We start from the raw sequence: 57,671 nt of genomic DNA, 5'->3' as shown, positions 1-57,671 counted from the left end.
ACACTATTCCAACGGTTTTTCACGGCCTAAAGAAGACAGGTCACTGATTATTAAAACCGTTCGTAACGGTGTCGAGACTTACTATGAGTTTGATCCTCAACGCAAGGCGATACGAAAACGAGACGATTGGAAGGACACCTTCCATGAGGGGCCTCAAGGTCCAGAGACTGAAATCCAGTACGGCGGTCTTGGCAAACAATTCACCGTTGATACCATTCAAAAACATCCGGCCTCTGATGACGCCGCCACTAGGCGGGGAGCCCCAGAGAATGAAGATTTCCTACCTGATTCATTTTCCAGTGACCGAAGTAATTTTTTGGGCATGCTGCTCTCTAAAAACATTATAGGATCCTACGGCATGGAGGAGGTGAAGGCCTCCACTCGCGAAGTAACAACGTTTGATCAAGAAAAAGAAAAACAGACGTTTTTTCGTAACCTGATCCTGGGTTTAATCCCCGGAGGGTCTGCCGTGTGGAATTTGGCACACGGCAATTACAAAGATGCAGCTGCGGATATCATTTTTGATATCGTGTTATACGCCGCCACCGCAGGGCTAGGAAAGCCGGTTAGTGGAGCATCTCGTGCGGGGTCAAGCCACTTCGGAAAGTTCCTGACCGCTGGCAAATCGACAGCTGGCGTGGGTAACTTGCTTAGGTCGACAACAAACGATGGGGGGAAACTGGTATCCACAGGCCGTCAGTGGTTCGGCAGGTTGACAGGAGCCTCCGACAGTGTCGACTTACTTAAGCTCTCCAATAGACACGATATTGCAATAGGTACTTATAAACCGCTCAACGGCGAGCCAATATCGAACGTCGCTGCGAAGTTCGATGAGGCGACTGGCAGATGGTCACCTTATGATGTAACCAAAAACAAAGTCTATGGCAAACCCCTGGAAAACTTCACCCCTGAAACCGCCAGGTATTTTGAGGACAGCTTGGGCGTTGCAGATGATGTTGCAGATGGCGTCGGTGAAGTGGTACGCCGCAGAAAAAAAACCAATCACCTGGAAAAAAGCCTGGCCAATGATCGCGCAATACATTTAGGGCGCGAAATCAAGGACTTCAAGGTGCTCGGCGATGGTATTTTTTGCTATGTGGATAAATATAAAGGCGTGGAGAGGCTTAATATCTGTGCCCATGGCGTCAATCCGAACTTTAAACAACTTCTCACTGATGAGCCAATGAGTATGTTTTTTAATGGTAAGAAGAACACGCCCGCTGATCTGCTGGAGCATCTTCGCGCTTCGGGTATTAGCCCTGAAAAGTTCAACAATGTACGCTTGTTGATGTGTCACTCAGCCAATGGTTCTGCCAATTCTTTTGGGAGTCAGTTTGGGAAATTAATAAAGCGTGATGTCAAGGCGTTTCAAGGGCCTGTTCGTGCGTATGTCGTGCCTGAACATGTTGATGCTTTAAAGGCAGATATAAACCTGACAAGTCCCGGAGCTTCAGCCGCTGATATTAACCAGAGGATCTACAATCAGCTTCAGCTGAATTTATCTCTTGGCACAAGTAAAACCAGCTCTAAAGGAATTAGCGGCTCTCGGTCTGGAAAGGAAATACCCTTTTATTATCGCCCAGTAAAGTTTAAGGCAAGCTAAAACATGATCAGCCCCTTCGTCACAGCGAAAGGGCTGTCAGTTCTGATAAAGGCCCTTACTCCCGAATCATCTCCCGTACTGTGGCCGTTAATAAATCAAACGTAAACGGCTTGGTGATCAACTGCATCCCTGGGTCCAGGAAACCACCGCGCACCGCTGCGTGTTCGGCATAGCCTGTAATGAACAACACCTTGAGTTCAGGTCGAATTTGCCGGCCGATTTCCGCCAATTGCCGACCATTCATACCGGGTAACCCGACATCGCTGATCATCAGGTCAATGCGTTGTTCGGACTCAATGATTGGCACCGCCGTATTCGCGTCCTCAGCCTCGATAAACCCATAACCCAGTTCCTTGAGCACGGCGCTGACCAGCACCCGTACTGCGGGGTCATCCTCGACGATCAACACCGTTTCCCCTGCATTGGCAAACGGTAGCAAAGTCGGATTGAGCGGTTCCTGGGCTTGGGGCTCGCCGATAAAACGCGGTAGGAACAAGCTGACCGTGGTGCCTTTGTTGACTTCGCTGTGGATGGTCACATGCCCACGAGACTGGCGAGCGAAGCCATAGATCATTGACAGCCCCAGCCCGGTGCCCTGGCCGATGGGTTTGGTGGTGAAAAACGGATCGAACACACGGCCCATCAAGTGTTGCGGTATGCCGCAACCGTTGTCGCTGACACTCAGCTCTACGTAATCGCCCGGTGTCAGGGAGCCGTAGGCGGCGGTGAAGACACTGTCGAGGTGGCGATTCGTGGTTTCCACCCTGAGCGTGCCCCCCGTGGGCATCGCGTCGCGTGCATTGATTACCAGGTTGAGCAGGGCGCTTTCGAGTTGGTTCGGGTCGGCTTCGGCTGTCCACAACACCTCGCTCAAGCGCATGTCCAAGCTGATACTTTCGTTGATGCTGCGTTGCAGCAACTCGCCCATGGAAATGACCAACTGATTGATCTGCACGGGTTTGGAATCCAGCGATTGTCGACGGGAGAACGCCAACAGTCGGTGGGTAAGGCTGGCCGCACGGTTGGCGGAGGTCACGCCCAGGTCGATCAGGCTGTCCAGGTCATCCAGCTTGCCGCGGGACACGCGCCTGCGCAGCAATTCCAGGCTGCCGATAATTCCGGTGAGCATATTGTTGAAGTCATGGGCGATACCGCCGGTCAACTGGCCGACGGCTTCCATTTTCTGCGATTGGCGCAACGCTTCTTCGTTGTTGCGCAGTTGCGCAGTGCGTTCTTCCACTTGCTGTTCGAGGGTTTCCAGGGTGCGCTGCAAACGCAGTTCGCTCTGGCTCAAGTCGATCAGCCGGTCGCGCGCTTCGTATTGGCGTCGACGACCGCGCAGTGCAGTACTGACCAGACTGATAAGCGTCACAGGATGGAATGGGCGCTCAAGGAACGTGACGTTGCCCAGTAGCCCGCTCAAGTGTGAAGAGCCATTTTGTTCACTGCCGCCGTGATGGGTCATCAACACAATGGGCAGGTCCGACCAGGCCGGCTGTCGGTGCAGGAACTCCAGCAAAGGTTCCAGGTTCACGCCACGCAAGGCTTCAGCCGCAATGATGAGCAGGCCGGCACCCTCGTTCAGCGCTGCGCACAAATCCTCAAGACTGCCGGCAACCACACCTTGGTAACCGGCTTCATTGAGCATCATCAGCGCGAGTGAGCTGTCTCGCCCCAGGGGTGCAAGGATGATGGCTCGTTCGAAGGCAGAAGGAGGCGGGGTCACACGTCCTCTTCCTTGAGCAGGGGTGAACCGGCGCCCATGTAGGTCGGAATGCCGCGCAACACGCCCTGGAAATTATCCAGGGGTTGGCCTACGGTCATGCCGCGACTGCTGATACGGTATTCGCGTATGGTCGATTCGTGGGAACCGGTGCGTTTCTTGATAATGGAAATCGCGCGGCGGACCTTGCCCAGTGCTTCGAAATAACGCAGCAGGATAACGGTGTCGGCCAGGTAGGTGATGTCTACCGGGGTTTGCATATCGCCGACCAGGCCGTGCTGGGCAACGGTCATAAAGGTCGCAGCACCGCGGCGGTTGAGATAGAGCAGCAGTTCGTGCATATGCAGGATCAGTGCATTTTCTTCCGGCATCGCCGCTTGATAACCATTGATACTGTCAATTACCACCGTCTTGATGCCGCGTTCGTCCACACAACGTCGTACCCGATGGGAAAACTCACCCGGGGACAACTCGGCCGCGTCCACCTGTTCGATCAACAGATTGCCGGTCGCTTGCATAGCCTCCAGGTCAATACCCATGTTCCTCATGCGCTCGAACAGCAGCCCCATCTCTTCGTCAAAGATGAACAGTGCCGCCTTTTCTCCGCGCTCTACGGCGGCGGCGGCAAAAATCATCGAGATCAAGGATTTGCCGGTACCGGCCGGACCGAGGATCAGACTGCTGGAGCCGGTCTCAACACCGCCGCCCATCAAGGCATCCAGTTCGGCAATGCCGCTGCTCATGGTTTGCCGTACATAGCCACCACGGTGCTCGGCCGCTACCAGACGCGGGAACACATGTACACCGTCTCCCATGATGGTGAAGTCGTGGAAGCCGCCCCGATATTTCTGCCCGCGGTACTTCACGATTCGCACACGACGGCGTTCGGCGCCGTAGTCAGGGGTTAACTCTTCCAGGCGGATGACGCCGTGAGCCACGCTGTGCACGGTTTTGTCGAGAGACTCGGTGGTCAGGTCATCGAGCAGCAGTACCGTGGCGTCATAACGCACGAAGTAGTGCTTGATCGCCAGGATTTGCCGGCGATAGCGCAGCGAGCTTTGCGCCAGCAGACGGATCTCCGACAGGCTGTCGACTACCACGCGGGTCGGTTTGACGCGTTCCACCACTTCGAAAATCTGCCGAGTGGCTTCGCCCAGCTCCAGGTCGGAGGAATACAGCAAGCTCTGCTGATGCTCTGCATTGAGCAAGCTTTCGGGCGGGGTCAATTCGAAGATATGGATGTTGTCGTCCAGGTCCCAACCGTGGGACTTGGCACCTTGGCGCAGTTCCCGCTCGGTTTCTGACAAGGTGATATACAGCGATTTTTCACCGTTTTTCGCCCCTGCCTGCAAGAAGTGCAGGGCGACGGTGGTTTTACCGGTGCCCGGCTCACCTTCAAGGAGAAACAAATGGCTACGTGATAGCCCGCCGGAAAGAATGTCATCAAGACCTTCGATGCCGGTGGCCGCCTTTTCACTTAAAAGCGCATTGGATGTAGACAAGAAGTGCCCTCAGGTCACGTACAAGTTGGGTGCACGCCGAAGGGGCGCGCCATATTCACTTGACCGTATCGGCATGTGGCGGTTCAACGTTTCTTAAGAATTGCAGTCGTGTAGGAGCGCGCAAGCTCGTTCCTACAGGCCTTGCTGTAAGGCTGGATCATCCGGGTTCTGCTGCTCCAACTGTGCCAGCAGCACCTGGACGTTCTGCAATTGGCCGCTCTCTTTCCAGTAATTGACCAGCAGTACACGTGCTTTGCGATTGGCCGGGTGGCGCTGAACGATCTCTTCCAACTGGCGCTGGGCCGCCTCCAGTTCATCCTGGTCGTGCAGTGTGGTGGCCAGGTCAAAGCGATAATCCTGGTTGTCCGGCTCAAGCTCCACCGCCTTGGACAGGCCGAGCAAGGCATAGGGGCGCTCGCCGTGGTGCAGCAACCACATGCCCAACGCGTGTTGCAGGTAGGCCGACTCCGGATGCGCCGCCAATTGCTGCGCCAACAGTTGGCGCGACTCCTCGCTCTTGCCTTGCTTGTCCAGCAGTTCGATTTGCGCCACGCCTGCTTGCAGGTTGTCCGGTTCCAGGCGCATTGCCTGTTCCAGAGCGTCTTGCGCCGGTGCCAGCATCGCGCTGTGGATGTACAGGCGCGCCAGTTGGATCCAGCCTTCAGCGGTTTCGGGCTGGGCCTTGAGGGTTTTCACAAACTCGTCGAGTACCTGCTGCAAGGGGCCGAAATACAAGCCCAGGGTGTCCGGCGACAGACCGAGCAGGGCATTGGCCGCAGCAAAGCGCACAGCCTGTTCGGGATCATCCAGTACCGGACCGAGCAACAGGGTGCGCTGGCCGCTAGGTACCAGGCCGACGATGCTGTGGATCGCCGCTTCGCGAACCATTGCAGATTCATCGGCCAGGTCTTTATCCGCCAGCTTCAGCGCTTGGGGGCTGGGGTAATTGGGCAATTGGGCGTGCAGGGCGGCACGGCGCTCAGGCGACAGATCAGGCCGTCCCAACTGTTGGTACAACACGCGCGCAGCGCCCGGCTCACCGTTTTGGGCCTGTTTCAACGCCTTGGAATAACCGTGGGCAATGGCGGGCGCCACGGTGACTTGAGGGGGACGAGAGAAAAACCAAGTGATCGACACGATCAACAACAGGGCGCACAGGCCGATGATGGAGTTACGGCGTGACTTTGACATGCGGGCGTCCGAAAACTGTGGTTGCTAGTGCAAAGCCATCAGCTTCGGTCAGTGCAGGGCCAGTGTCAAACCGGCGTCAGGTCAGCACGTACTCCACCGGTTGCGGCGCAGCAGGCAAGTCGACTTCACCGAGGGCCGCCAGGATCTCGCGCTCCAGGGTTCGCAGGATGGCATCGCACGGCAGGTCGTTTTCGTCAAAGCCAAACGGGTCTTCCAATTCATCGCCGATCGCATCCAGACCAAAGAAGGTGTAGCTGACGATTGCAGTGAACACCGGCGTCAACCAGCCCAGCGGTTCGGCCATGGCGAAGGGTAACAGGATGCAGAACAGGTAAATGGTGCGGTGTAGCAGCAAGGTGTAGGGGAAGGGCAGCGGGGTGGTCTTGATGCGCTCACAGGACGCCTGCACCTGGCTGAGGCCGACTAGCCGAGCTTCCAGCTGGGTGTAGCGCCATTCACTGATCACACCCTGCCGGGCCAGAACGCACAACCGCGCACCGAGCATCTGCAGCACGCTGTCAGGCAAGTTGGGGTGGCTCGCGCGCACGGTAACCCAGGGCTGTATGGCGCGCACCTCATCTTCATGGCGCAAATGCGCGATCAAGCCATGGGCAAAACCGCATAGCTCACGCAACAGCCCGGCCCGCTCGGGGGTATCGCCGAGCACCTGGGTTTCACGAATCAGCGAGCGTACCTCGATGATCATCTGTCCCAGTTGCTTGCGGCCTTCCCACCAGCGGTCGTAGCAGGCGTTGTTGCGAAAACTCATGAAAATCGACAACGACAAGCCCAGCAAGGTAAAGGGCGTAGCGTTGACCTTGGAAAAATAGGCGGGGTGCAGGGTTTCCACCAGCACGATGACCGAGGCCAGCAGCGTGACCAACAGGCTGCGCCAGGCAATGCGCTTGGCAATCGAGCCCTTGAGGGAAAACAGGATGCCCAGCAGGTTGGGCTTGGGGCGAACGATCATGGCAGGCTTCTGTGAGGGTGCAGGCATCAGGGTAGAAGCTGGCTTGCAGAGCGTCCAATCACTTGGATCGACCGTTTGATCGGTGGGACCAATGATCGGCGTAGCCGCCGATAGCAGGATTGGCCAAACCAGTCAGCCAAGTTGAAGGCTTTGACCATTGCCCCTGCAACGCTCTGGAGCGACTATTTCAGCCGATTTATCCAGTTAAAAAGTCCTGAAAATAAAAATACAGAAGGATTGAAACGATGCGTGAGTATTTGGCCGCCACCACCGATTTTGATTATCAGCGCACTGTCGATGCCGCACTGGCTGGCAACCTGCAGGCGCTCAATGCCTGCGTGGAGTGCTGTGACCGCCACGCGCTGCCAGGGCGCATCGCGTTGTTCTGGGAGGGTCGGGACGGGCGCAGCGCCACGTCGACCTTTACTGAATTGCAGGATCAGGCCGCACGCTTCGCCAATTTCCTCCTGGCCCAGGGCGTCAAGCGCGGCGACAAGGTGGCGGGCCTGCTGCCACGTACGGCCGAGTTGCTGGTGGTGGTGTTCGCAACCTGGCGCATCGGCGCGGTATATCAGCCGCTGTTTACCGCCTTCGGCCCCAAGGCCATTGAACATCGCCTGACCAGCTCCGGCGCGGCGCTGGTGGTCACCGACGCGGTGAACCGCCCCAAGCTGGCCGAAGTCGCCGGCTGCCCGACCATTGTCACGGTCACCGGCGCCAAGGGCGAGGGCATCGTGCGTGGCGACTATAGCTTCTGGGCTGAGCTGCCCAACTACTCCAACGTCTGCGAGCCGGTGTTGCTGGGCGCGGAGGATCCGTTCCTGCTGATGTTCACTTCGGGCACCACCGGTCCCTCCAAAGCACTCTCGGTGCCGCTCAAAGCCATTGTCGCGTTCCAGGGCTATATGCGCGACGCCGTGGACTTGCGCCCTGAAGACGCGTTCTGGAACGTCGCCGACCCCGGTTGGGCCTATGGCATCTATTTCGGTGTGACCGGGCCGTTGTCCATGGGGCATCCGATTACCTTCTACGACGGCCCGTTCACCCTGGAAAGCACCTGCCGGGTCATCAATAAATACGCGATCACCAACCTGACCGGCTCGCCCACGGCGTATCGATTGCTGATTGCCGGCGGCGAGCAGTTCGCCCGTTCAATCAAGGGCAAGCTGCGCATCGTCAGCAGTGCCGGCGAGCCGTTGAACCCGGAGGTGATCCGCTGGTTCGCCGACAACCTGGAGGTGACCATCCACGACCACTACGGTCAGACCGAGCTGGGCATGGTCTTGTGCAATCACCACGGCCTGACGCATCCGGTGCATGTGGGCTCGGCGGGGTTCGCTTCGCCCGGGCACCGCATCGTGGTGCTGGATGACAACCACCAGGAACTGCCAGCCGGGCAGCCCGGCATTCTGGCCATCGACCGCGAGCAATCGCCGATGTGCTGGTTTGCCGGCTACGACGGTGTGAAGACCAAAGCCTTCGTCGGCAAGTACTACCTCAGTGGCGATACGGTGGAATTGAACCCCGACGGCAGTATCAGTTTTGTCGGGCGCAGCGATGACGTGATTACCACTTCCGGCTACCGCGTGGGGCCATTCGATGTCGAAAGCGCCCTGGTCGAACACCCGGCGGTGGTCGAGGCCGCCGTGGTCGGCAAACCTTGCCCTGAGCGTACTGAACTGGTGAAAGCCTTCGTGGTGATCAGCGAGCAATACCGCGCCACCCCGGAACTGGCCGAAGAGCTGCGCCTGCATGTACGCCAGCGCCTGGCCGCCCATGCTTACCCACGGGAAATCGAATTTGTCAGCGACTTGCCCAAAACCCCGAGCGGCAAGCTGCAACGCTTCATTTTGCGCAATCAGGAAATAGCCAAGGCCCAGGCGGCCGTGGCTTGATCCCTTTCAAAGGAAACAACGATGCAGATTGAAAACAAGGTATTTCTGGTCAGCGGCGGTGCTTCTGGCCTCGGCGCGGCCACGGCTGACATGCTCATCGCGGCCGGCGCCAAAGTCATGCTGGTGGACTTGAACGCCGACGCCGTTGCCGCCAAGGCCACGCAACTGGGCGACAACGCTCGTAGCACCGTGGCAGATATCTGCCAGGAAGCCGCTGCCGAAACTGCCGTGAAGGCAGCGGTGGAGGCGTTTGGTGGTTTGCATGGCCTGATCAACTGCGCCGGTGTCGTGCGCGGCGAGAAAATCCTTGGCAAGAACGGCCCGCATGGGCTGGCCAGCTTTGCCCAGGTGATCAACGTCAACCTGATCGGCAGCTTCAACCTCTTGCGCCTGGCCGCTGCGGCGATCGCAGAAACCGAAGCGAATGCCGACGGCGAGCGCGGTGTGATCATCAATACCGCCTCGGTGGCGGCATTCGATGGGCAGATCGGCCAGGCCGCGTATGCCGCGTCCAAAGGTGCGATTGCCAGTTTGACCTTGCCCGCCGCACGGGAACTGGCGCGTTTCGGCATCCGTGTGATGACCATCGCCCCGGGCATTTTCGAAACCCCGATGATGGCCGGCATGACTCCGGAAGTTCGCGACTCCCTGGCCGCTGGCGTGCCGTTTCCACCGCGCCTGGGCAAACCCGCCGAATATGCCGCGCTGGTGCGACATATCCTTGAAAACAGCATGCTCAATGGTGAGGTGATCCGTCTCGACGGTGCCTTGCGTATGGCCGCCAAGTAAGGAGTGCCTGTATGAACGACCCTATTGTGATTGTCAGCGCCGTGCGCACGCCCATGGGCGGGTTCCAGGGCGACCTCAAAAGCCTGACCGCACCGCAGCTGGGCGCCGCAGCGATTCGTGCCGCCGTTGAACGCGCCGGTATCGCCGCCGATGCGGTAGACGAGGTGCTGTTTGGCTGCGTACTGCCGGCCGGGCTCGGGCAGGCACCTGCACGCCAGGCGGCCCTGGGCGCCGGCCTGGACAAGTCCACCCGCTGCACCACCCTGAACAAGATGTGCGGCTCGGGCATGGAGGCGACGATTCTCGCCCACGACTCATTGCGCGCCGGCAGCGTCGATGTGGTGATCGCCGGCGGCATGGAAAGCATGTCTAACGCACCGTACCTGCTGGATCGTGCGCGCAGCGGCTACCGCATGGGGCACGGCAAGGTGCTTGACCATATGTTTCTCGATGGCCTGGAGGATGCCTACGACAAGGGCCGCCTGATGGGCACCTTTGCCGAAGACTGCGCCGAGCACAACGGCTTTACCCGGGAAGCTCAGGATGCCTTCGCCATCGCGTCCCTGACGCGCGCGCAGGAGGCCATCACCCATGGCAGCTTCGCCAGCGAGATCGTCCCGGTGCAGGTCACCGTGGGTAAGGAACAAAAAACCATCCTGCACGATGAACAGCCGCCTAAAGCCAAGCTGGACAAGATCGCCAGCCTGAAGCCGGCGTTCCGTGAAGGCGGCACCGTCACCGCGGCCAATTCCAGCTCGATCTCCGACGGCGCCGCGGCATTGCTGCTGATGCGCGAGTCGGACGCCCTTAAACGTGGCCTCAAGCCGTTGGCGGTGATCCACGGGCACGCCGCGTTTGCCGATGAGCCGGGGCTGTTTCCGGTGGCGCCGGTGGGGGCGATACGCACGTTGATGAGCAAGACTGGCTGGCGCCTGGAAGACGTCGACCTGTTCGAAATCAACGAAGCCTTTGCCGTGGTCAGCCTGGTAACCATGAGCAAGCTTGCGATCCCTCACGACAAGGTCAACGTGCATGGTGGTGCCTGCGCCCTGGGCCATCCTATTGGTGCTTCGGGTGCGCGGATCCTGGTGACACTGCTCTCGGCCCTGCGCCAGAAGGGCCTCAAGCGTGGCGTCGCGGCCATTTGTATCGGCGGCGGTGAAGCCACGGCCATGGCCGTTGAATGCCTCTACTAAGGATGACTTATGCTGCCCAATGACGAACAACTGCAAATCAGCGACGCCGCCCGGCAATTTGCCCAGGAACGCTTGAAGCCGTTCGCCGCCGAATGGGATCGCGAGCATCGCTTTCCCAAGGAAGCCATCGCTGAAATGGCCGAACTGGGCTTTTTCGGCATGTTGGTGCCGGAACAGTGGGGCGGTTGCGACACCGGCTACCTGGCATACGCCATGGCCCTGGAAGAAATCGCCGCAGGTGACGGCGCGTGCTCGACCATCATGAGCGTGCACAACTCGGTGGGCTGCGTGCCGATCCTCAAATTCGGCAATGACCAGCAAAAGGCCCAATTCCTCACGCCCCTGGCCAGTGGCACCATGCTCGGTGCCTTCGCATTGACCGAACCCCAGGCCGGTTCCGATGCCAGCAGCTTGAAGACCCGTGCACGCCTTGAAGGCGATCACTATGTGCTCAATGGCTGCAAACAGTTCATCACCTCCGGGCAAAACGCCGGGATCGTGATTGTGTTTGCCGTCACCGACCCGGCAGCGGGCAAGCGCGGGATCAGTGCCTTCATCGTACCCACTGACTCTGCGGGCTACACCGTGGCGCGAGTCGAAGACAAGCTCGGGCAACATGCTTCCGACACGTGCCAGATCCTGTTTGAAGACGTGAAGGTGCCCGTGGCCAATCGCCTGGGCGAGGAGGGCGAGGGTTACAAGATCGCCCTGGCCAACCTTGAGGGTGGCCGTGTCGGCATCGCTTCCCAGTCGGTGGGCATGGCCCGCGCCGCCTTCGAAGCAGCCCGCGACTATGCCCGTGAGCGGGAAAGCTTCGGCAAACCGTTGATCGAGCACCAGGCCGTCGCCTTTCGCCTGGCGGACATGGCCACGCAAATTGCCGTGGCCCGGCAGATGGTGCATTACGCCGCGGCCCTGCGTGACAGCGGCAAGCCGGCGTTGGTGGAGGCGTCCATGGCCAAGCTGTTTGCTTCGGAAATGGCCGAGAAAGTCTGTTCGGCCGCCTTGCAAACCCTGGGCGGTTACGGTTACCTGAGCGACTTCCCCTTGGAGCGGATCTACCGCGATGTGCGGGTCTGCCAGATTTACGAAGGCACCAGCGATATTCAACGCATGGTCATCTCACGCAATCTATAAGGAGCCGATACATGAGTTATGAAACCATCCTGCTTGACGTCCAGGGCCGCGTCGGGCTGATTACCCTCAACCGCCCGCAGGCGTTGAACGCCTTGAACGCGCAACTGGTCAGCGAACTGAACCAGGCGCTGGATAACCTGGAGGCCAACCCAGAGGTCGGCTGCATCGTGCTCACCGGCTCGAAAAAAGCCTTTGCGGCCGGCGCCGACATCAAGGAAATGGCCGAGCTGACTTACCCGCAGATCTACATGGACGACCTGTTCAGCGACAGTGACCGTGTGGCCAACCGCCGCAAGCCGATCATTGCGGCGGTGAATGGCTTTGCCCTCGGTGGCGGCTGTGAACTGGCGTTGATGTGCGACTTTATCCTGGCCGGTGACAGTGCCAGGTTCGGCCAGCCGGAAATCAACCTCGGCGTGCTGCCGGGCATGGGCGGCACCCAGCGCCTGACCCGCGCCGTGGGCAAGGCCAAGGCCATGGAAATGTGCCTGACCGGGCGCTTTATCGACGCCGTCGAAGCCGAGCGTTGCGGGATCGTGGCGCGTATCGTGCCGGCCGATGAGTTGCTGGACGAAGCGCTGAAAGTCGCTGCCCTGATCGCCAGTAAGTCAGTGCCGATCAGCATGATGGTCAAGGAGAGCGTGAACCGCGCCTTTGAAGTCAGCCTGTCCGAAGGCGTGCGCTTTGAGCGCCGGGTGTTCCACGCGGCGTTTGCGACCCAGGATCAGAAGGAAGGCATGGCCGCATTCGTGGCCAAGCGGGCGCCGGAGTTCAAGGATAAGTAAAACACTGTGGGAGGGAGCAAGCCCCCTCCCACATTTGAACTGCAGCGTTTGACACAGTTTTTTGCAGTGTGTCAGTCAGAGCTGGTAGTGCTTGAGCTCCCTGGCAATCACCATCCGCTGAATCTCGCTGGTGCCTTCGTAAATCTGCGTGATCCGCGCATCCCGGTAGTAACGCTCCACCGGATAGTCTTCCAGATACCCATACCCCCCATGAATCTGCATCGCCTTGGAGCAGACACGCTCGGCCATTTCCGAGGCAAACAGCTTGGCCTGGGAAGCTTCGGACAAGCATGGTTTGCCGGCACTGCGCAGGCGCGCAGCGTGGAGGATCAGCAAGCGTGCTGCGTTCAGCTGCGTTTGCATGTCAGCCAACAGGTTGGCCACGCTCTGATGTTCGATGATCGCCTTGTCGAACTGCACGCGATCCCGGGCATAAGCCAGCGCTGCTTCAAAGGCGGCCCGGGCGATGCCCAAGGCCTGGGCGGCAATACCGATGCGCCCACCTTCCAGGTTGGACAGGGCGATTGCCAGGCCCTTGCCGCGCTCACCCAGCAGGTTGGCTTGCGGCACGCTGCATTGGTTGAGCGTAACGGCACAGGTGTCCGACGCACGGATGCCCATCTTGTGTTCGGTGCGGTCGACCACAAAACCCGGGGTGTCGGTAGGCACCAGAAACGCTGAAATACCCTTCTTGCCCAGTTCCGGATCGGTCACCGCAAACACGATGGCCAACCTGGCGCGCTTGCCGTTGCTGACAAATTGCTTGGCGCCGTTGATCACCCATTGGCCGTCTTTCAATTCGGCACGGGTGCGCAGGTTGTGGGCTTCGGAGCCGGCCTGAGGTTCGGTCAGGCAGAAGCAGCCGATGGCCTGGCCGCTGGCGAGTTCGGCCAGCCAAGTGTGTTTTTGCTCAGCTGTGCCGTAGTTGAGGATAGGCCCGCAACCCACTGAATTGTGGATACTCATCAAGGCGCCAGTGGCGCCGTCACCCGCGGAAATTTCCTCCACGGCCAGCGCGTAGGCCACGTAGTCCACATAGGTGCCGCCCCATTCTTCCGGGACCACCATGCCGAGCAGGCCCAGTTCGCCCATCTTCGCCACCAGCGCGTCGTCGATCCAGCCGGCTTTCTCCCAGGCTTGGGCATGGGGAGCAATTTCGCCACGGGCGAAGTCCCGCGCCATGTCGCGGATCATGATTTGTTCTTCTGTGTATTCAAGATCTTGCATGGCTTATTTCTCAATCTGCGCGAAGCTGTGGAAGAAGCTCTCGACGTGGCTGGCATCCAGCGCATTGAGCGTGGGCGGGTTCCAGCGCGGGGCTTTATCCTTGTCGATGATCAGGGCGCGAACGCCTTCAATCAGGTCGCCACGTTCGAACCATTGACGGTCCAGGTGCAGCTCCAGAGCAAAGCACTGTTCCAGCGGGAGGTGCCGACCACGACGCAGCATTTGCAAGGTCACGGCCATGGCCAGGGGCGAGCGGGTTTGCATCAGATGGGCGGTAGTCAACGCCCATTCGTGGGTGTCGGCGACCGTAACTGCCTGCAATTGCTCGACGATGCTCGGTACATCCGGCAGGGCGAAGAAGTGATCAATGACCGGGCGCAGGGCCGCCAGCGGCGCATCGGGTAATTGCTGCACCGCCAGTTTGGCGAGCACACCTTGCAAATCCTTGAGGGGGGAATCGCTCCATTGCAACTGGTCGAGCTTGTTGTCCAGGGCGGGGAGTCTGGCACTGTCGATAGACCAGTCGGCCAGCCCGCAATACAGCGCATCGGCGGCACGTATCTGCACCCCGGTCACGCCAAGGTAAGTCCCCAGCTCACCGGGAATACGCGACAGGAAATAGCTGCCGCCTACATCAGGGAAGTAGCCGATAGCCACTTCCGGCATCGCCAGGCGACTGCGTTCAGTGACGACCCGCAGATCCGCGCCTTGTACCAGGCCCATGCCGCCTCCGAGGACGAAGCCGTCCATCAGTGCCACGACCGGTTTACGGTAATGGTGGATGGCCAGGTCAAGGGCATATTCCTCCACGAAGAAATCCTGGTGCAGGGTGTCGCCGTTCTTGAAACTGTCGTACAGCGAGCGGATATCGCCGCCAGCGCAGAAGGCTTTTTCGCCGGCGCCACGCAGCACCACGGCATAAACCTGCGGGTCATCCGCCCACGCCTGCAACTGCGCCGTCAACTGGCGGACCATGTCGAGGGTGATGGCATTCAAGCCGGCGGGGCGATTGAGGGTGAGGTGGCCGATATGGTTACGCACTTCACTCAGTACTTCCTGCTGAATATCGGCGTGGCTTGCTTCGGATGAAACCTGAGCAGTCATCACTAACTCCCTGCTTTTATTGTTCTTTATCAAGATGTTCGCGGGCGAACCTTCTCGCGATCCTACCAGTGCAAATTTGCCCAGTACAACCGGTAATCATGCAGGTCGTTTTTGCATTTATGCCGTAGGGATCAAGCCGCGCGGTTGGCCAGGACCTCACCGATACTGCGACGTCGTGCATGGCCTTCTGCTGCGTGGATCAGTTGTTCCAGCTCAGTGGGCTCGACATCGTAAAATTGCTCCATTTCGGCCAGCGCCAGCTTGAGGTCGGCCGCTGTAATCGATGGATCGCTCACGGGCTGAATGCCGAGGACGACAGGAGCAGGCTCGGCTGGCCCCTTGGGGTAACGTGTGCGCGTGGCATTGTTATAGAGCAGTGCGCATCCCAGCAGAGCGCCGGCACCCAGCATGACCGGCGCCAGTTCATACCAGCCCAGGGCGATGGACGCAGGGTCGGCCAGTACCAGGGTCATGGCCAGGCCACCGGCCGGTGGGTGCAGGCAACGCAGCCAACAAATCAGGATTACCGTCATGCCCGCCGCCAGGCACGCGCTACCCAGGGTTCGCCCCAGTACCCGTGCCACCAGCAATGCAACGATGCCGGCACACAGGTAACTGCCCATGATCGACCATGGCTGGGCCAGCGCTCCCGATGACACCGCAAACAGCAACACGGCCGAAGCGCCAAGGGGGCCGAGCAAATGCAGGGCGACCTCCATGCCGAATACCTGGGCGCAAGCCCAGACACTGAACATTGTGCCCAAAGCCATGCCGATGCCGGCACGACTCCATTCAGCGGGGCGGGTGTTGATTGCAGCGGGTAACCAGCGAGCGAGCATTTAAAGACGATCCATAAACGGCGGGCGAAAAAAAAGGCCTGCCTGGTTTCCCGGTGCAGCCCTTTGAACGTTCCAACATTTGGGGGAGGAACCCGTGCAGTGTGCCGAGGTTGGTCTGATCGCACCACTGCATATTAATGAAGGTTAAACGCAAATATTATGCAGTTAAAGGGTGTCTCCGAAGGTAATGGGGCCTGCCACAGTGGGCGCTGGTGTGCAGAGTTTGCCCAGCACCCGGTTATTGGCCTCTTCATTGAACAAGCGCTCATGCAGGTTTTCGCGCAATTTGGCGTCGTCGGCCAGTGGCCCCTTCAACGCCACCAGCGCGTCGCGCAATGCCATCAAACGATCCAGTCTTGGTAAAGGTACATTCAACAGTTCCTCTCGCACGGCATTGTCCTCTCAATGAAGTAAGCCATCGCGCTTGGGCAGCCTACAGCGTCCTTGTAGTTATGGCGTGCCTTGACCCAAGCGCTTTCGGGACAGCCCTGACGATCGGGTGGTAGATACTTAACGCACGTGGCAGCGAGTCTACCGTCGGGTTCCAGGCACAGGAAGGGAAAGTGCACCAGCTATTACGCAAAGGAATGTAGGTGTTTTCTTGGTGCTTGTGATGAAAGACGCCTACTGGTTAAAGAGTCGGCGTTCTTTCTTACAATGCCCCTGGAAAAGTGCTCATGGCACCGTGGTTTTTACCAGATGCAACAATACGTAGGGGTTCTTGTCGAACTCGCCGGTCAGCGTGGGCGTGATCGAACGCAAGCGTGGATCGTCCAGCCCTTCGAAGTCGGCCTGGCTCATGACCAACCATGCCGGGGCCTGGATCGGCTTCAATTCAATGGGCAATTGGGTAAACAGCGGGACCTTGTCACAATCGAAGTTGACCATGAACTTGATGGCTTTCGCGTCTTTACCCAGCGCGTGCAGCACCACGGGCGCCGGTTGCTGCAGGACTTGAGCCTTGACGGCGAGGCTGAACGTGCGGGTGTCGTATAACCGACGCTCCAGGGGTTCGACCACGAGGATGTAGGTTGTCCAAAGGGCCAGCACTGCAGCCAGGGCCGGGCCATACGTACGCAGTCGGGACTTGAGCAGTGTCAGCAGCGCCAGGATCTGAAGCAGCCCAAGCACGGCGAAGATCACTTCGAGGTGGGCCAGCGGCTCCGGATAACGCCGCCGCGCCACTAGCAGGCCAATCACCAACAGCGTCGGCAATAGCGTCCAGACGCCCAGCATCAGGCCGCGCAGCCAGGCAAACAGTCGCCCCTGTGTCGCCTGGAACGGATACGCGGCAATGATCGCTGCCATCGGCAACATCGGCAGGATATAGCGCGCTTTTTTCGCCTGGGGCACCGACAGGCCCACCATCACCAGCACACCCGCGGCTGCACAATACAACACCAGCTTCAATGCCGGATCCGGTGTGCGCCGCCCGCCGATCATGACCGCCACCAGTACCAATATTGCCAGCGGATAAGCCAGCGCGTAGTTACCCATGGAGCTGGTGAAGTAATACAGCACACCGCCGGAGCCTTCGCTGCCATCCATGCGCCCCAAGAACTGCATACGAATCACGTCATGCATGAAGTCTTCGCCGCCGCTGAGCTTGGCCAGCAGCAGCAACAGACCGACGCACGCCGCCAGCAGCGCCAACGCCAGCAGGCCGAAGCTGAACAGGCTGCGCCATTGGCGGTTGATCAGGTAATAGCTGCACAAAACGCCTGTGGGGATCACCAGGCCAATCGGCCCACGCAGTGCAAACCCGAGCAGCAGCAACACAAACACCCAATGCAAGCGCTTGGCAGCAGCGAAGTGATCATGGGCATAGCCCAGATAGAACACCGCCAGGGTCACGGCGGCGAGCATCTGGTCCAAGGAGACCGCGCGGGTTTCGCTGACAAAGGTGCTGCTGAGCAGCAACATTGCCAGGCTCAACAGCCCCCAGCGCGGGGAGTAGGGCGCAGTCAGGCGGTAGACCAGCATTACGATCACTGCTGACGCGACCGCGGTGGGCAGCCATGCCGTCAGGCTGGTGACCTGGCCCAATGGCAACGACAGCAGCCAGGTCAGCAGCGTTGAAGTCGCCAGGTAGTCGGCATACGGTTGGCCGTAGGTCGTGGGGAAGAAACCAGGCCCGTGGCGCAGCATTTCCTGGGCAAACACCACGAAGCGTGAATCAAAGCCAATAATTGCCTGGTGCCAGTTGCCGGCGATAAACAGCACCAGCGCCAAGAGCCCAAGCCCCAGTGAATGGCGGCGGATTGTGCTGCTCTGCATGGATGGGAAAGCCTTGTTCACCTAGCCGACATCCCTGACCTGTTCCACCCAGTTTTGCTGGGGAATCGGCAACTCGCAGGAATCGCCACGGCCAATGGGGAAATACTTGAAGCCTTTGCGTGTCAGGCGTTCGCCGTCATACAGGTTGCGGCCATCGAAGATCACCGGGGTTTTCAAGCGCTGGTGAATCAGGTCGAAGTCCGGCGCCTTGAATTGTTGCCATTCGGTGCACACGATCAGCGCATCGGCGCCGCCCAGGGTGGACTCCGGGGTGCCCATCAGCATCAGGCGCGGGTCGTCGCCATAGATCCGCTGGGTTTCCTGCATGGCTTCCGGGTCGAAGGCGCGCACATTGGCACCGGCGGCCCACAAGGCTTCCATCAGCACGCGGCTGGGAGCGTCGCGCATGTCATCGGTGTTGGGCTTGAAGGCCAGGCCCCACAGGGCGAAGGTCTTGCCCTTCAGATTGCCTTTGAAGAACGCATTGATGCGCTCGAACAGCTTGCTCTTCTGGCGCTGGTTGATGGCTTCCACTGCTTCGAGCAGGTCGCTGGAGCAGTTGGCTTGCTTGGCGCTATGGATCAAGGCACGCATGTCTTTGGGGAAGCACGAGCCGCCGTAGCCACAGCCTGGGTAGATGAAGTGGTAGCCGATTCGCGAGTCGGCACCAATGCCCAGGCGCACCGATTCAATATCGGCGCCCAGGTGCTCGGCCAGTTCGGCAATCTGGTTGATGAAGCTGATCTTGGTGGCCAACATGCAGTTGGCGGCGTACTTGGTCAGTTCGGCGCTGCGCAGGTCCATAAAGATGATGCGGTCGTGGTTGCGATTGAACGGCGCGTACAGGTCGCGCATGACCTCACGTACTTCCTCGCGCTCGCAGCCAATGATGATGCGGTCCGGGCGGCGGCAGTCGGCAACGGCCGAGCCTTCCTTGAGGAATTCCGGGTTGGAGACAATATCGAACTCCAACTGACGGCCAGCGGCATTCAGGTTCTTTTCGATATGAGCGCGCAGGGTGTCACCGGTGCCGACCGGCACGGTGGATTTCTCCACCAGGATTACCGGCTGCACGCGGTGGCGGGACACGGCGTCACCCACCGACAGCACGTATTTCAGGTCGGCAGAGCCGTCTTCATCCGACGGCGTACCCACGGCGATGAACAACACTTCACCGTGCTCGACAGCGAGTTTTTCGTCGTAGGTAAAATGCAGGCGTCCGCTTTCCAGGTTGTCCTTGACCATCGCGGCCAGGCCCGGCTCGAAGATGGTCACGTGACCTTTCTGGAGCGACTCGACCTTGCTCTTGTCAACGTCCATGCAAATGACATCGTGACCGACTTCGGCTAATACAGTGGCCTGTACCAGACCAACGTAACCACTACCAAATACGCTGATTTTCATGGGGTATTCCTGGGACTTGAGGTGCAAGCACGACGAGAGTTGATAACCAGTACGCCGAGGATGACCAAGGCCACCCCCAGGGTTTTTGAAAGCGAGAAAGCTTCGTTGAACACCGGCAGGCTGGCGGCCAGCAGATAGACCAACGCGTAGCTGATGCTGAGCAGCGAGTAGGCACGGCCCAGAGGCAAATGCTTGAGTGCGCCAAGCCAGCAGAGCATCGACAGCGCGTAGGCGATGATCGCCAGGATCACCACGCCCAGGGCGCTCAGGTCGATGCTGTTGTGGGCGAAGGCGGCCAGCCACTCGGTGGGCAAGGGCAGGCGCGTCATGCTCCAGCGCATGCCCAGTTGGGCGCCACTCACCAGGCCGACACTGCCCAGGGCCAGGGCGAAACCCTTTATGCGGCTCATACCTGGCGCCCCAGCAGCACGACGCCGGCAATCACCAGCCCCACACCCAGCCAGTGGCGGCCATCAATGGGTTCGTGAAATACAAAGCGCGCCATCAGCGTGACCAGCACAAAATTCAGGCTGAGCATGGGGTATGCAATCCCCACTTCCAGGCGTTGCAATACCAGCAGCCACACCACCAGGCCCAGGCCCAGGCACACCAACGCTGACCATAACCACGGCGAGCGCACCTTCAATGCCCAGCCTTGAGGCAGGTTCCGCCAGCTTTCCACGGCGAACTTTTGCGAGACCTGGCCCATGCAGGTGAGCAAGCAGGCTGTGAGCAACAGCAGCAGGGTGGTCATGGCGCGACCTGCGGGAAAATCAGGATCACGATCTTGCCTTGGGCATAACGCTTGCCGTCGGCGGGCAGCAGCGCGAGCTCTTCCTTTTCACCTTGGCTGTTGACGCGCATCACCACACCCACGGCGCCCGTGCGGCGGGTTTGCGCCATCCATGCCTGGATCGCGTTACGGTCGACCAGCCGATGGGCCGTGTCGGCGTAAGCCAGCCCGTACTTGACCTCGCCCGAGGTGTTGTAGAGCGTGATATCCGGTCGTTTGAGACGCCAGGACAGTGCAGAAGCAGCGCCCAGATCGTTGCTCAACAGGGCGACAGTGGGCTGTAATTCCTCGATGTGATCGATGATGAACTGGTCCGGGGTCTTGTTATAAACCACCGAATGGGGCAATGCCGCAGGCACCAAAACCACTAGTAGCCCACTGCCAATCAGAGGCGCGGCCCACAACGTCAAGGGCCGTGCCGCTTGCAGCAGGTTGACCACGATCCAACCGAACAGGAAGATGAACACCAGCACCAGGCTGAAGGTTTCCTCACCCGGCTCGTACACCGGTTTTTTCAACTGGAACCAGCTGAGGGCCAGCAATACCAGCACACCGATCGCCAGGTTCAGCCAGCCATTGATGCGCAGGACGCGACCGTGGCCTTGCTTGAGCTTGTCGCTCAAGGTCGAGCCCATCAGCAACGCCAGGGGCAGCATGCAAGGCATGATGTAGGAGGGCAACTTGCCCTTGGCCAGGCTGAAAAACGCCAGCGGCATCAACAGCCATAGCAGCAGGAATGCGGTTTTCGGCGCGCGCTTTTGCAGCCATGCCTGCTTGAGCGTGGACGGCAACAGGGCTACCCACGGTAGCGCGAACGCTACCAGCAGCGGCAGGTAATACCAGAACGGCTCAGCGTGCTGGGCATCTTCCCCGGCAAAGCGCTGGATGTGCTCGTGCCAGAAAAAGAAATGCCAGTAGTCCGGTTCTTGCAGGTGCACAGCCAATGCCCACGGCACGCTGACAGCAATTGCAACCACCACGGCCACGCCGCCAAACGTGCACAACTCACCCAGGCGTTTTTGCCAGAGGGCGTAGGGCAGGGCGATCAATACCGGTAGCAACCAGGCCAGGAAGCCCTTGGTCATGAAGCCCATGCCGCACGCGAAACCCAACAGCGCCCATGACCACAGTCGGCCGCGCCGCGTGCTGCTGTCAAAGCAGAACCACAACGCCACGCCGGTCAGGTTGACCCAGAAGGTGAACTGCGGGTCCAGGTTGGAATAACCACCGAGGGCCGCCACGCTGACGAAGCTCATGTACAGCAGGGTGCTGACCAGGCTTTTGTGCGGGTCGCTCCACAACCGGCGGGATACCAGGTAAACCAGCACAATGCTCAAGGCGCTGCTCAAGGCCGAGGCAAACCGCACGCCGAACAGGTTCTGCCCGAAAATCGCCTGGCCCAGCGCAATCATCCAGTAGCCCGCGGCGGGTTTTTCGAAGTAACGAATACCCATGAAGTGCGGTGAGGCCCATTTGCCGGTCAGCAGCATTTCCTGGCTGATCTGCGCATAGCGGGTTTCATCGGGAATCCACAGGCCATGGGTGGCCAGCGGCAGCAGGTAAAACGCGGCAAACGCCAGCAGGAGCAGGGGCAAGGCCCAGCGACGAATCATGCCTGCTGTACTCCCAACCAACCCTCGCGGCCGCTCAATGCGCCGCGCACCAGTTTTTGTTGGGGCAGGGTGGTTACATCTGCGGGCAGAAGATCACCCAAGGGTTTGAAATCAATGCCGCGCTGCCCGGCCTGGGCGAGCAACTGGCGAAAATCATTGGCCATCAGAATCCCTTCAACTTCTGCGTGGATTGTGTAGACGTTCAGCTTCGCTGCGCTGAACCGGTCCAGGATGAAGCGGTTGAAATCATTGGCCGCCACCACCGGCCCGACGACTTCGTCGAAGGTCGGCAGGTCCACCGGAATTTGTGGGGTGCCCGCACTGCCATCGGCCAGTGTCGGTCGAAACAGGCTGGTGCCCCGGCAATCACTGTTGTAGCGAAAATTGAAGCCTTGCTTGGCTTGCACCACACGTTCGTCGGCGCGCCACCCGGCGGCGGCTGAACAGTCCACGCGCTCGCCTAGGATGTCGCTCAAAGTCTGCACACCACGCCGAATCTGCTCGACCAGCTGTGCCTCGCTCCAACGCCCGGTATTGGCCTGCCAGCCATGGTGATCCCAGGCGTGCAGGCCGACTTCATGCCCGGCGGCCTTGGCCTGGCGCATCAGATGTCCCAGGTCGCGGCCGATCGGCTTGCCTGGCCAGGCGGTGCCGGCCAGCAAGATGTCCCAGCCATACAGGCCGGCGGCGTTGGAACGCAGCATCTTCCACAGAAACTGTGGCCGAATCAGGCGCCACAGATGGCGGCCCATGTTGTCCGGGCCGACACTGAAGAAGAACGTCGCCTTTACCCCGGCTTCATCCAGGGATTCGAGCAGCCGCGGCACACCTTCACGGGTGCCACGGTAGGTGTCGACGTCGATGCGAAGACCTGCCTGCATTACTTTTTATCCGCAATTTCAAGCATGGCTTCACGCAGGAAGAAATCGAGCGTGTTGCCGATGGTTTCGCTCATCTGCACGCTCGGCTCCCAGTTCAGCAGGCGCTTGGCGTTCTCGATGCTCGGCTTGCGGTGCGCCACGTCCTGGTAGCCCGTGCCATAGAACGCCTTGCTTTCGACGTCGCGGAAACCGGCGAACGGTGGGAAGTTGTGGCGCAGTGGGTGAGCCTCGAACTGACGCAGCAGTTCTTCGCCCAACTGGCGGATGCTCGCTTCGTTTTCCGGGTTGCCGATGTTGATGATCTGGCTGTCGCACACGCCATTGTCGTTATCAATGATGCGCGCCAGCGCTTCGATACCGTCGGCAATGTCGGTGAAGCAACGCTTCTGCTCACCACCGTCGAACAGACGGATCGGCGTACCTTCCACCAGGTTCAGGATCAATTGGGTAATGGCGCGGGAGCTGCCGATACGCGCAGAGTCCAGGCGGTCCAGGCGCGGGCCCATCCAGTTGAACGGACGGAACAGGGTGAACTTCAGGCCCTTGTCGCCGTAGGCCCAGATCACGCGGTCCAGCAGCTGCTTGGACACCGAGTAGATCCAGCGCTGCTTGTTGACCGGGCCGACCACCAGGTTGGAGGTGTCTTCATCGAAATACTGGTCCTGGCACATGCCATAGACTTCGGAGGTCGAGGGGAAGATCACGCGCTTGTTGTACTTGACGCAGTAGCGCACCAGCTTGAGGTTTTCTTCGAAGTCCAGTTCGAACACACGCAGTGGGTTACGGGTGTATTCGATTGGCGTGGCGATGGCAACCAATGGCAGGACCACGTCGCATTTCTTGATGTGGTATTCGATCCACTCGGTGTGGATGCTGATATCGCCTTCCACATAATGGAAATTAGGGTGGCTGCGCAGACGCTCGATGGCGTCGGAGCCGATGTCCAGGCCATAGACTTCGTAACGGTCGTCACGCAGCAGGCGCTCGGACAGGTGGTTACCGATAAAGCCGTTTACGCCCAGGATCAACACGCGGGTACGACGTGGCTTGCGGCCAGACTCGGCGCCACGCAGTACGGAGCCATCCACCAGGCCCAGTTCATCGGCCAGGGCCGGGCCGGCCAGGTACAGGCCGTTTTCGTTACGCTGGCCAAACTTGATGACCAAGGAGTCTTCACCGCAGGCAATACGCAGCGGGTTGACGCTGATCACACGGCCTGGCGCCAAACCGTCGTTGCCCTTGACCACGTCGGCTTGCCATACGATCAGCTTGTGCTCGCCCACTGCGCAGAAGGCGCCCGGGTACGGCTGCGTCACCGCGCGCACCAGGTTGAACAGTTGTTCGGCAGGCTTTTTCCAGTCCAGCTTGCCATCGGCGGCAGTGCGGCGGCCAAAATAGGTGGCTTGGTTTTCGTCCTGGGCGGTTTCGGTGAGCTTGCCCAGGGCCAATTGTGGCAGCGCGTCGCGCAGCAAGGCTGTGGCCGCATCACGCAATTTGGCGTGCAGGCTCAGGCCGGTGTCGGTGCGGTCGATGCTGACTTTCTGCTGGGCGAGGATGGCGCCGGCATCGGCACGCTTGACCATGCGGTGCAGGGTGACGCCGGTTTCGGTTTCGCCGTTGACCAACACCCAGTTGGCCGGGGCGCGGCCACGGTATTTAGGTAGCAACGAACCGTGCAGGTTGAACGCGCCCTTGCGGGCGGTGGCCAGCAACGGTTCGCTCAGCAGGTTGCGGTAGTAGAAGGAGAAGATGTACTCCGGGTTCAACTTGGCGATGCGCTCGATCCACAGCGGGTGGTTGGCGTCTTCCGGGGCGTGCACCGGGATGCCATGGCGTGCGCAGAGTTGGGCGACGGAGCCGTAGAAATTGTTTTCCTTGGGGTCATCGGCATGGGTGAACACGGCAGCAATGTCGTAACCCGCACCGAGCAGGGCTTCAATGCCTGCACAGCCGATATCGTGGTAAGCGAAGACAACAGCTTTTGAACTCATGACTGAACCTGATCCGAAGGAGAAGTAGAAGTATGGGAAGACACCAGGCCGTCAACGACGACGACTGGAGTCGGTGCTGCCGGCTGGTTGCGCAGCACTTTTTCAATAAAGAAGCGCGGGCGGGCGCGTACATCGCTGTACATGCGGCCCAGGTATTCGCCCAGCAGGCCCATGCCGATGAACTGGCCACCGGTAAACACGAACAGCACCGCAAACAGCACGAACAGACCATCACCCGCCCAATCGGCGCCGAAGGCCAGGCGCATGACGATCAGCGCAAAGGCGAACAGCACGCCCAACGCCGCGAGGCTGAAACCGACGATGGACAGCAGGCGCAATGGTGTGGTGGTCATGCAGGTCAGCAGGTCGAACATCAAGCTGATCAGGCGCATGGCGCTGTATTTGGACTCGCCGTGCTCACGCTCGGCGTGGTGCACTAGGATTTCCGTGGTATGGCGGGCAAAGCCGTTGGCCAGGATCGGGATGAAGGTGCTGCGTTCACGGCAGGCGAGCATGGCGTCGACGATGGTGCGGCGGTAGGCACGCAACATGCAGCCGTAGTCGGTCATGGCCACGCCGGTAGAGCGCTGCACGGCCAGGTTGATCAAGCGCGACGGCCAGCGACGGAACGCTGAGTCCTGGCGGTTGTTACGCACCGTGGCGACCACGTCGTAGCCCAGGGCAGCTTGCTCCACCAGGCGCGGGATCTCTTCCGGCGGGTTCTGCAAGTCGGCGTCGAGGGTGATTATGACTTCGCCACGGCACTGTTCGAAGCCGGCCATGATCGCGGCGTGCTGGCCGTAGTTGCGGTTGAGGATCACCGCTACAACATGGCTGCCTTCTTCAGCGGCGGCGTCTTCGAGCAGTTGGGCCGAATTGTCGCGGCTACCGTCATCCACCAGGATGATTTCGTATTCGTAGGCCAGCTGCTTGCAGGCTGCTGTAGTACGACGCAGCAGCTCCGGCAGGCTCTCTTGTTCGTTGTAGACCGGGATAACGATCGACACGCAGTGAATAGGGTAGGGTTTCAAAGTTTCATGACCTCGGCTGGAGCAACTTGACGCGTGAAAACAGCAGCAATCATCGGGCAGAACTACAGCCCGCAGATGACAACGCGGCGCTAAAGATAAAGCGTAATCAACAGGTTAGTCGATAAACCACGGAATGCCCTGAAGTACTGCTTACAAGGTTAAGCGCAAATGTGTGCAACGAATATGAAAGGCGGATGAAAAACTCGTTTATTTGACAGGTAGACAGCTAGGGTTCAGCTAAGTAATCAAGGCGTTACATGTGCAGGCCGGATGGTCAGATCGGAACGCTGTGCCGGGCGTTTGGTTCAATCCGGGCGCTCCCGCTCGGCCAATGCCGGTGATTGAACAATCTTCTCTGCATTGGCGCTCAAGTGCCGGTAAAGTAAGCCATCTCTTGCCAGGGTACTCGGATGAATAGCGTGCAGCTTTTGCGCGGCCAGTTGCGGCCTGCGTTGATGGGATTATTGATGACGATGGCCTGTTTCACCAGCGTACGCGCCGATGAAGGGATCGCACTGACCAGCATTGAACAGGTGCCGGAAGGTGTGGAAGTGCCCGGCAAGCAAGTCGGTGCTTATACCTGGGATGACCTTCAGGGCAAGAACCTGCTGGTACTCGCCGAGCAGGTCAGCGAGCGGGAGGATGATGGCACCCAGTCGGCGTTTGTCTACGCAGCGCAGTACCTGCTCACGGGCGATCGCCCCAAGCGGGTCTGGATGCTGCACGACGACGTGCAACACTGCGAGTTCGACGCCAGCCTGCGCTTTGATCAGGCGGCCACCAAAGTCACCGACCTGCTGCGCGACGGCAATACCCAGGTCACGGTCGGTTATTCGCGCACCTGTACCAGTGATGTGAGCCCCAATGAGTTCAAGCTGATCATGCGGGTCGGCAAGTCCGGCAAGTATCGCCTGCGCGGCCTCGATCGCGTCGGCGCCAGTTGGTGGGACGAAGATGCCGGTGCCCTGCGCGGCATGCCCTTGCCCACTGACTGCAGCGTCGAGGCCCAACAGAAGTTGGTCAGCCAGTACAAGGAGCAGGGCACCGAACTGCCACTGCCAGGCTGCTATGGCGACGAGAAGGACTTTGCCAAGGCCCCGGCTGGCTACCTGACGTTTATGCGTGGGCATTGGTTTGCGCTGATGCAGCGACAGGACGCTGACTGGAGCCAGTCCCTGGCGCAACCGCAGGAACCGGCAGAGGAAGTCGAATCGGCGCCGTGATTTTGTGCCAGGGCCGCGCCTGGGTTAGACTCAGTCTTCGCCAACCCACTAAATACATCGATTAATCAACGAGTTGATTGATGTATTTAATCCAAAGGCTGATCCCTTGACCGAGACTATCCGCAACCCGCTGACCCTCTACCTCACTCGCCTGGCGCCCTCCAGCCAACTGACCATGCGCTACGTGCTGCAGGATGCCGCCGACCGCCTGGGTTTCGAAGACCTCAACCTCGAAGACATTGACTGGCATCTACTGCAACCCGAACACGTCGTCGCACTGGTGGCCGCATTGCGCGAGGACGGCTATGCGCCGAATACCTCATCGCTGTACGTGAATGCGGTACGAGGAGTGATGAATGAAGCGTGGCGCATGAGCTTGATCAGCCAGGATCACCTGTTGAAGATGCGCTCGGTCAAGGCTGCCGCCGGTACGCGCCTGGGGCAGGGCCGCAACCTGCGTCGTACACTGATCCGCGAGATGCTCGATGTATGCGCCGCCGATCCTCGGCCCCAGGGCCTGCGGGATGCCGCAGTGATCGGCCTGTTGTATGGCTCCGGGATGCGCAAGTCGGAGTCGGTCAATCTCGACCTCGAGCAGATCAATTTTGATCAGCGCAGCCTGCGGGTGATCGGCAAAGGTAATAAGGAACTGATCAAGTACGCGCCGGACTGGGCGTTCGCAAAACTGCGGGCGTGGCTTGAGTTTCGTCGTGAACAACTCAAGGAAGGTGAGCAGGACGACACCTTTCTGTTCAACCGTATCCGCCGGGGCAGCCACATCACGCGCGAACGCATTACCAAACATGCGATTTATTACATTGCTCGGCAGCGCGGTGATCAGGTGGGTGTGAAAATCATGCCCCATGATTTCCGCCGTTCGTTCATCACCCGAGTGATCGAAGAGCATGATTTGTCGATTGCCCAGAAATTGGCGCATCACACCAATATCCAGACCACCGCCAGCTACGACGTACGCGACGACAATGAGCGGCGCAGGGCAGTGGACCGCTTTGATCTGTGAGCTGGGCGGGGTAGGGCAAGCCTCAGGAGGAGGGCGGGACGCTTGAGGCCAGGTGCGCCGGCAACCGGCGCAAGGTCCACAACGTGGTGAGCATCGCGGCAAGCGCACATAGCGCAATGCCGATCAACATCGGTGCAGGAGTATGGTCGGCGAACACGCCCACCAGGGTCATCGAAACGGCCGCGGTAACCATCTGGATCGCGCCAAGCAAGGCAGACGCAGAGCCTGCCACCGCGCCATGATCTTCCAGCGACAGCACACCTGCCGCCGGCAGCAACAGGCCGAGAAAACCGAACCCGATAAACAGCAGGCCCATCATCAAGGGCAGGCTATCACCCCAGAATGTGGTGGCTGCCAACAGGGCCATGATCGTGGCTACTGTGACCACCGACCAACGAATAAGCGGCGCCAGACCAAACCGTGCGCTCAGGCGTGCGGTCAGTTGGCTCATGGCAAAAAACGAGGCGGCGTTGAGGGCAAAACACAGGCTGAACTGCGTCGGTGTCAGGCCGAAATATTCGATGTATACGAAGGGCGCGCTGCCGATAAATACAAAGAAGGTCGCAAGGCCAAACCCGCACACCACCGATAACCCGGTGAATACCGGGTCGCGCAACAGCGCTCCATAACTGCCGAATGCATTGCCCAGGGTCTTGCCCAAACGGCGTTCGGCCGGGTGGGTTTCCGGTAGTTGCACGATGGTCATGACCAGGCACAGCACGGCGACCACCGCCAGCACAGCAAATACTTCGCGCCAACTCCAGATCGAAATCACCAGGCTGCCGGCCAGCGGCGCGAGGATTGGCGAAACACTCATCACCAGCATCAGCAAAGCCATCAGGCGCGCTGCCTCATGGCCGGTGTACAGGTCGCGCACGATCGCCCGCGGGATCACCATCCCCGCACAGGCACCGAACGCCTGTATGGCACGAAATCCGATCAATACTTCGATCGTCGGCGCCAATGCGCAGCCGATACTGCCAACGGTAAAGATCACCAAACCCGCATAAATCGGCAGTTTGCGCCCGAACACATCGCTGATCGGCCCGTAGAACAACTGGCACACACCAATGACCATGAAGAACACGGTGAGGCTCATCTGCACCGCCGCCGGTGAGGCCCCAAGGCTTGCGCCCAGGGTTGGCAGCGCGGGCAGGTAGATGTCGATGGCAAACGGGCCGACGGCGGTGATCAAGCCCAGCAGCAGGGCGAGATGGGCGATACTTCTAGACATTTGGCGGGTCCGGCTGGAGCAAAGGACGGTCAGCTTAAGTGAAACGCGCAGATCCGCAAACTTAGGCTTCACTAACAAGGAGTTGTTGCCGATACAGCTAACAGTGAGCACTTGAACGGTTGGATTCCCAACCGACGGTCCTGGCACGGGGATACCAGCATGACGATCAAATTACGCTTGATGCTGTTGATTGGGACCGGATTGCTCACCGCCTTGATCATGAGCCTGGCCAGCTATTTGGGAAATACCCGGATGGGCGATGCGGTACAGGACAATGACGTCAGCATGACCGTGCTGCGTAATCACATGGAAGCCGACATGATGCACGACGCCCTGCGTGCCGACGTGCTATCGGCCATGTTGGTGGGGCTAGGCAAAAGCACCAGCACACCAGCCCAGGTCAACAGCTCGCTCAAGGAACATGCCGAACACTTTCGCCAGGTGCTGGCGGACAACTTCAAGCAGCCGTTGGACGATGCAATCAAGGCGAGCCTGGAAAACATCAAGCCCAGCCTGGATACCTATATCAGCGCCGGTGAGCGTATCGTCGCGCTGGCCCTGGACAACCCCGAAGCCGCCCGTGGTGAGCTGGAGACCTTCAATGCCGCGTTCAGTCGGCTGGAAGATCAAATGGCGGCCTTGAGCGAACTGATCGAAAACAAGACTCAACTGACCAGTATCAGTACCCGACAAACCATCAGCCACGCCAATTGGACCCTGGCCGTGGTACTGATCGCCAGCCTGTTACTGCTGCTGGCACAAGGGCGCTGGGTGATCCTGAGCATCATGGGGCCACTGCGTACCGCCAGCCGCATTGCCGACAGCATTGCCCATGGCAACTTGAGCGAACCGATTATCGAGCCCAGAAATCACGATGAAGCCAGTGCGCTGATTCGCAGCCTGGCCACCATGCAGCGGGATTTGCGCGGCATGATTGAAGTGGTTCGCAGCAACGCCCACGGCGTCAATGGCATGAGCGAACAACTGAGCCAGGGTTGCCATGAAGTCGCAGGCAGCAGTCAACAGCAAAGCGCCGCCGCCAGCACCATGGCCGCCGCCGCTAGCGAAATGACTGCCAGCATCGAGGAAATCACTCGCCACGCCCAACGCGCCCTCGACATGGCCAACCAGGCAGAAACCCTGGCCAAGGACGGCGGCCGCGTCATTCACCAGGTTGTCAGCGACATGGATGGCATTGCCCGTTCAGCGCAGCAATCGGCCCAAGTGATCCGCACACTGGACAAGGAGTCCGAGGCGATCTACAGCATTATTCAAGTGATCAAAGGCATCGCCGACCAGACCAACCTGCTGGCCCTGAACGCCGCCATCGAAGCCGCCCGTGCAGGTGAGCAGGGCCGCGGCTTTGCAGTCGTCGCCGATGAAGTGCGCAGCCTGGCCGGACGCACCAGCGCATCCACGCAGGAGATCGCCAGTATGGTCGGGCGCATCCAGCTGAACACCCGGGAAGCGGTGACCAGCATGGAGGAGGGCGTTGCTCAAGTGGACAAGGGCATGGCCGTTACCGCCGAAGTGGAACGCGCCATTCGCGAGATCCTTCAGGCCACGCTCAGCACCACCGAATTGGTCAACGATATTTCCCGCACCATCAGCGAGCAAAGCCTGGCCAGCAATGAAATTGCTCACCAGGTGGAGATGATTGCAGGTATGTCGCAAAACAACAGCCGCGTGATTGGAGACACGGCGTCAACGACGGATGAATTGTCGAGTTTGGCGGGGAAGCTTTCGCAGTCGGTGGATCGGTTCAGGTTGTGAACCGGCCTATCTATATATAACTCAACTAAATAGTCATTTAGTTTAGTTATAGTCAGTGGTTATATAATAAGGGCAGAGCTAGCTCATCCTTCACGCTAGTGTGGGTACGTGCACGATACTTTACATTTGAGCATCATAAAGGGACGGTCTATATGCGGGGAAGGCTTACGTCAGGTCTATGGGTGGCATGTTTCGTGATCAGTGCCACGGCGCTGGCGGATGAACTGCCGCGTAGCGAGCAGATAAAAGCTTTCCGCGCTGCTGGATTTAACCAAGAGACGTCGGAGTGCGAAATCGAGACAACAGGTAGCTACACGCCGGCAACCATGGAGCTGATCAAGGACCTGAACGGCGACGGTCGGCCGGATGCGTTGATTACCGAAGGCAGCACTGACTGTTATGGGCAAGCGGGTACTGGATTTTATCTAGTCAGCCAGCAGGCTGACGGTCACTGGAAACTCATGCTCAAAGAAAGCGGCGTCGCTGAGTTTCTCCCTGGCAAAGGCAGTAATGGTTGGCCTGATGTCGAGGTCGGCGGCCCGGGCTCTTGTTTCCCAGTACTGCGTTATGACGGGCAACGTTATCGATTTCACCACAGCGTTGGTGAACCGTGTGCTGACTCGCCGTAAATGCCCGGTGGCCCAAGGGTCAAACGATGGCTGCTTATGAATCTGGCGCGCGGTGGTCTAGGTCGCTTAGCGAAATGCGCCGAACAGAGCCCCTGAAGGATGGCTCAGTGGTTCGCATAATGTATATTATGTTAAATACTGTATTATGTCGGATATGTTCATAAGCGACGTAAGTCACTGATTCGACGAATTCGTTATTACGCCTACTCTCCCAATGAGCCATGTCCATAGTGCTCATGACGAGTCCTCTTCAGGTCAACGACTACCGCTGCTCGGGCAAGCTGGTGACGCGCGCCGTTGCCCATGCTTGTCCGCTCATGTACGTCCAACTCAAACTCAGGCGCCGCGTTTTCAATACTGCGGCGGCGCATCTACGAGCGATCCAGGCTTTCTATAGCTACGCAAAAAGCCGATACCTGGATAAGGGCTGTGCGCTCAGACAAGGTGATGCTTGGCACCGAGTGAGGACTGCGCAGCTGAAACCCTCATCTTTGATCGTGACGGCGCCGTTGCTGGTATGCACAGATCTTCAAGATTCTGTCATCGTAATGGCTCTTCACAATTAACATAACTGCCGTTGTGTTTAATTTTGAGGGCTGCTAGCATCGAAATTGCCACGTGGCATTTTCGAGGAGAAGGCTCTCATGCAACTCTCTGTGCGAAAGGCGTTCCTGGAAGACGGGGCCGTCCTGATCAAAGGTTTTCTGAACAAAGATCAATTGGCTGAGTGCCGGGCAGCCTATGACTGGGCAGTCGAGAATCACGGCCCTCATGCAACCCGAATGTTCGACGGGACTGAGCAACAGTCCCATGTTGACAATGCCAACCCCGTCGCCAAAGCCCGTCTTGAAGAACTCGTAACCTCCCTGCCCTTTGGCCAGCTGTTTGCGCAGCTCTGGGGCTCGGAAAACGTGTGGTACTTCGCCGAAGAGGTGTTTCTCAAAGCAGGTGGGCGCGGATCTCGCACGCTTTGGCATCAGGACACGTCTTATCTACCATGGGCCGGAAGCCACTGGGCCAATGCCTGGATCAGTTTTGAATCAGTGCCGAAGAAAAACGCTTTGGAAATCGTTCGAGGTTCGCACAAAGGACCACGCTACGACGGCACTACGTTTCGCGATCCTAACGATCCGACTCAACCGCTGCATGGCGGCGACGCATTACCACGCCTGCCGGATATCGAGGCGCTGCGCCAACACGATTCCGAATCATTCGACATCATTTCGTGGGCTACCGAGCCTGGCGATATCGTCTTGCTGCATCCGGGTTCACTGCATGGTGGCGCTCCAGTGGATGAAGCTTTCCCGGATCGTCACACCTTCGTTTTCCGTTTCTTTGGCGACGACGCCACCTTCCATCCTTTACCAGAAAACAGCGCGAGCGGTTACCCGCAGCAAGGCGTGCTGTTTACTGAAGAACTGTCGACCCTGAAAGCGGGAGACGGCTTCCGCCACCCAACGTTCCGCCAATTAATATAAAGGAGCATTGCCATGAACACTCACGTCCTGCAGCGTCAGTCCTTCAACCCTGGTCACACCCAGGCAATCTACGACAACTTCCACTTTTCCCAGGCAACACGCGTCGGCAACATGATCTGGGTGTCCGGCCAAGTCGGTATCGACGAGGCCATGGTTCCCGCCGAAGGCATCCAGGCGCAATCCCATCTGGCGTTTCAGTCTTTGCGGACCATCCTCGAAGCTGCCGGCGCAAGCCTGGCTGATGTCGTCGAGTTGATGACGTTTCATACCGATCTGCAGGGCGAAGTGCACGCCTTTGGACAGGTAAAGGACGAATACTTCCCTGAACGTTATCCAGCCTGGACCGCTGTCGGCATTTCACAACTGGCAATGCCGGGCTTGCGCGTGGAGGTTCGGGCCGTCGCGGTGATTGGCAGCGGTCGAATCTGAACGATTGCATGATCGCGACGTGCCAAGCCAAAATGGCGTTCGCAGCCGCTGCCGGCTCAACGCCTTCAACCAACGGAATCACTTTCTCTCATGCATGATGCTCAAGCGCCTTCCACGGATAGTCAGCACTCCAAAGACAGTGATTCAGCGCCCGCCCCACGTCGCGGCCGCCCGGTAGGTAATCGTCTGGAAAAACGCGGTGAACTGTTGACTGCAGCCATCGAAGTCATTGCGCAGGAGGGTTATGCCGGGACGTCTCTGCGCAAAGTTGCCAGCCATGCCGGCTGCACCACGGGCGCCGTGACCTATTACTTTGCCAATAAAGAAGAAATGATCACGGCGGCGGCGCAGAGTCTGTTTGACGAGTTCGATCACTTGCTGGATGCCGATCAGGAAAAGGTCGATGTCAGGGCAATGATCGAGCAGTGGTTGAACCTGACTCAAGCCAACGACTCGGCGCGTTGGCTGGCCTTGTTTCAGATGCTCGCCCACGCAAGGCACGAACCGGTGTTTGCCGACGTAATCCAGAAACGTTACTCGCGCTTTCGCGAGAATCTCGCAAGCATTCTGGGCAAAGGACAAACCCAGGGCATCATTCGCAAAGACATTGCTGCCGATCTGCTCGCCGATCAGCTCAGCGCGCTGAGTGACGGCTGGATGATGATGTTGCCAATCGAGCCAGAGCGATTTGAAGCCAAACGCAGCAAGACCTTGATGGATGCGGTCATCACGCTGATCAGCCCCGCACGCTAAACCCTACCCTGCCCTCAGGCATCAAGAAGATTCGCTTCATTTGCGCAGCGAATCCTGCTTAATGGCGCCCGCCTTTCTCTCAACCCCTCGGTTAATCGTCATTGCGCCGATTTCACTTTGCTGAATTCCTGTTCCGTCATATATTTACATAACATCTGTGATTATAAATAAAAGACGGAGGTGAAGATGGATGCGGACCTCGATGAACTGTCGACGCAATCACGACAGCGACGATTGTTATTGCAAGCGATCGGAGGCGCGGCCCTCGCCGGAGGGCTCGGTGTCACCGGGCGTGCGATGGCGCAAACCCAAGACACCTCGATATTGGATGTGGTAATCATTGGCGCAGGCCTGTCCGGGCTTACGTCTGCCAGAGACCTCCAGGCCGCTGGCTGCGAGTCGTTTGTCGTGCTTGAAGCCCGTGATCGCGTCGGTGGTCGAACACTTAACCATGACCTAGGTAATGGCGTGATCTGCGAGGCCGGTGGTCAATGGATCGGACCCGGCCAAACGTCAATCGCCGATCTGGCCAGACAGCTTGATGTCGTAACCTTCCCTACGTACTACAAGGGCAAGGCGGTCTATCTGATAGACGAGGTAAGAGTCCAAGAGGACGTCAGCGATGGTCCAAATTCCAATACTGACATCGTCGCAAAACTGAACAAACTCGCCGAAGGCGTCCCCAGCGAAGCGCCGTGGAAAGCCAAGGATGCGGTTGAGCTGGACAAACTCTCGATTGGCCAATGGCTGGCCGGGCAAGGCATTAGCAATGTCGACAAGATCGGCTTCAATATGTCCGTGAGCCTCACCTTCGGTACCACGCCGGCGGGCATGGGGCTCCTGCATTACCTGGCGATGATCAACTCCTCTGACTGCCGCCTCGAAAAGCTCGAAGGTGTCCAAGGCGGTGCGCAGGAATCACGTTTGGTAGGCGGCTCGCAAATCCTCAGTTTGAAGATGGCGCACGCTCTCGCAGATAAAGTCCGGTTGGCGTGTCCAGTGCGCAAGATTGTCGGTTGGGACCGTGATGTCGTCGAGTTGCATACCGATCAAGGCATCATGCGCACGCGGCAGGTGATTGCCGCGCTGAGCCCGGCGCTGTGCAATCAGATCGTCTTCGATCCCCCCCTGCCCTCCGGGCGTGCCGAGCTGCATCGGCATTGGCCGGCCCATGCACCGATGCGCAAGACCGTGCACGTCTATGAGCGCCCGTTCTGGCGCGACCAAGGCCTCAACGGCCAGATCGTGCAAGTGGAAGGTCCGCTGATCTGGGCCTTTGACAATTCGCCGGAGGACGGCAGCCTGGGTGTGCTCAGCGGCTTCGTCAGAACTGGCCAATTACCCCATGACCCCAAAACCGCGCAGGACACCTTGTCGGCGATCTACGCCAGCGCCATGGGCGAACAAGCCCTGCACCCGATTCAGTTTCATGATCTGGACTGGGGCAAGATCGACCCGTGGAGTTTGAGTTGTATTTCCCCCATGCCCCCCGGTTTCTGGACGCAATGGGGCGAGTATCTGACGCCGGCGGTCGGCCGCATGATCTGGTCGGGTACCGAGACTGCGCAGATCTGGGCCGGGGCAATGGACGGTGCAGTCCGCGCCGGACATCGCGCGGCAATGGAAGCGCTCCAGGCGTTACTTCAACCTCGGAGGAACGCCTGATGAAGCGGATTATGATGGTTGGAGCCAACGTCGTGAGCGCAGCGTTGGCCGGATCAATTGCGATGTATGGACCGGAACTGTGGGCGGGCTATCGTTTCATGCAGGCCGTGGATCAGCACGACGCTGCATACCAGGCCAATGGCGGTGCGTGGCCACAGTTACAGGACACCTGCGCGCTTTGCCATGGCGCTAACGGTCAACCGCGCGACGCTCAATACGCAGCGCTTGCAGGGCAGACCGCAGCGTACATCGAAAACCAGTTGCACGCGTTTGCCGAAGGACGTCGCCACAGCGCACAGATGGAGCCACTGGCGGCCAATCTGACGGACGAGCAGATCAAACGTCTGGCCGCCTATTTTTCCGAACAGAAACCTGGTGTGACTGAAGTCCCGACGAAGGATGATGCGCTGGACCAGCGCGGTCAGCGTGTGGTCGCCGCCAACGGGTGTGCAGCCTGCCACGGCGAAAAACTCTCTGGCGGCCCCCTGGCTCCGCGTATCGCCGGACAAGGGCAGCTTTATCTGAGCGATCAATTGAGCGCTTTCAAGTGTGGCCAACGCACCGATCCGACGCAGGCCATGAATGCCATGGCGAGCACCCTGTCCGATGAAGACATCAAGGCCGTCGCGCATTATCTGGCCAAGCTGAACCCTTGATCCTGCACGGGCAAGGATGCCCCCCGCCCTCCTCTGCATCACGCAAAAAAGCCGCCAGATCGGCGGCTTCGAACACTTCAACTACCCCCTAGCGCGTTTGCAGAACTGCCATTGCGCCCTTCGCGCGCTCCAGCGCGCAATACGCGTAATACAGGTGCACCAGCAGATAAGCCCAGGTGGTCAGTGCAAGCACGTAGAAGTTCAGCAGTACATTGCTATCGTCGCCGGGGATCTTGTAGAAGTCGTAGATGCACGCAATGGTCAGTGAGGCGAGCATGCCAAACATCACACCGATCGCGTGCAGTGACTCGCCGACATTTGCCAGGCGTACCGCGAAATACACCAGGTAGACCGAAAACATCACCCACATCAGCACGTAGAAATACGGCAGAAGCGTGACCACAACCTTGGTCGAGATCAACGCGAGTGTGCCCAGCAGAGCGCCGGCAAACATCATGAGTTCCTTGCCTACGGAAGGCTTGTAGGCATGCGTCACCGCCATCAGCCCGAGCACGGTAATCAGCGGAATTCCGAAGGCTCTAGAGAACGCGTCGCAAAAGTATGAAATCAGGTACGCATGCTCCGATCCCGTCAGGAAAAAGACCAGGAAGTTTGTCGCGGAAAAGGCAACCACAAACCACTCCAGAGCCAGTAACAGGTTTCTCTTCTTCAGAAACCTGATGCCAAAGGTCAGACCGTTGGCAAGCAGCAAAAAACAGGCAAGGCACAGCACAATATTTCTCGGTTCCATAACGATAGCCTCGGTACAGCTGACAGAAAATTTGGTGGGTTAGCGGGATTGAGGAACCAGTGCAGCCAGGTAAGCCGCAATCGCTTGGCGCTCCTGCGCTGACAGCGCCGCGGCCATGGCTTGCATCGCGCCAGTGGGCTCAATGCGCTCGCCGCTGGCAAAAGCGTTGAGCTGGGCCAAAAGGTAGTCCTGGCCTTGTGTAGCCAGGCGCGGGAAGGCGTCGTGACCCATCAGCTCGGCACCATGACAGGCGGTGCAGCCTCGGGTTTGCACCAGTTGTTTGCCCTGATCCTTCAGCCCCTCGTCAGAGCTGACAGCCCCATGGGCACCGACCGATTGCCGGGCGTAGAACTTCGCCAGCAGATCAATTTCATCCGGGCTGAGGGTCATCGCCAACGGCCCCATGTTGGGCGCAAGCCGTTGTCCGCTCGCAAAACTGCGCAACTGGGCAGACAGATACGTGGCGGGTTGCCCGGCCAGGCTCGGATACGTCGAGTTCAGGGAGTTACCGTGGCTGCCATGGCAACCGGTGCAGGCATCGGTCAGATGGGGCCAGTTTCCGCGTTCGGCCTGGTAGGCCTCAGTGGAGGTGGTGATGTAACTCTGCAGCCGATACAGATCGAGCAGATCGCGGCCAAAAATAGCCAACAGCACCGCAATGACCACGATGACGCCAAGCGCTATGATTTTTTTCATTGCCGCCTCCTACACCTTACGTAACGCGTTGAGCACCTGTAAGGCGCTGTGGCGTCCGGCGCGCACGGCGCCGTCCATGTAACCTGCCCAGATGTCAGCGGTTTCGGTGCCCGACCAGAACAGATTGCCGCAGGGTGGACGCAGTGCCTCGCCATGTGTCGTCCAGAATCCGGGGGGAATCGGTGACACGCACGTAATGGTCCACGGGTCGGCATGCGCCCAGTCATGATCGTGATAGGAAACCGGCTCGAGCGCTGCGTCCCCCAGGGCACGTGCATAGATTTCGGTCTGCATACGCTTCGCGGCCTCGAGGTCGGTGGGGGCTGCGGCATTCAAAATGAACGCATTGATCACACCGATTTCGCCGTTTGGCGGCGAGTTGTCGTATGCCCAGATGACCGGCCCACCGACCTGAATGATATGGCCGTTCAAGCCTTGGTCACGCCAGAAAGGCCGCGGGTAGACCATTGCGGTCTTGCGCGCCGGCGAGTGCGCCGGCCATGCTCGCTGCAGAGCGGCGCGGGCTTCGGGCAGCGCTGGATCGAACTGCAGGCGTTGGCACAGTGCGGGATGAATCGCCATGATCACGCGCCGGGCGCGGATCTCGCCCTGATCCGTTTGCAGTCTGACGATGTCGCCGTTCCAGTCAGCAATTTTGCGCACCGGGCACGACAAGCGAACCTTGTCACCCAGCAATTGCGCCATTTTGCTGCTGAGAACCTGTGAACCGCCGACGATCCGCGTCCCTTGCGCGCTGTCCTTGATCGAGTCGAGCCGCATGTATTCGCTGCCGGCCGAATTGATCATCGACAGAAAATGCAGAAAGCCCATCTTCGCCGGCGTGACGCCGCAGGTCAGGAGAAAGCTGGCATTCCACCCTGCGCGGTCTTCCGGTTTGATGTTTTGCTGGGCCAGCCAGTCGCCTGCCGAGAGCTTGTCCAGTTCGGCCAGTCGGGGGGATTTCCATGGCGCGCCGCACGGCACATCACGCGACAGCTCACTGAGTTTTGCCGAGACGCTTTCGTCGGTACCGAAGGTGCCTTTCAAATCGACGGCGACACGTCCATCGCCACCGAGGATCACGGTTTCCCCCTCATAGAAACTGGGAAAGGTGCCGACCTCAAGCTCACGGGCCAGGTCCGCTACGGCGGTTTGTCCGGGGCCGATCCACTGGCCTCCGGCCTCGGAGATGTAGCCGGAACCCACGTCATGATTGAGGGTGCGGCCACCGACACGATCACGCGCTTCAAGCACCAGTAGCGACTCGCAACCCGCCAGATGCAGATCACGGGCGGCGGTCAAACCAGCCAGGCCGGCACCGATGATCACCACATCAAACACATCGTCCGGGTTGTCTTTGAGCAGCGCATCGGCGGCATTGGCCAGGCCAATGTTCAAACCGATCGATCCCACGGCGGCAGTGGCACCGGCCAGTTTGAGTAGTTGCCTGCGCTTCAAATCAGGAGGGGCGTCAGTGCTCATGTTCGTTGCCTCACATCACGTTATTGTTGAATTTAACGCCCGTGGCCGAGCGTGGGTGCGGCAGTAAAAAAGGGGTGACGAAAACGCAAACATTCGTTTGTCTTTCTGCAGGCGAACGCCTACCGGCCCCAGGACTTCAAGGTCAGCATCATGCAAACTCAGCGTGTTGGTTCTATAAGCCTCAGCCGTCAGGCATGAGGGCGCGCAACTTTGCGGTTGGTGTATTCGTCCAGCAGATGTGCCCCTCCCAGCGCCACATTCACGGCGCACCACTGCAGCGGTTCGGGCAGGGTTTTCGGGGTTTTATGCCGCAACGCGGCGAGCAGCGGATGCTCGATACCGCCGATTCTTTCCGCCAGCAGGTGACCGATCAGCGACTGCGATGCGACGCCGTGTCCGGAGCAACCCGCGGTGTAGAGAATGTTGTGGTGCGACCCGGTTTCGCCCACCACCGGTAACGCGTCGTAGGCCATGCTGACATAACCACTCCAGCACGCTTGAATGCCGACACCGCGTAACGTCGGGAAACGCACGCCAAGGTTGTCTTGCAACGCGCGGTAGGTCACCTCATCGGGAATGTTCGGGGTTTTCGAGCCGTAGGCATAACCCAGCCGTTTAGTGGTCATCAGCAGCGTATTGCGTGCGGTCAGGCGATGGCTTTCCATCACCAGGTGCGGCGTGGTCAACCCTTCCCGCCCTGCCCAGCCCAGCGATGCCAACTGCTGTGGTGTCAATGGCTCGGTTTCGACCGCCGACACTCGAAATGGAACGACTTTGTCGCGCAGAAGACCGAGTTGCGGCGTATAGGCATTGGTGGCCAGCACCACTATCGGCGCGCTCGCCTGCCCGCGTGGCGTCCGGCAAGTGATCGTCGACCCGTCGGAGTACGACTCAAGCTTGGTGTTTTCATACAGCCTCACTCCCGCCTGAAGTGCAGCGCGGCGCAGGCCCATCACATATTTGCCAGGGTCCAGCGTACCGCCGTGGCGTTGCAGGCAGCCAAACAGAAAGGCCGGTGGAATCCCCCGCGCGCGCATTTGTGCCTGATCCAGAAACTCGGTTTGCGAACCCAATTCGTGGCCCACGGTCATGCTTTTGCGCAGCCTTTTCTCCTGCGACGGATGGATGCCCGCCCTGATGATGCCCGATGCGTTGTAGTCGCAGTCGATCTCCAATTCGCGTAAGCGACCTTCGACGTAGGCGACAGCTTCGTCATAGAATTTGACGATTTTTTGCGCTTTTTCCTTGCCAACACGTTTCAAGAATAACTCGAACTCAATGCCGACGCTGCCGCCCAGATAGCCGGCATTCCGCCCGCTGGCGCCGAAACCGGCAAACGCCTGCTCCAGCACCACAACCTTGGCCCCCAACGCCGTCAGTTCCAGGGCGGTGGACAGCCCGGCGAAACCGCCACCGATCACGATGACGTCCGCGCTGACATCGCCCTCAAGCTCGGGTTGCAGATCAGCCGGAGTTTCGACCCAGCCACCCAGCCGACGGAAATGCCCGCCGGCGAAGTGGCTTTCCAGCTCTCGTGATTGGTAGGTCATGGACATGTGATGTGCTCCTATCGACTCAGGATGTGAATAGCGACGGCTGCTTCCTCTACACCTTGCAGACCGCCACCGTTTTCCTGGATGGCATGCCGCGCACCGGGTACCTGGCGTGCACCGGCCTCCCCGCGCAACTGGGTGGTCAGCTCGTACAACTGACCGATCCCTGTCGCACCCAGCGGATGGCCCTTGGATTCCAGGCCGCCAGAGGGATTGATCGGCAGGCGACCACCCAGGGTGAAATCGCCGCGTTCGGCACACACCCCACCCTCCCCCAGCGGCGCAAGCCCGAGGTTTTCCGCCTGGATGATTTCGCCCATGGCCGAGGCGTCGTGCACTTCGGCCACGTGCATGTCCTGCGGGCCAAGGCCGGCGATTTCGTAGGCTTCACGCGCTGCCAACAGGCTGACGTGCTTGTGCGGCTCGTCGAGCCCACGCAGGGTGAAGCTGCGGATCACGCTGGCGGCGATCCGCACACAACGTTTCGGGTCGGCACCAATGCGTTTCAATCCCGCCTCGGTACAGAGAATCGCGGCGGCCGCGCCGTCGGATAACGGCGCACACATCGGCAGCGTGATCGGATAAGTGATCGGCTGCGCGGCGAGCACTTCTTCGATGGTGAAGGTCTTGCGAAATTGCGAATACGGGTTGTGCACCGAGTGTTGATGGTTCTTGGCGCACACCGCTGCAATCTGTCGCTGAGTGGTGCCGTAGGTCTTCATGTGCCAGCGACACATGGCGGCATAGATGGCCATGAACTTGCTGTATGGACGATCGGATTCCGAGCCCGGCGGCACCACGATGCCCTCGCCCATTTTCACCAGCGTCGCGTAGTTTTCCTCGGCGGTGGAAACGTCCCAGCCGGTTTCGAACAGGGCCAGCGCCCGCGCCTTGTCCGGCACGTTCATTTTCTCCGCGCCCAACGCCAGGGCTACGTCGGTAGCCCCCGAGCGCAAGCTCTGCACTGCCAGATGAACCGCGGTACTGCCCGAGGCGCAGGCGTTTTCGACGTTGTACACCGGCACCCCTTCGAGGCCGATCTTGCTGCACAGCACCTGCCCGGGAATCGACAGTTGCCCTTGCAGATGACCGTTGGTGATCCCGGCGTAGAACACCGCACCGATATCGGCGCGCAGGGCACCGGAATCGGCGAGTGCGCCTTGCAAGGCCTCCAGCGCCAGATCCTGAAGGCTTCGGTCCAAGTGGCGACCGAACTCGGTCATGGCAACGCCGGCGATGTAAATAGGTTCCATCAGATCATTTCCCTCAGATACGCCGCTCAACGTTTTGCCAGTAATGGGCACGCAGATCTTTTTTCAGTACTTTGCCGACCGGGCTGCGTGGCAATGCATCAATGAAATCCACGGTTTTCGGCGACTTGACCGAACCGAGCCGGGTCTTGCACAGCTCGATCAACTCCTCAGCAGTGACGGTATGCCCGGCGCTCAACTCGACCACGGCCTTCACGCCCTCGCCCCATTGCTCATCTGGCACACCGATGACGGCGCAGTCCTGCACCGCCGGATGACTCCACAGCACTTGCTCGACTTCACTGGGATAAACGTTAAATCCGCCGGAGATGATCATGTCTTTCTTGCGGTCGGTAATGTGCAGGTAGCCGTGCACATCGAAATGGCCGATGTCGCCGGTGTGCAGCCAGCCATCGACGATGGTTTCTGCGGTTTTCTGCGGATCCTTGTAGTAGCCCTTCATCACCAGATCGCCGCGCACACAGATTTCTCCGGTTTGGCCCTGGCCGAGAATGTCTCCGGCGTCGCTGAGAATTTCCACCCGAACCAGCGGATTAGGACGGCCTACCGATGACAAACGCTCGTCCGTTGCAAGACGTCCACCGTGCAAATGTTCGGCGGGCGGCAGGTTGGAAATCGAGGCCGGCGCTTCCGTCTGACCGTAACCGCCGGCCATTACCGGGCCAAAGGTCTCGATGGCTTGCTTGAGCTTGTCCACCGACATCGGTGCCGCGCCGTACAGGAAATACTTCAACGAGCTGAAATCGACCTTCTGCGCCAGATCCGGAACATCCAGCAGTCGATAGATAACCGTCGGCGGTAGAAAGGTCTCGGTGACCTTGTATTTCGGGATCATTGCCAGCATCAGTGCCGGATCCGGCTTAGTAATGATCACCACGGTGCCTCCGCGCGAGGTGCACGGCAGGGACAGCGTGCCGGCGGTATGTGTCATCGGCGCCGCCGCCAGGTTGACCGGCGGATCCTCATCGGCATAAGGGAAATTGATCATGAAGTGCGCGCAGAACGTTTGGATGCTGCGATGAGTGTTCATCACCCCTTTCGGCAGCCCCGTGGTGCCGCCGGTTGGCGAGAGCGCCACGACATCATCGAGTTGATACTCGACCTTCGGTGCCGTGGCCGGCTGATCCGCGATCCAGGACTTGAGCGACGGCGCCCCGGGCAAGTGCTCGTCGATGCAGATCCACAACCGGATTTTCGGCAGGCTCGAACGCAACGCGTCGATGATCGGCGCGAACTCTCGTTGAAAAAACAGCACCTCGCAGTCGAAGGCATCGAGCACGTGACGGTTCTCTTCGGCGCTGTTGCGTGCGCCGACGGGAATCCAGCACAGGTTGGCGCGCCAGAGCCCCAGGGTGCAGGTCCAGGCCACCGCATCGTTGGCCGACCAGACTGCGCCCTTGGTGCCGCCGGGCAGGTCGGCGGCTAACAGCGCGTTGGCGATCCGGCTAGACAGGTTGCGGACTTCGGTGAAGGTGAACACCCGATCGTCCTGGATGTACGCCGCGCCGTGCGGATTGATCCGCCAGCCACGGTCGAAGAAATCAATAATCGCCATGTTATTCACTTCACAGTTGAGTAACGGTTGCGCGGGCCAGGCCACGCTGCTCGAGGAAGCCCAGCAGATAGCGATGACCGAAGGCTTTCGAGGCCGAGGCGAAACCGGTTCTGGCGGTGTCGTTATTCAACAGTTTGACCACGGCTGCGGCGTGCAAGGCCCCGGTGGCGATGTAAGGCGTGATGCCATGCACGGTGGCACGCACGGCCGTCAGTTGACCACGACCGATTGCGAAGTCAACGGTGCGTTGCAGAGTGCTGCGTTCACGCGGTGGCATGCTCGGGGTGGTCGATTGCACGAGGCTCTGGATCACCGCGTCCTGCTGTTCTTTGGGCAGGTGCTTGTATTCGGCTTCCCACTTCTCACCCAGGCCGTGGACCATTTTCATCACCGGGTTGTCGTAGAAGCCGACACAGGACATGCAACTGCGTACCCGGCCATCCTCTTCGTAAAATACCGGTAGTGAAGTGCCGCCCCAAGGCAGGCAGAACACAGCTTCCAGCAGATCAGGACAAACCACGTTGAAGCTTGTGTTCGGCGCATAAGGCACCAGTTCCTTCTCCCACAGGTAGGCGCCGGGGTAACGGACGCCCTCGAAAATGGTCGCCGTTGAACCGACAGTCACCCCAGCGGCACCGGTGCGTGGGCCGCGGGTCAGTGTCGCGGTTTCCAGCGAATCGACGCCCGGTGTTTCCAGGGCCAATTCGGCGGCGATCTCGGCGTAGGTGTACATGTACGCCAGCGATGGCGACAGCAGCAGCCCGGCCTGGCGATACAGCTCGCCGAACTGATCACGCAAGGCTCGAATGTGCGCCTGCTCTCCGGCTGGATCCAGATAATGGCAGCCAGCTTTCAAGGCCGCTTCTACGGCAGTCAGGCCAAAATTGATGAACGGGCCGACCGTGTTGCACACCACGCGCGCACCTTTGAACACCGAGACCAGCGCGTCGACCTCGTGGGCGCATTCAATGATTTCGTAAGTGGCCGACTCCAGGCCGACGACGCGTTGCGCCATCATTTCCTGAGCACGGGCGGCGTTGCGAGCGACGGCGGTGAACGGGATGTGCTGGTCGATCAACCAGTCCATGATCAGCATGCCGGTGTAACCACTGGCGCCGTAGACAACGACAGGATATTTGGCCATCGGGATTTACCTCATTTGTTGTTTTTGGATGAGTGATGTCGGGTGAATGCAGAATCAGTTGTTGGCCCAGCCTTCGGCGTACAGCTGCTGGGCGAGCAGCCCCAGGCGCATGGTCAGGACCCGGTTTTCGCCGTCCTCGATCAATGACGACTGGGTGTCGCGCAAGAGTTTTTCGATCGGGTATTCACGGGTGGTGCCATTGCCACCGAACAGGCGGAAAGCTTCCTGCACAACGGCCATCGCCTCTTCGGTCACCGTGACTTTGGCGGAGGCGGTGGCGTACGGATGGGTTTGCGGCGACAGGCGCGCGAAGCTCAGCGAACGTCGGGCGACCGCACGGGCCGTTTCGACCCGGCGCAACATATCGCCCAGGCGCAGACGGGTCATCTGGTGGTCGATCAATGGGTGCCCGCCCTGGCGGCGCTCATGGCAGTACTGCAGGGCCATTTCGAAGGCGGCTCGTGCGACACCGGTAAACACCTGGCCCATGTGGGTGCCAGCGAACGACCAGGAAGAACTGACGGCGCCGTAGTAGTTGTCGCGTTCGGCGATAGCAAAGCGCCGAGGCACTCGTACGCTGTCGAAGTAGATTTCGCCTTGAGGCAAGGATCGCTGCCCGATTTTGTCCAGCGGCTTGCCTTTGGACACGCCCTTCAGATCAAGCGGAATAATCAGCGCAATCCCGTGCGGCCGGCCGTTCTCATCGTAAAAACCGTCACCGTAATCGGCGCAGATCAAGCCCAGTGCCACCTGGGCAATGACGCCGTTGGAGACCCACGCCGAGCTTTGGCCGTTGAGGATGACTTCATCGCCAACCACCTTGGCGGTCAGGTTGCCGATATTGCCGGGCTTGCCCGCTGGCCAGTCCCGCGTCATGTCGAAGATCTGGTTGTCGCTGCCACGGTCGGGTTGGGTGGCCATCCAGCAGCCGATCCGGCCCTGGCAGAGTTCGACCAGCTCGGCATTGCCGGCGGCAACGGCCATTTGCAGAGGGAAACCGGCGCAGCCCAAAGAGATCGCCAGCCCGGCGTCGCCCCAGCCGAGTTCTTCACCGATCAGCGATTCGATTCGCACCGCCATGTCCGGCGGCAACTGTGCCAACAGCGCCGGGTCGAGGCCGAGCTTGGCGAACTCGGCAAACAGCGAGTAGTAAGGCGAGCCAGGGGCAACCACCTCTTCGGCGGTCATGCGGTCCAGTTCGCGACCCAATGGTCGCAACACTTCTTTGGCGAAGCGGTGCACGGAGGCCTGAATCGCAGCCTCCTCTTCCGTCAGCGGGGTTTCGAAACCGGTGAGTCCAGCGGCTGGCAGGGTGAGTGTCGACTTGAGCGAGATCATCAAAGTACCTCCATCGAGAGTGGCAGCCGCTGCGCTTGCAGCGTGCTGCGTCTTGTTATTTGCCATCGACTCTAACAAGCAAAATTAATTAACGCAACATTCGTTATGTTTATTATTTTGAGTCCACAGAGACTTCTTCAGGCACGCGAAAACCGGCCGGAAATCAGCAGTTTGTTTGAGAAAAATCGCGCTGAACTGCCAGGAAACCGGCATGGCGCCCGCCTCCCGACATCCTCGCGGGTATCAGCGCTGAGAAACGACGCCTCTGCGGGAAAACACGATCGGCGAGCCATCCCTGTTCAGCAGTGTCGCCGTGAGCGAAACTCCGTCGCCGCTGGATTGCTCATGGAAACTTTGGCCACCGTCGTCGCTGCGCACGATCAAACCGTCCAGACCTACGGCGATGACTGTTTGCCCGGAAACATCGATGGCGGTGACCGAGCTCTTGCTTTGCAGCGGCACGCGCTGCCAACGTGCGCCGTCGGCGGAGCCGTGCAGCAACGTGCCGCGTTGCCCGCCCACCAGCAGCGAGCCGTCGCCCAGCACCGCCCCCGTCCACAGCGTGCCGCTGTAACCGGTATCCACATAGCGCCAGTGCTTGCCCTGATCGTCTGAGCGCAATAACTGGCCGCGTTCGGCGGTGGCGTACAAGCACCCTTCCCCATCGGCAAACAGCCCCATTAGGTTTAGGTCGGCCCGCTTCGAACCCGGCGGAGCTTCGAGTCGCTGCTCGGTCCAGTGCTTGCCGCCGTCATCGGTGGTCAGCACCAGCGACCACAGCCCCACCGCCACCCCTTGCTGCGGATTGAAAAAGTGCACGGCAAACAGTGGCCGATCTTCTGCACTGGAAAGGCGCTGCACCTGCCAGGTATCGCCGCCGTCAATAGTGGCCAGAATCGCCCCCCAGTGACCAACGGCCCAACCCTGACGGGCATCGACGAAGGACACCCCCGTCAGAGGGGTGGCCAACGGCACGGATGTCGCTTGACGGAAATGCCCACCGTGATCATCCGACAACAGCACCACGCCGTGATCGCCGACGGCAACGGTTCGCTCCCCGGCCCGGGCAACGCTCAACAGCGTCGCGGCATTGGCGCTGGCCGTTTGTGTAGCCGGTACAGCCGACAAGGACGAAGCCTGCAATAACGCCGGCAACATCAGAACCAGTAAAGGCATCAGGTTTCGCATGGCTGTCTCCTCAATGCACCAGTGAGCCGATCAGGCGCACTGGGCGCCGCCGCGGGAATGTCCGCTCCAGCCATACTGCGAAGGCTGGGAGAACGGTCATAGCCATGATCATGTTGACCAGAAACATGAAGGCCAACAGCTTGCCCATGTCTGCCTGAAACTTCAGATCGGAAAACGCCCAGGTGGCGACGCCCGCCGCCAGGGTGATCGCAGTAAAAATCGTGGCGACGCCGACCTCCAGCAATGCATGCTCCACGGCTTTGGTGATCGGTTGCCCGAGCGCCTGATGCAGCTGCAAACGGTTATAGATGTAGAACGCGTAATCCACGCCGATGCCGACCGCCAGCACCATGACCGGTAAGGTGGCGATGGTCAGGCCGATCTGCAGCTCCTTCATGAACCAGTAGCCGATGAAGGTCCCCAGAGTCAGCGGCAGGCAGCAGACCAGCACGGCGCGCCAATCGCGGTAGACGACAAACACCAGCAGCGCGATAGCGCCGTAGACGTAAAGCATCATCGGCAACTCGCTGCGTTCCACTTCTTCGTTGATCGCCGCGATCACGCCGGCGTTACCGGACGCCAGACGTACACTCACCCCGGGCTGAGTGAATTGGCTGCGCAAAGCCTTGGCCGCGGTGATCACCCGGTGAATGGTGGTTGCCTTGTGATCGGCGAGAAACAAATGCACCGCGGTCATACTGCAATCAGGCCGCATCATGCCGGGTACGCGAGCCACCTCGGCGGCCATCGACGAGTAGTTGGTCGGGTCGATGGGCACCGCGTTCATTTTCGGGTTGCCCTCGTTATAGCCCTCGTTGAACTGGCGCAGGCTGTTGGAAAACGAGGTCACCGAGACCACACCAGGCACACCTTGCATGGCCCAGACAAAACGGTCCTGATATTGGCCGAGAGCGACGTTCTCGCAGTCGTTCGCACCGCCATCGACCCTGACCTCGAAGACCACACTGAGCCAGTCCAGACCAATGTCGTAATTGCTGGCGATCGACAGCGCATCCCGATTGAAGCGCGCATCCTCGCGCAGTTCCGGGGCTCCGGCCTGTAAAGAACCGACGACTCGATCATGGCTTTGCCACGCCGCCGTGACAAAGATCAGCACGGCCATACCCAGCACCCAGCGCACGTTGTGCCATTCGCTCAAACGGGCGAGACCGTGTAACCAACGGACACGGCGCTGGCGAGAAACTTCCTCGGCTGCGGCGTAACCGTCCTGCACCCTGAGCATCGAGGCCAGCACGGGCAGCATCACCAGATTGGTGACGATCTTGAACGCCACCCCGAGTGAAGCGGTGATTGCCAGTTCCCGCACCATGGGTATCGGGATCAACAGCAACGTCACGAACGATACGAATGCGGTGACCAACGCCAGTGTGCCGGGAATCAGCAACCCACTGAAACTGGCACGCGCCGCGCCCTCCACCGACTTGCCGCAGGCGATCTCGCGAATGATGAAGTTGATCTGCTGCACGCCATGGGATCCCCCTATGGCAAACACCAGAAACGGTACCAGCACCGCCAACGGATCGAGGCCATAGCCGAGCAGACGCAAAGCGCCGAACTGCCAGATCAGCGAAACCAGCGAGCAACCCACCGCCAGCAAGGTGAAACGCAGCGAATGGCAGTACCAGAACACCGCAGCCGCTGTTAGCAACAAGGCCAGCAGACAGAACTCGAAAACCGCCGAAGCGCCCACGGCAATGTCCCCGATCTGCTTGGCGAAGCCGATGATCTGGATCTCGAAATCCATGTCCTCGAACTGACCGCGAATCTGCTGCTCCAGGACCTGGTTGTAAGCCACATAGTCCAGGCGCTGGCCGTTAGTATCGAACTCGTTGAGGTCGACCGTGATCATCGCGCTGCTTTGGTCGCGAGCCACCAGCGTTCCGATAAAACCACCCTGCGCCGTCGAGTTGGCGATCATGGCTATGCTCGTATCATCGAGACTTTCCGGCGTTACCGTCCCTGGTACCAGCGGGTCGGCACGAAAGCCCTCTTCGGTGATTTCATTGACGAACGCGTTGGGCGTCCACAACGAACGCACGCTGCTGCGCGACACGTTGGGCAGAAAGATCAGCGCCTGGGTGACGTCATACAGACGCTTGAGCCCTGCCTGGCTCCAGATCGTCCCTTGGCGAGCCTTGACCACCACCGTCAACCGATTCGCGCCGAGCAAGTCATTGCGATAGGTCTCAAAGGTCTCGATGTATTCATGGCCGATGGGCAACTGCTTTTCAAACCCGGCTTCCATGCGCAACTGCACGGCAAACCAAGCCATGCCCAAGGTGAAAAGCGCCAGGCTCGCCAACGTCAGCATGCGGTGCGAGAACAGCCATTGTTCGATGCGCGGTAACACGCCGCGCGAAGTGCTTTGCTCAAGGTTCAGGGAACTGTTCACGGCGCGCCTCACAGGGTTCGGGAAACCACAAGGCCAACGTAATCGCGATCACGCAGCAGTTGATCGTAAGGGGTCTTGCCGCCCATGAACTTTGCGTAGTTGGCCGAGATCTGCCAGCTCGCCGGATTGCGCACGAAATTGAGGTACAGGTTCATGCTGCTGGCGTCTTCGGTGAAGGTGGCCGACAGGTTCGGGGTGCGTCCGTTGATCGAGCGCGAGTAGAACACTCCCGGCGTGACCTGCCAGCCAGGAATGAGCGTGTTGTCATAGGTCAGGCTCAAATCGAGGCTGACGCCAGAGGAGGTTTTGTTACCCTTGGCGCTCGGCGCGATGGCCGGGTCCAGTTGCCAGGTATTAAGGCCGGCGGCGATGGGTTCTCCGGCGTAGTCGTTATGCAGGCCCGGGTATTTCACGACCACCAGTTCGCTCAACAAGGTTCCGGTGCTGGCACCGGTGAATTCAAGCAAGGTCGGCGAGTTGGACGGCGTCATGCTGTAGATGCCGGTCAGGTGCCATTGCAGTTTCTTTGCGTCTTTCCAGCATTTGCCACCGTTGGCGGCGCAGGCGTCGATGACCGGGTTGAGCGGTACCGCATCCTTGGGACGATAGGACAACTCGGTGCCCAGTGCCCAGTCGCCGACCGGCATATTGGCGCTGATGCCGTACATCATGCGGTCTTCCGGATATTCCCAGGTCGGCGCCGCGGCGAAGGTTTGCGGATCCACCTGCACGCTCAGTGACGGCAGTTTGTCGTGATAACGCATCACGTACAGGCCCAGGTTGAGATCGGTGTTGTCAGGCTGCCAGCGCAGCGACACGCCCCATTGGCCGCTGTTGCGCGCCTCTTTTTCATCGTACCCGTAGGTACCCCTGCCCTCGCCCAGCGCATGGGTGGTGGACCAATAGCTGCCCACTGGCGGCAACTCACTTTTGTTCCAATTGAACTGCCAATACGCCTCGATATTCACCCCGGCACCAAGCCCCGACGCCAGGCTCAACATCGGGGCCGGCAGCAAGGCTTCCTTGAGCTGGGTACCGGGACGCGACAATGCCATGACATCGTAAGCGTTGGTGTTGTTGATGCCGCCAGCAGCGAACAGACTCTCGCCCCAGTTGATCACCTGATTACCCAGGCGAGCGCGAACACGTTGGTCACCGACATCGAAACTCTTGCTCACCCACAGATCCAGCAGACGCGCCTTGAACTCCAGATCGTCTCGGGCGCCACTGGTGAGGCCGTCGCTACCGACACCTTCAGGCCGGTTAGCCGATAGCGCACCGCTGGTGTCGGTCGCGGCAAAGTCGCGAATCCAGCTACCGCGCGCCATGAACGTGTAGTCTTCGGGAAACTTCAGCACCAGTTCATGGATGCCTTTTATGTAATTGGTGAACAGGTCGCCCCGGTCGTAGTTCAAGTCGCCCTGGTCACCAACACCGGCGCTGGGCGCCAGACAGCCGCTGGGTGGATTGTGCCCGCCGGGGCCGCTGGTGATAAGGTTGCAGCCGCGCGACTCGGTGCGCAGCCCCATGCCCACGGCGAGGGTGGAGTCGAATGAGCCGCGAATGTTTTCGGTTTCAAAGGTGAACGCCATGGCAAACGGGGTTGCACACGCGATGACAAGACCTGAGGTTCTACTGACTATTTTTTTCATGTCTGTTCCCGAAAGCCGCTATCAGCGTTCGCTGGTGGCGCGCAGGTTGTCGGAGGTGTAGAAGTCGCGTTTCAGGCGCGGATTGCTCGCCCCGTCGGTCAGCCAGCGATGGTCGTTCTTGCCGGTGCCAATGGAGGTCATGTCGTACAGGTAGCGACCGTCAACCAGGTTGTATTGCGCCTGGGCTTCCATGTCGCAGGTGCCGGTCTCGTACACCGGGATCGTGTAACCCTCGCGGACCTTCCAGATTTGCCCCTGCTTGTCGTAGTCCACCGCCATCAGCGCGTTCCAGCTGTCTTCGTCGATGTAGAACAGACGCTTCGGCGCCTGATGGCGCATGCCTTGGCGGACGGTCGCCTCGACCACCCACACGCGGTGCAGCTCATAGCGACGTGATTCGGGAGCGATGAAGTCGCGCTTGGCCACCTCCTCGATCTTCGCCGAGTTGTCGTAGGCCCCGAACGAGTTGTAGGGCACAAGCATTTCCTGCTTGCCCAGCAGCTTCCAGTCGAAGCGGTCCATGGGACCGAAGAACACGTTGGATTCATCGATGGTGTATTGATTGTCCAGACCGATTTGCGGTGCATCGTAGGAATACGCCGGCATGCGCCGCACGCGGCGCTGGCCCGGGAAGTAATAGAACGTGGTGGCTTGCTCGCCCGCCTTGGTCGTGACCACCCCGGCTTGTCCGGCCAGTGCGGCGGGGTCGGTGTAGCTGAAGTAAGTGGCGACTTCCAGACGATCGAATGACGAGAACAGCGCGCTGCCCTTCACGCCCCATGGTGTGTACATGAACCAGTCGGTGGAGGTTCGCAGCCAATCTTCACTGCCCTTGCGTGGCGAAATTCCGGAAACGGTTTTCGACATATCGAAGCCAACGCCGCGATAGCGCATTTTCATGTTCCACATCACCTCGGCGCCCGAGACTGGAAATGGAAACGGAATGCCCGGCACGTAGGCTTCCTGCAACGCTAGGCCGTCGCCGTCGAGCTTGGCGAAACCAACGTTCTTCTTGGTGTTGTCCGCGACGAAATCCGGCACGCCGCAACTGCGCCGCGTCGGGTACACGTCCATGCGGTAGCCCGGAATCTTCTTGAACATTTCCACCTGCCCAGGTGAAAGCTTGCTGGCGTACTTCGCGACATTGCCCGAGTCGATACTGAACAGCGGTTTGTCATCCTTGAATTTCCATTGCTGGCCGCGCACCTGGCCGTGGCTCCAACTGCCACCTTGAGGACCGGGCGCTGTCCAGGCGGGAATCACCCCGTCGGCGCTGGCGGCGGCCTCGCCTCCCAGCGGCGTCAGTTTGCTGCCGAGCAATGCAGGATCCTTGTCTGCCGCCTGTGCCGTACAGAAAAACGCTGAGGCGGCGACGGCTGCGACTAGGTGCCGGATTACGACGCCGGTAGAAAAATTGTTATGGGGGCGCTCAATCACTGTGTTCATGGGAGGGATCCTCGTGGGCCTTGATCAGCAACGGGGTCGTCTTTACGGTGGCAACCCGTTGCCTGCGCTAACCTAATCAACTGACTTGATCAAATGACCAAGTCGAGTAATCAAAGCAAGCCCGGTGCCAAGATCCACAGAGCGGGAATTAGTCGTTTCTTATCAATCGATTGCGCGATCGCGGGGTATACAGCGCGATAAAACTGCCGGAGGATGTTTCCGTTTGTTTCGCCGAAACGCACCCATTCGGGAAATAACGAAACAGTTGTTACCATTATTGGTGCAGCCGTTGCACACCCCCTTTCCATTCATGACGCGTGGCGATTTGTTGCTGTAGGATCCGCAAGCGTCGACATCGCCCTTGTCGTTATGGGGCGCCAGGAATAAAGGAGAATGCTGAACTATGGCCAGAATGGGCGCTGAATTACGCCGGCAGGATTTCGTCGAAGCAACGATCAGAGTGATCGCCGAGCATGGCGTAGCCAATGCCACGACCCGCCGTATTGCGGCGCAAGCCGGCTGTCCGTTGGCTTCGTTGCATTACGTGTTCCATACCAAGAACGACCTGTTTTATGCGGTCTACGAATCGCTGTTCAGCCTGCCACCGCAAGCGCTGGAACAGGTACCGGCCGGGGCCACTGCTGCGGCGACGGCAGCCGAAGTTCTGCGGCAGTTGATCACCTGGTTCATCGGTCATCCGGATGCGGCCAGGGCGCAGACCGAGTTGTTCTTCTGGGCAATGCGCAATGACCCGCAAATGGCCAGCAAGATTTACTCGGTGGCCATTGAAGCCACCGAGCAGGCGCTGCAGCGTGCCATGGGAACTGAGTTGAGCGAAGCGTTTTTAAAGGCGACCAGCCGCTTGCTGATCCAACTGGTAGACGGGCTGACCATTGCCTGGTCGGCCCACGGTGATCTGGATCGATTGCGAGCCGAAACCGAGACTGCTTGCACTGCGCTGGCCTTGTTGGTGGCCAGTCACTGAGTCGATCCTTGCCCAGACGCCGCATGGGGATCAGATCGCGACAGGCTTTTTACAGTTCATGACATTCGAACGGTGCGCAACGCCGATCCCGTGATGAACAAAAACTGTCTCAGATGAAGTCATTTGCTCTATTTCGGTGGTTTTCGTTGCAGTAATGAGCTTTTCCTGCACAATTCGGCGGATTGAAATTCGATTCGAGACCGACTGATGACCCTGACTCCTCAAGACGAACGACTCATCAAGGCGCTGGCCTTGGCCATCGTTGATCGCCCTCGGGCGACACTCAAGGAACTGGCTGAAGCGGCTGGCGTCAGCAAGGCTACGCTGCATCGCTTTTGCGGCACCCGTGACAACCTGGTGCAGATGATGGAAAGCCACGGTGAGACGGTGCTGAACCAGATCACCACCACCACCGACCTGTTGCACGGCGAGCCGGTACAGGCGTTGCGCAGTTTGATCAACGAGCATCTCGCGCATCGGGAAATGCTGGTTTTCCTGCTCTTTCAGTACCGCCCCGACACGTTTGCGGTCAATGGTGAGGGCGACCGCTGGCAGACTTATGCTGACGCTCTGGATGCTTTTTTTCTGCGTGGCCAGCAACTGGGCGCGTTTCGCATCGATGTCACCGCCGCGGTTTTCACGGAGCTGTTCCTGACCATGATTTTCGGCATGGTTGATGCCGAGCGCCGTGGGCGCGCGGCCAGTGCCAACTCGGCCAATGTGCTGGAACAGATGTTCCTGCATGGCGCGGCCGGCGCAGCGAGTGTGTTGTAAGCCTTACTCGATTTCCTAAAAAAAAGCCCCGAGACCTTTCGGTCTACGGGGCAAAGGCGGTTGGATGCGCCAACCAAAGGAGCTCTTGTCAGGCGTTATCTAACGGTTGTCGGCGTGGACCAACCTCCGCCCAGCGAACGAAACAGATCGACCAGAGCAATCTGGCGTTGCGTGCTGACCTCGATAAACGTTGTTTCGTTGACGAAACTGGTGCGCTGCGCATCGAGATAACGCAGGTGGCTGTCGACACCGCCTTCATATCGGGCCTTGGCCAGACTCAGGGTTTCAGTGCTGGTATTGGCCAGTGCGCGGCGCGCGGCCTCCTCCCGGCGCAAGGTGTCGGTGGCAGCCAATGCATCGGCGACCTCGCGGAACGCCGTCTGAATCGTGCCTTCGTAGGCCGCCACAGCTGAATCCTTGCGGGCTTCGGCCAGGCTCAGCCCGGCACTGTTGCGACCAGCATCGAACAACGGCAGCGAGAGGTTCGGTACGAAACTCCAGGAGCGCGAACCGCCGTCGAACAGACCGGACATCTGCGCGCTGGAAGTACCAAAGCTGCCGGTCAGGCTGATACGCGGAAAGAACGCCGCCCGTGCCGCGCCGATATCGGCATTGCGCGCTTGCAGTCGATGCTCGGCCGCAAGAATATCCGGCCGGCGCTCGATCAGCGTCGACGTGGTGTCCGCAGCGATGTCTTGCACCAGCATCGGCTGCGTCGTCAGCCGCTCGGGAATCACCTTGCCCGCGTCCTTTGTGCCCAGCAGCAAAACCAGCGCGTTGAACGCCTGCTGCTTCTCGCGCAGATTGCGTTCCTGTTCGGCCCGCGCCTGTTCCACCAGCCCCAGAGCTTCCTGATAATCCAGCGCAGTCGCCGTGCCGCTGGAGCGGCGCTGACTGATCAGCGCGAACGAGTATTCGCGGCTGCTCAGGGTTTGTTGGGTCAACTCCAGCCGACGCTGGGCGCCGTCGTGAACCAGATAGGCCTGGCTGACTTCAGCGATCAGCGCGATCTGCGCGGCGCGGGCTGCTTCTTCGGTGGCCAGGTATTCCTGCAGCGCAGAGTCACTGAGGCTCTTTACCCGGCCAAACAGATCCAGCTCGTATTCGGGCAGCGACAGACCGACCTGATACTGGCTGGTCACCCCTGCCCGGCCGTCACTGGCCAGGTCCGACGGCAAGCGCTGGCGATTGCCGGACGCGCTTGCATTCAGCCCCGGAACCCGATCGGCCCGCTGAATGCGGTACTGCGCCCGGGCCTGCTCGATGTCCAAAAGGGTCTGGCGCAACGAGCGGTTGTTAGCCAGCGCAACACCCACCAGACGGCGCAGGTCGGGATCGACGATGAACGACTGCCACGCCAACTGGTTGATCGGAGCGCCCTGTTTCAACGACTCGCCCGCCCAGTTGTCCGCAATCGGTGCGACGGGCCGCTCATAGGTCGGCGCCAACGAGCAACCGGCCAACAACATGGCGATCACCAGCGTAGAAAATCCTGAAATACGCATGTGTCACTCCTGAGCCAAAGCGGGTTGTTCAATGGGAGCCGGTTTACTGCGCAACATCGACAGCACCCAGACAAAACAGATCGGTACAAACAACACACCCAGCAGTGTCGCGCTGAGCATGCCGCCGATCACACCGGTACCGATTGCCCGCTGACTTGCAGCCCCTGCCCCGGTCGCCAGTGCTAGCGGCACCACGCCGAGGATGAAGGCCATGGAGGTCATCACGATTGGCCGGAAGCGCAGCCGTGCGGCCTCGATCGCGGCGTCGCGCAGGCTGTAACCTTTCTCCCAGAGTTCCTTGGCGAACTCGACGATCAGAATCGCGTTCTTCGCCGCCAGACCGATGATGGTGATCAAACCGACCTTGAAGTACACGTCGTTAGGCATGCCGGCGACCATCACCGCGAGTACCGCACCGATGGCGCCGATTGGCACAATCAGCATCACGGTCAACGGAATCGCCCAGCTCTCGTACAGCGCCACCAGCAGCAGGAACACCACCAGAATGGCCAGCGCAAACAGTTGCGTGGCCTGACCGCTGGAGACCTTCTCCTGGTAGGACAAACCGGTCCACTCGTAGCTGAAACCGGCCGGCAACTGCGCGGCGATACGCTCCATTTCCGCCATGGCTTCACCGGTGCTGTAGCCCGGCCCGGCATCACCGACGATGCGCACCGACGGATAACCGTTGTAGCGCACTACCTGCACCGGACCTTCCTCCCAATGCGTGGTGACGAAGGCACTGAGCGGCACCAGATCGCCTGCGGTGTTGTGTACGTACAGTTTGAGCACGCTCTCCGGAGTCATTCGGTCGCCCTGCTCGGCCTGCACCACCACGCGCTGCTGGCGGCCGGCGTTGGTGAAGTCGTTGATCACCTCCGAACCGAAAGCAGCAGACAACGCACTGCTGATCGATTCAAAACTCACCCCCAGGGTGCGCGCCTTGTCACGGTCGATCACCACGCGCAGTTGAGGCGACTCCGCCAAGCCTTCCATCATCGCGTAGAGGATTTTCGGGTTGCCGTTGGCCTGACCAAGCACCTGATCACGAGCAGCGAGCAACGCTTCCCGGCCCAGGCCGGCACGATCCTGCAGGCGTAGGGCGA

Annotated in this window: 48 protein-coding genes (2 of these 48 only partly in view); 17 read left to right on the top strand and 31 right to left on the bottom strand. The window is 59.6% G+C overall.

The window, feature by feature from the left end:
- Window positions 1–1,603, top strand: the 3' portion of a protein-coding gene (locus J1G33_RS14975; RefSeq protein ID WP_223018323.1) for a hypothetical protein. The gene continues 2,237 nt to the left of window position 1, outside the view; the window shows 1,603 of its 3,840 coding nt (coding positions 2,238–3,840); the start codon falls outside the window, past its left edge; the stop codon is at window positions 1,601–1,603.
- Between the two features lie 55 nt (window positions 1,604–1,658).
- Here J1G33_RS14975 and J1G33_RS14970 read toward each other — a convergent pair whose 3' ends face one another.
- The 4 genes from J1G33_RS14970 to J1G33_RS14955 form a co-directional block, all read right to left on the bottom strand.
- Window positions 1,659–3,254 (bottom strand): ATP-binding protein, encoded by a 1,596-nt coding sequence (locus tag J1G33_RS14970; RefSeq protein WP_228309906.1) that lies wholly within the window; start codon window positions 3,252–3,254, stop codon window positions 1,659–1,661.
- 71 nt (window positions 3,255–3,325) lie between these two features.
- Window positions 3,326–4,828 carry an ATPase domain-containing protein gene (locus J1G33_RS14965; RefSeq protein WP_223018322.1) on the bottom strand — a complete coding sequence of 501 codons (1,503 nt, stop codon included), beginning with the start codon at window positions 4,826–4,828 and terminating at the stop codon, window positions 3,326–3,328.
- A gap of 132 nt (window positions 4,829–4,960) precedes the next feature.
- A complete protein-coding gene (locus J1G33_RS14960; RefSeq protein WP_032875361.1) occupies window positions 4,961–6,019 on the bottom strand; it encodes a tetratricopeptide repeat protein in 1,059 nt (352 codons plus the stop codon).
- A 76-nt stretch (window positions 6,020–6,095) separates the two neighbouring features.
- On the bottom strand, window positions 6,096–6,989 hold the full coding sequence (locus J1G33_RS14955) for a bestrophin family protein (RefSeq protein ID WP_103735159.1): 894 nt from the start codon (window positions 6,987–6,989) through the stop codon (window positions 6,096–6,098).
- 245 nt (window positions 6,990–7,234) lie between these two features.
- On the opposite strand from J1G33_RS14955, the gene J1G33_RS14950 reads away from it, so the two are divergent.
- From J1G33_RS14950 to J1G33_RS14930, 5 genes are read left to right on the top strand one after another with little or no spacing between them, the layout of a single operon-like run.
- The gene (locus J1G33_RS14950; RefSeq protein WP_148853338.1) at window positions 7,235–8,884 is read left to right on the top strand and encodes an AMP-binding protein; all 1,650 of its coding nucleotides are present in this window, start codon (window positions 7,235–7,237) and stop codon (window positions 8,882–8,884) included.
- A 21-nt stretch (window positions 8,885–8,905) separates the two neighbouring features.
- Window positions 8,906–9,673, top strand: coding sequence for an SDR family NAD(P)-dependent oxidoreductase (locus J1G33_RS14945; RefSeq protein ID WP_005788301.1), 768 nt, complete (start codon window positions 8,906–8,908; stop codon window positions 9,671–9,673).
- Between the two features lie 11 nt (window positions 9,674–9,684).
- Window positions 9,685–10,869 carry an acetyl-CoA C-acyltransferase gene (locus J1G33_RS14940; RefSeq protein ID WP_223018321.1) on the top strand — a complete coding sequence of 395 codons (1,185 nt, stop codon included), beginning with the start codon at window positions 9,685–9,687 and terminating at the stop codon, window positions 10,867–10,869.
- A gap of 9 nt (window positions 10,870–10,878) precedes the next feature.
- Window positions 10,879–12,006 carry an acyl-CoA dehydrogenase gene (locus J1G33_RS14935; RefSeq protein WP_032875350.1) on the top strand — a complete coding sequence of 376 codons (1,128 nt, stop codon included), beginning with the start codon at window positions 10,879–10,881 and terminating at the stop codon, window positions 12,004–12,006.
- 11 nt (window positions 12,007–12,017) lie between these two features.
- Window positions 12,018–12,791 (top strand): enoyl-CoA hydratase, encoded by a 774-nt coding sequence (locus tag J1G33_RS14930; protein ID WP_223018320.1) that lies wholly within the window; start codon window positions 12,018–12,020, stop codon window positions 12,789–12,791.
- Window positions 12,792–12,866: 75 nt separating this feature from the next.
- Here the strand turns inward: J1G33_RS14930 and J1G33_RS14925 are convergent, their stop codons facing one another.
- The 12 genes from J1G33_RS14925 to arnC form a co-directional block, all read right to left on the bottom strand.
- Window positions 12,867–14,018: an acyl-CoA dehydrogenase family protein gene (locus tag J1G33_RS14925; protein ID WP_005788309.1), complete on the bottom strand. Its 1,152-nt coding sequence runs from the start codon at window positions 14,016–14,018 to the stop codon at window positions 12,867–12,869.
- A 3-nt stretch (window positions 14,019–14,021) separates the two neighbouring features.
- Window positions 14,022–15,122, bottom strand: a complete 1,101-nt coding sequence (locus J1G33_RS14920) for an enoyl-CoA hydratase/isomerase family protein (RefSeq protein ID WP_005788310.1) — start codon at window positions 15,120–15,122, stop codon at window positions 14,022–14,024.
- A gap of 131 nt (window positions 15,123–15,253) precedes the next feature.
- Window positions 15,254–15,961, bottom strand: coding sequence for an HPP family protein (locus J1G33_RS14915; RefSeq protein ID WP_078821363.1), 708 nt, complete (start codon window positions 15,959–15,961; stop codon window positions 15,254–15,256).
- A 165-nt stretch (window positions 15,962–16,126) separates the two neighbouring features.
- The gene (locus J1G33_RS14910; RefSeq protein WP_256584644.1) at window positions 16,127–16,315 is read right to left on the bottom strand and encodes a type VI secretion system contractile sheath small subunit; all 189 of its coding nucleotides are present in this window, start codon (window positions 16,313–16,315) and stop codon (window positions 16,127–16,129) included.
- Between the two features lie 321 nt (window positions 16,316–16,636).
- Window positions 16,637–18,259, bottom strand: coding sequence for a phospholipid carrier-dependent glycosyltransferase (locus J1G33_RS14905; protein ID WP_223018319.1), 1,623 nt, complete (start codon window positions 18,257–18,259; stop codon window positions 16,637–16,639).
- Window positions 18,260–19,642: a UDP-glucose/GDP-mannose dehydrogenase family protein gene (locus J1G33_RS14900; RefSeq protein WP_032875337.1), complete on the bottom strand. Its 1,383-nt coding sequence runs from the start codon at window positions 19,640–19,642 to the stop codon at window positions 18,260–18,262. It abuts the gene before it with no gap.
- Entirely contained in the window at window positions 19,639–20,052 is a 414-nt protein-coding gene (arnF, locus tag J1G33_RS14895) for a 4-amino-4-deoxy-L-arabinose-phosphoundecaprenol flippase subunit ArnF (protein ID WP_078821367.1), read from the bottom strand. Before arnF ends, J1G33_RS14900 begins: the two co-directional genes overlap by 4 nt.
- The gene (arnE, locus tag J1G33_RS14890) at window positions 20,049–20,396 is read right to left on the bottom strand and encodes a 4-amino-4-deoxy-L-arabinose-phosphoundecaprenol flippase subunit ArnE (protein WP_032875331.1); all 348 of its coding nucleotides are present in this window, start codon (window positions 20,394–20,396) and stop codon (window positions 20,049–20,051) included. Before arnE ends, arnF begins: the two co-directional genes overlap by 4 nt.
- On the bottom strand, window positions 20,393–22,048 hold the full coding sequence (gene arnT / locus J1G33_RS14885) for a lipid IV(A) 4-amino-4-deoxy-L-arabinosyltransferase (RefSeq protein WP_032875328.1): 1,656 nt from the start codon (window positions 22,046–22,048) through the stop codon (window positions 20,393–20,395). Before arnT ends, arnE begins: the two co-directional genes overlap by 4 nt.
- The gene (arnD, locus tag J1G33_RS14880) at window positions 22,045–22,929 is read right to left on the bottom strand and encodes a 4-deoxy-4-formamido-L-arabinose-phosphoundecaprenol deformylase (RefSeq protein WP_032875325.1); all 885 of its coding nucleotides are present in this window, start codon (window positions 22,927–22,929) and stop codon (window positions 22,045–22,047) included. The genes arnT and arnD overlap by 4 nt, the downstream gene beginning before the upstream one ends.
- Window positions 22,929–24,920 (bottom strand): bifunctional UDP-4-amino-4-deoxy-L-arabinose formyltransferase/UDP-glucuronic acid oxidase ArnA, encoded by a 1,992-nt coding sequence (gene arnA, locus J1G33_RS14875; protein ID WP_032875322.1) that lies wholly within the window; start codon window positions 24,918–24,920, stop codon window positions 22,929–22,931. Before arnA ends, arnD begins: the two co-directional genes overlap by 1 nt.
- The gene (gene arnC / locus J1G33_RS14870; protein ID WP_223018318.1) at window positions 24,917–25,951 is read right to left on the bottom strand and encodes an undecaprenyl-phosphate 4-deoxy-4-formamido-L-arabinose transferase; all 1,035 of its coding nucleotides are present in this window, start codon (window positions 25,949–25,951) and stop codon (window positions 24,917–24,919) included. The genes arnA and arnC overlap by 4 nt, the downstream gene beginning before the upstream one ends.
- A gap of 410 nt (window positions 25,952–26,361) precedes the next feature.
- On the opposite strand from arnC, the gene J1G33_RS14865 reads away from it, so the two are divergent.
- Together J1G33_RS14865 and J1G33_RS14860 are read left to right on the top strand one after the other, a co-directional pair.
- Entirely contained in the window at window positions 26,362–27,174 is an 813-nt protein-coding gene (locus J1G33_RS14865) for a hypothetical protein (RefSeq protein ID WP_148853328.1), read from the top strand.
- 106 nt (window positions 27,175–27,280) lie between these two features.
- On the top strand, window positions 27,281–28,195 hold the full coding sequence (locus J1G33_RS14860) for a tyrosine-type recombinase/integrase (RefSeq protein ID WP_103735172.1): 915 nt from the start codon (window positions 27,281–27,283) through the stop codon (window positions 28,193–28,195).
- Window positions 28,196–28,217: 22 nt separating this feature from the next.
- Here the strand turns inward: J1G33_RS14860 and J1G33_RS14855 are convergent, their stop codons facing one another.
- Entirely contained in the window at window positions 28,218–29,429 is a 1,212-nt protein-coding gene (locus tag J1G33_RS14855; RefSeq protein ID WP_032875311.1) for a multidrug effflux MFS transporter, read from the bottom strand.
- A 159-nt stretch (window positions 29,430–29,588) separates the two neighbouring features.
- On the opposite strand from J1G33_RS14855, the gene J1G33_RS14850 reads away from it, so the two are divergent.
- From J1G33_RS14850 to J1G33_RS14820, 7 genes are all read left to right on the top strand, one after another.
- On the top strand, window positions 29,589–31,202 hold the full coding sequence (locus J1G33_RS14850) for a methyl-accepting chemotaxis protein (RefSeq protein WP_032875308.1): 1,614 nt from the start codon (window positions 29,589–29,591) through the stop codon (window positions 31,200–31,202).
- Window positions 31,203–31,396: 194 nt separating this feature from the next.
- On the top strand, window positions 31,397–31,831 hold the full coding sequence (locus tag J1G33_RS14845) for a hypothetical protein (protein ID WP_223018317.1): 435 nt from the start codon (window positions 31,397–31,399) through the stop codon (window positions 31,829–31,831).
- Between the two features lie 644 nt (window positions 31,832–32,475).
- Window positions 32,476–33,309, top strand: coding sequence for a phytanoyl-CoA dioxygenase family protein (locus J1G33_RS14840; RefSeq protein ID WP_223018316.1), 834 nt, complete (start codon window positions 32,476–32,478; stop codon window positions 33,307–33,309).
- A gap of 12 nt (window positions 33,310–33,321) precedes the next feature.
- Window positions 33,322–33,738: a RidA family protein gene (locus J1G33_RS14835; RefSeq protein WP_223018315.1), complete on the top strand. Its 417-nt coding sequence runs from the start codon at window positions 33,322–33,324 to the stop codon at window positions 33,736–33,738.
- 90 nt (window positions 33,739–33,828) lie between these two features.
- The gene (locus J1G33_RS14830) at window positions 33,829–34,491 is read left to right on the top strand and encodes a TetR/AcrR family transcriptional regulator (RefSeq protein WP_044273829.1); all 663 of its coding nucleotides are present in this window, start codon (window positions 33,829–33,831) and stop codon (window positions 34,489–34,491) included.
- A gap of 186 nt (window positions 34,492–34,677) precedes the next feature.
- Window positions 34,678–36,156 carry an FAD-dependent oxidoreductase gene (locus J1G33_RS14825; RefSeq protein WP_223018314.1) on the top strand — a complete coding sequence of 493 codons (1,479 nt, stop codon included), beginning with the start codon at window positions 34,678–34,680 and terminating at the stop codon, window positions 36,154–36,156.
- Window positions 36,156–36,812, top strand: coding sequence for a c-type cytochrome (locus J1G33_RS14820; RefSeq protein ID WP_223018313.1), 657 nt, complete (start codon window positions 36,156–36,158; stop codon window positions 36,810–36,812). Before J1G33_RS14825 ends, J1G33_RS14820 begins: the two co-directional genes overlap by 1 nt.
- A gap of 88 nt (window positions 36,813–36,900) precedes the next feature.
- On the opposite strand, the gene J1G33_RS14815 is transcribed toward J1G33_RS14820, so the two are convergent.
- The 12 genes from J1G33_RS14815 to J1G33_RS14760 form a co-directional block, all read right to left on the bottom strand.
- The gene (locus J1G33_RS14815; protein WP_223018312.1) at window positions 36,901–37,563 is read right to left on the bottom strand and encodes a hypothetical protein; all 663 of its coding nucleotides are present in this window, start codon (window positions 37,561–37,563) and stop codon (window positions 36,901–36,903) included.
- Between the two features lie 39 nt (window positions 37,564–37,602).
- Window positions 37,603–38,259 carry a c-type cytochrome gene (locus J1G33_RS14810; RefSeq protein WP_223018311.1) on the bottom strand — a complete coding sequence of 219 codons (657 nt, stop codon included), beginning with the start codon at window positions 38,257–38,259 and terminating at the stop codon, window positions 37,603–37,605.
- A gap of 9 nt (window positions 38,260–38,268) precedes the next feature.
- Window positions 38,269–39,741, bottom strand: a complete 1,473-nt coding sequence (locus J1G33_RS14805) for an FAD-dependent oxidoreductase (protein WP_223018310.1) — start codon at window positions 39,739–39,741, stop codon at window positions 38,269–38,271.
- Window positions 39,742–39,929: 188 nt separating this feature from the next.
- Complete coding sequence (locus J1G33_RS14800) at window positions 39,930–41,297, bottom strand: FAD-dependent oxidoreductase (RefSeq protein WP_223018309.1); 1,368 nt, start codon at window positions 41,295–41,297, stop codon at window positions 39,930–39,932.
- A gap of 11 nt (window positions 41,298–41,308) precedes the next feature.
- Entirely contained in the window at window positions 41,309–42,547 is a 1,239-nt protein-coding gene (locus J1G33_RS14795; protein ID WP_223018308.1) for a thiolase family protein, read from the bottom strand.
- Between the two features lie 13 nt (window positions 42,548–42,560).
- Window positions 42,561–44,120, bottom strand: coding sequence for an AMP-binding protein (locus tag J1G33_RS14790; RefSeq protein WP_223018307.1), 1,560 nt, complete (start codon window positions 44,118–44,120; stop codon window positions 42,561–42,563).
- Between the two features lie 10 nt (window positions 44,121–44,130).
- The gene (locus tag J1G33_RS14785) at window positions 44,131–45,264 is read right to left on the bottom strand and encodes a DUF5938 domain-containing protein (protein ID WP_054896436.1); all 1,134 of its coding nucleotides are present in this window, start codon (window positions 45,262–45,264) and stop codon (window positions 44,131–44,133) included.
- A gap of 54 nt (window positions 45,265–45,318) precedes the next feature.
- Window positions 45,319–46,602, bottom strand: coding sequence for an acyl-CoA dehydrogenase family protein (locus tag J1G33_RS14780; RefSeq protein ID WP_223018306.1), 1,284 nt, complete (start codon window positions 46,600–46,602; stop codon window positions 45,319–45,321).
- A gap of 243 nt (window positions 46,603–46,845) precedes the next feature.
- A complete protein-coding gene (locus J1G33_RS14775) occupies window positions 46,846–47,790 on the bottom strand; it encodes a YCF48-related protein (protein ID WP_223018305.1) in 945 nt (314 codons plus the stop codon).
- Between the two features lie 10 nt (window positions 47,791–47,800).
- A complete protein-coding gene (locus tag J1G33_RS14770) occupies window positions 47,801–50,203 on the bottom strand; it encodes an efflux RND transporter permease subunit (protein WP_223018304.1) in 2,403 nt (800 codons plus the stop codon).
- Between the two features lie 8 nt (window positions 50,204–50,211).
- Entirely contained in the window at window positions 50,212–51,855 is a 1,644-nt protein-coding gene (locus J1G33_RS14765; RefSeq protein ID WP_347709537.1) for a DUF1302 domain-containing protein, read from the bottom strand.
- 21 nt (window positions 51,856–51,876) lie between these two features.
- Window positions 51,877–53,301, bottom strand: coding sequence for a DUF1329 domain-containing protein (locus tag J1G33_RS14760; RefSeq protein WP_212614297.1), 1,425 nt, complete (start codon window positions 53,299–53,301; stop codon window positions 51,877–51,879).
- 403 nt (window positions 53,302–53,704) lie between these two features.
- Here J1G33_RS14760 and J1G33_RS14755 point away from each other — a divergent pair, with 403 nt between their 5' ends.
- Both J1G33_RS14755 and J1G33_RS14750 read left to right on the top strand, forming a co-directional pair.
- Window positions 53,705–54,286, top strand: a complete 582-nt coding sequence (locus J1G33_RS14755) for a TetR/AcrR family transcriptional regulator (RefSeq protein WP_223018303.1) — start codon at window positions 53,705–53,707, stop codon at window positions 54,284–54,286.
- A 207-nt stretch (window positions 54,287–54,493) separates the two neighbouring features.
- Window positions 54,494–55,060 carry a transcriptional regulator gene (locus J1G33_RS14750; RefSeq protein ID WP_223018302.1) on the top strand — a complete coding sequence of 189 codons (567 nt, stop codon included), beginning with the start codon at window positions 54,494–54,496 and terminating at the stop codon, window positions 55,058–55,060.
- Between the two features lie 95 nt (window positions 55,061–55,155).
- Here the strand turns inward: J1G33_RS14750 and J1G33_RS14745 are convergent, their stop codons facing one another.
- Both J1G33_RS14745 and J1G33_RS14740 read right to left on the bottom strand, forming a co-directional pair.
- Window positions 55,156–56,565 (bottom strand): efflux transporter outer membrane subunit, encoded by a 1,410-nt coding sequence (locus J1G33_RS14745; RefSeq protein WP_223018301.1) that lies wholly within the window; start codon window positions 56,563–56,565, stop codon window positions 55,156–55,158.
- Window positions 56,566–56,568: 3 nt separating this feature from the next.
- A protein-coding gene (locus tag J1G33_RS14740; protein WP_223018300.1) for an efflux RND transporter permease subunit crosses the window boundary here: on the bottom strand, window positions 56,569–57,671 show its 3' portion. 2,029 nt of this gene lie beyond the right edge of the window; the window shows 1,103 of its 3,132 coding nt (coding positions 2,030–3,132); the start codon falls outside the window, past its right edge — the gene reads right to left on this strand; its stop codon occupies window positions 56,569–56,571.

Origin of the sequence: Pseudomonas sp. P867, from assembly GCF_019891455.1 — a bacterium.
In the GTDB taxonomy this organism is placed as follows: Bacteria; Pseudomonadota; Gammaproteobacteria; order Pseudomonadales; family Pseudomonadaceae; genus Aquipseudomonas; species Aquipseudomonas synxantha_A.
Note: the sequence above shows the minus strand (reverse complement) of the source record. Positions and strands in the feature narration are given on the sequence as shown.

Coding starts and splice junctions, on each gene's coding strand:
- J1G33_RS14970 (WP_228309906.1), bottom strand. CDS start 3,254: ATGATGCTCAATGAAGCCGGTTACCAAGGTGTGGTTGCCGGCAGTCTT.
- J1G33_RS14960 (WP_032875361.1), bottom strand. CDS start 6,019: ATGTCAAAGTCACGCCGTAACTCCATCATCGGCCTGTGCGCCCTGTTG.
- J1G33_RS14955 (WP_103735159.1), bottom strand. CDS start 6,989: ATGATCGTTCGCCCCAAGCCCAACCTGCTGGGCATCCTGTTTTCCCTC.
- J1G33_RS14950 (WP_148853338.1), top strand. CDS start 7,235: ATGCGTGAGTATTTGGCCGCCACCACCGATTTTGATTATCAGCGCACT.
- J1G33_RS14945 (WP_005788301.1), top strand. CDS start 8,906: ATGCAGATTGAAAACAAGGTATTTCTGGTCAGCGGCGGTGCTTCTGGC.
- J1G33_RS14940 (WP_223018321.1), top strand. CDS start 9,685: ATGAACGACCCTATTGTGATTGTCAGCGCCGTGCGCACGCCCATGGGC.
- J1G33_RS14935 (WP_032875350.1), top strand. CDS start 10,879: ATGCTGCCCAATGACGAACAACTGCAAATCAGCGACGCCGCCCGGCAA.
- J1G33_RS14930 (WP_223018320.1), top strand. CDS start 12,018: ATGAGTTATGAAACCATCCTGCTTGACGTCCAGGGCCGCGTCGGGCTG.
- J1G33_RS14925 (WP_005788309.1), bottom strand. CDS start 14,018: ATGCAAGATCTTGAATACACAGAAGAACAAATCATGATCCGCGACATG.
- J1G33_RS14920 (WP_005788310.1), bottom strand. CDS start 15,122: ATGACTGCTCAGGTTTCATCCGAAGCAAGCCACGCCGATATTCAGCAG.
- J1G33_RS14915 (WP_078821363.1), bottom strand. CDS start 15,961: ATGCTCGCTCGCTGGTTACCCGCTGCAATCAACACCCGCCCCGCTGAA.
- J1G33_RS14900 (WP_032875337.1), bottom strand. CDS start 19,642: ATGAAAATCAGCGTATTTGGTAGTGGTTACGTTGGTCTGGTACAGGCC.
- arnF (WP_078821367.1), bottom strand. CDS start 20,052: ATGAGCCGCATAAAGGGTTTCGCCCTGGCCCTGGGCAGTGTCGGCCTG.
- arnE (WP_032875331.1), bottom strand. CDS start 20,396: ATGACCACCCTGCTGCTGTTGCTCACAGCCTGCTTGCTCACCTGCATG.
- arnT (WP_032875328.1), bottom strand. CDS start 22,048: ATGATTCGTCGCTGGGCCTTGCCCCTGCTCCTGCTGGCGTTTGCCGCG.
- arnD (WP_032875325.1), bottom strand. CDS start 22,929: ATGCAGGCAGGTCTTCGCATCGACGTCGACACCTACCGTGGCACCCGT.
- arnA (WP_032875322.1), bottom strand. CDS start 24,920: ATGAGTTCAAAAGCTGTTGTCTTCGCTTACCACGATATCGGCTGTGCA.
- J1G33_RS14865 (WP_148853328.1), top strand. CDS start 26,362: ATGAATAGCGTGCAGCTTTTGCGCGGCCAGTTGCGGCCTGCGTTGATG.
- J1G33_RS14855 (WP_032875311.1), bottom strand. CDS start 29,429: ATGTCTAGAAGTATCGCCCATCTCGCCCTGCTGCTGGGCTTGATCACC.
- J1G33_RS14850 (WP_032875308.1), top strand. CDS start 29,589: ATGACGATCAAATTACGCTTGATGCTGTTGATTGGGACCGGATTGCTC.
- J1G33_RS14840 (WP_223018316.1), top strand. CDS start 32,476: ATGCAACTCTCTGTGCGAAAGGCGTTCCTGGAAGACGGGGCCGTCCTG.
- J1G33_RS14835 (WP_223018315.1), top strand. CDS start 33,322: ATGAACACTCACGTCCTGCAGCGTCAGTCCTTCAACCCTGGTCACACC.
- J1G33_RS14830 (WP_044273829.1), top strand. CDS start 33,829: ATGCATGATGCTCAAGCGCCTTCCACGGATAGTCAGCACTCCAAAGAC.
- J1G33_RS14825 (WP_223018314.1), top strand. CDS start 34,678: ATGGATGCGGACCTCGATGAACTGTCGACGCAATCACGACAGCGACGA.
- J1G33_RS14820 (WP_223018313.1), top strand. CDS start 36,156: ATGAAGCGGATTATGATGGTTGGAGCCAACGTCGTGAGCGCAGCGTTG.
- J1G33_RS14815 (WP_223018312.1), bottom strand. CDS start 37,563: ATGGAACCGAGAAATATTGTGCTGTGCCTTGCCTGTTTTTTGCTGCTT.
- J1G33_RS14810 (WP_223018311.1), bottom strand. CDS start 38,259: ATGAAAAAAATCATAGCGCTTGGCGTCATCGTGGTCATTGCGGTGCTG.
- J1G33_RS14805 (WP_223018310.1), bottom strand. CDS start 39,741: ATGAGCACTGACGCCCCTCCTGATTTGAAGCGCAGGCAACTACTCAAA.
- J1G33_RS14800 (WP_223018309.1), bottom strand. CDS start 41,297: ATGTCCATGACCTACCAATCACGAGAGCTGGAAAGCCACTTCGCCGGC.
- J1G33_RS14795 (WP_223018308.1), bottom strand. CDS start 42,547: ATGGAACCTATTTACATCGCCGGCGTTGCCATGACCGAGTTCGGTCGC.
- J1G33_RS14790 (WP_223018307.1), bottom strand. CDS start 44,120: ATGGCGATTATTGATTTCTTCGACCGTGGCTGGCGGATCAATCCGCAC.
- J1G33_RS14785 (WP_054896436.1), bottom strand. CDS start 45,264: ATGGCCAAATATCCTGTCGTTGTCTACGGCGCCAGTGGTTACACCGGC.
- J1G33_RS14780 (WP_223018306.1), bottom strand. CDS start 46,602: ATGATCTCGCTCAAGTCGACACTCACCCTGCCAGCCGCTGGACTCACC.
- J1G33_RS14775 (WP_223018305.1), bottom strand. CDS start 47,790: ATGCGAAACCTGATGCCTTTACTGGTTCTGATGTTGCCGGCGTTATTG.
- J1G33_RS14765 (WP_347709537.1), bottom strand. CDS start 51,855: ATGAAAAAAATAGTCAGTAGAACCTCAGGTCTTGTCATCGCGTGTGCA.
- J1G33_RS14760 (WP_212614297.1), bottom strand. CDS start 53,301: ATGAACACAGTGATTGAGCGCCCCCATAACAATTTTTCTACCGGCGTC.
- J1G33_RS14755 (WP_223018303.1), top strand. CDS start 53,705: ATGGCCAGAATGGGCGCTGAATTACGCCGGCAGGATTTCGTCGAAGCA.
- J1G33_RS14750 (WP_223018302.1), top strand. CDS start 54,494: ATGACCCTGACTCCTCAAGACGAACGACTCATCAAGGCGCTGGCCTTG.
- J1G33_RS14745 (WP_223018301.1), bottom strand. CDS start 56,565: ATGCGTATTTCAGGATTTTCTACGCTGGTGATCGCCATGTTGTTGGCC.